Source organism: Desulfovibrio sp. (assembly GCF_018379785.1).
Taxonomy (GTDB): Bacteria; Desulfobacterota; Desulfovibrionia; order Desulfovibrionales; family Desulfovibrionaceae; genus Desulfovibrio.
This window is the reverse complement of the sequence record NZ_JAGZUV010000002.1, coordinates 1-55,627: the sequence shown is the minus strand read 5'-3', so window position 1 is coordinate 55,627 and position 55,627 is coordinate 1. Positions and strand designations below refer to the sequence as shown.

Genomic DNA, 55,627 nt, shown 5'->3' with positions numbered 1-55,627 from the left:
TCTGCTGTTTGAACGCTTTCTGAACAACGAACGTGTCTCCCTGCCCGATATCGATGTGGACTTCTGCGAACGCCGCCGTGGCGACGTGATCCGCCACATGGTGGACACCTACGGCGAGGGCTCGGTGGCCCAGATCACCACCTTCGGCACCATGAAGGCCAAGGGCGTGGTGCGTGACGTGGGCCGCGCCCTCGGCATGACCTTCGCGGAGACGGACCGCATCGCCAAGCTGGTGCCCGACGACCTCAAAATGACCATCAAGAAGGCTCTGGACCTGGAGCCGGACCTGAGGAAACTCTATGAGGAGGACCAGCAGGTCCGGCATCTGCTGGACACGGCCCGCCGCCTGGAAGGCCTGGCCCGGCACGCCTCCACCCACGCCGCCGGGCTGGTGGTCTCTGACAAGCCCATGGAGGAATACCTGCCCCTCTATCTGGGCAAACGCGGCGAACTTGTGACCCAGTTCGACGGCCCCATGACCGAAAAGGCCGGACTGGTCAAATTCGACTTTCTGGGCCTGAAGACCATGACCCTGATCCAGGACACCCTGGACAACATCAGCCTGCAGGGCCAGACTCCGCCGGATCTGGACAATCTGCCGCTCACGGACGCCGAAACCTACGATCTTTACGCGCGCGGCGACACGGACGGCGTCTTCCAGGTGGAAAGTTCGGGCATGCGCCAGTATCTGCGCATGCTCAGGCCCACCTGCTTCGAGGACGTCATCGCCATGCTGGCCCTTTACCGGCCCGGTCCGCTGGGTTCGGGCATGGTGGACGAATTCATCAAGCGCAAACACGGCCAGGTGCCCGTGGTCTATCCGCACGACTCGCTCACCGAATGCCTGCGCGACACTTACGGGGTCATCGTCTATCAGGAACAGGTCATGCAGATCGCCCAGATTATCGCCAGCTACACGTTGGGCGGGGCCGACCTGCTGCGCCGGGCCATGGGCAAGAAAAAAGCCGAAGCCATGGCCAAGGAGCGCGTCACCTTTGTGGCCGGGGCGGAAAAGAACGGCATCGCCAAGGAAAAGGCCAACGAAATTTTCGACTTGATGGAAAAATTCGCCGAATACGGCTTCAACAAGTCTCATTCGGCGGCCTACGCCCTGATCTCCTACTTCACGGCCTATCTCAAGGTGCACTATAAGGTGGAGTTCATGGCCGCCCTGCTCACCTCGGAAATGGGCAACCAGGACAAACTGCTCAAATATGTCTCCTGCTGCAAGGACATGGGCATCGACGTGGTCCAGCCCTCGGTGAACCGGAGCCAGCGGGAATTCACGGCCCACGGCGGCCAGGTGGTCTTCGGCCTGGGCGGCATCAAGAACGTGGGCGACGAAGCCATCCGCGAAATTGTGGAAGCCCGCAAGGAAGGCGGCGACTACATCTCCCTGCTGGATCTCTGCTGCCGGGTCAATCTGCGCAAGGTCACCAAGCGCGTGCTGGAATCCCTGATCAAGGGCGGGGCCTGCGACTGCTTCAACGTTTCCAGGGCGGGCATGCTGGCCGCCCTGGAAATTGTGGTGGCCCGCGCCCAGAAAAAGGCCAAGGACAAGAGTTCCAACCAGGTTTCCCTGCTGGCCATGGCCCCGGTGGTGGAAGCCGCGCCCCAGCCCGGCGTGGGCCTGGACTGCCCGGAAGCCACGCTGCCGGAAATGGAGGACGACCTGAAACTGCGGGCCGAAAAGGAAGCCCTGGGCTTCTTCCTTACCAGCCATCCCCTGCAGCCCTACAGCCGCGAGATCCGCCGCCTGCGCCTGACCACGCTGGAGGACGCGCGCGAGCTCTTCCCCGGCGCGGAAATTACCTGCGCGGTGCTGGTGACCACCATCAAGGAAGTGCTCACCAAGTCCAAGGGCGAGCGCATGGCCTTTGTGGGCGTGGAAGATCTCACCGGCCACGCGGAAGTGACCTTTTTCCCCCGCTCCTATGCCGAGGCCCGCGAACTGATCCGGGCCGAGCAGCCCCTCTGCCTTACGGCCCGCCTGGACAGCCAGGGCGACGCCGCCCAGGATGCGGATGAGGAAAACAATGAGGACGCCCCGCGCGAACTCAAACTCCTGGGCCAGAGCGTGCGGTCCCTGGCCGAAGCCTGCGGCCAGAGCGACACGCCGGTCTGCGTGCAGATTCCGGCGCACCGCCTGGGCCGCGAGGACATGCTGGCCCTGAAAAACATTCTGGAAACCTATCCCGGTCCGGTGGAAGCCGAAGCCCTGGTCTGCCTGGACGGCTGCCAGTGCCATCTGCGCCTTGACAACGCGCTCAAAGTGCGGCCCGGACCGGAACTGGACAAGGCCCTGGCCGCCTGGGCCTCATAGGTTCCGGCTCTCCTGAAAGGCAACGCCTGCCCACGTACGGGCAGGCGTTTTATTTTCAGCCGCTCCTGAACCCCGCCGGGCGGCGTGCCGGTATGGCTCAGGGCCGGTAGATGGTAAAACCGTTTTTACCGTGCTGCTTGGTGCGGTACAGCGCATTGTCCGCATTCTTGTACAGCGTTTCAAACTCCGTACCCGCCTCCGGCGCCATGGCCACGCCGATGCTCGTGGAAATAGCGCAGGTCTTCACCCCGTCCGTAAAGTCACGGCGCAAGGTCGTCACCAGGTTCCGGGCTTTTTTCTCCGCCCATGCACACGACGGCGCAGGCACAAAAACCACAAATTCATCTCCGCCGATCCGGCCGATAATGTCCGTGGGCCGGAACTCGTTCCGCAGCATGCGCGCGAAACGCGCAATGACCATATCGCCCGCCGCATGGCCGCAGGTGTCGTTGACGTTTTTGAAATCGTCGATATCCAGAATGAAAAAGGCGAAAACCTTGCCGGGATATTGCAGCAGGAGCCGCTGGATATGCTTCTGCGTGGCCGCCTTGTTGTACAGGCCGGTCAGGGAATCGCTTTCCATTTTTTCAACCAGATGTTGTTCGCGTTCTTTCTCTTCCTCTACATCCTGGCGGAACACAAACATCCGCACCGAGCCGTCGTCATCCCAGTAAAAAATGCGGGCCGTGATGCGCATCCAGTAATAGCTGCATCCGGCATTACTGGAGATCATAAAGTCATAACGCAGACAGTTGCCGCCTTCCTGGTAAACCCGCAGGATATTCTCCGGGCTGAAGGCGGCGAGATAACCCTGGCGGTATTCCGCCTTGATCTGTTTTTGGGCGATGATCCGCAAGGCATCGTCATACGGCGTATTTCGCGGCACGCCCAGGCTTTCAAAGTACGCCTCGGTGGCCTCGCTGGCCGCGCGGTTGTGGGTGATATCGATTTCATAAATATTTTCATAGAGCTTGCCGGTTTCGGCCTGAAAAACCGAACTGTGCTTCTCCTCTTCCTCTACGACCAGCTTGGTGATCCGGGCATTGTAGTTGCGCAGGATATAAGTAATGACAAACAGCACCGGCACGACTATCAGCAAAATGACCATGATGCCTGAAAAAAACTGCCGCCGGGTCTGCTCCGTGAGCACGGAAGCGTCGTTGTCAACAACCAGATGCCATCCCAGATTCGGCACATATTGCGCCACAAGATAGCCCTTTTGCCCATTTGCATCATACCAGAAATATTGATTTTTTTCTTTTTCAGAAAGAATCTCTTTCCTGAGGGCGCTGAAGTCACACTGCTCAAACAAATCCATCTTCCTGTATCCGGTCTCATCAGTGGAAATTTCTATCATGCCCTGATCGTCGATCAGAAAGGCTTTTACATCGAATTTCGTTTCGTATTCCTTGAATATTTTCTGTAAGTAATCAACGCGAAAACCGACGCCCACAACCCCGATGACAGCGCCTGCCCCGTTTTTTATTTTACAATTAATAAAAATGACAATTTCATTCTGCGCCGCTTCGTCGTTGTCAATATTCAGCGCATATTCGCCAGGAGCTTTGAGAAAGGAATAATACCAGGTATTTTCAGGATTATCCGGCGTCAGGATGCGGTTGATGCCTTCAAAATGATAGTAGCGGCTCGTTTTTGTGGATACCAGAAATACAGAATCGTATTTGTATTTTTCTTTATACGCCAAAAGATAATTTTTAATTGTTTTCAAAAATACCGCATCATTTGCCATCAGATCTTCCCTGGCGAGGAAGTCTTTCAACAAATTATCGTTGGCCATTGTCAGCGAGATATTGATGGGCTTTGTAAAAATCGAATCTATTTGATTATATATGCCCTCAGCCGTTAATACGGCTACGTGCTCCATATCATGTTTGAAAATTTTTCTGTTGTATTGATAATTGTGAATCGAAATGCACATGAATCCCAAAATGATTATAGCAAAAATAAGAAGATTTGTTTTCAGCAGGATACGCTTTTTCATTCAGCCCCCTTCCCGGCGGAAATCCTCGTTTTTCCCGCGCTTGCCCACGCATATGGCCATTGCGCCGTTGCCATGTCGAAATTCGGATGCCGCCGCATCCTTGATACCCATCACAATTTAACGTACTTCCTGACAACACCAATTTTATTTGCTTACACCATATTCTTTTTCTGTGCACCAGCACTCGATTTTTCGTGTATTTACCGTATTTCTTTCCGCTCATGGCAAAGCAGAAGCAATGTAGCAATATTATTTTGAAGACTAATCAAATACCCGACAAGCGTCCGCGTATGCGCCTTTCGTATTTCGCCGAATACGGCCAGCATACGACCCGCTGGAAAAATCCCTCCGCTGACGGCAAAAAGTTTTTAGGGCATCCTGTTTCGCGAAATACGATATGGCCCACGCTGCCCGCGTGAATGGGAAGCGCGCAATACTGGGAAGTCCGGAGAAGGCTGTGTTGGGGAAAACCAAGGCATCAGCGGTGGAAAGGATACGCCGATGCTGTCCCGAAGGCCGATGTTACAAAATATTCGAACCGGGGACAGGCTGGCGATCAATTTGAATACCGCGGAGATAGGCATTGTATGGCGTTTGAACAATAGCGCGGCATTGGGCATAATACCGCGTAGCGCCGCGGCCCTGTTCCTGTGCGGGGTCATCAATGTTTCCGTCAATCCGGATGTCCTGCCGGGATGGCTCCTGCTGAGGGGCGGCGGGCGGCGTGGCGTTCATCTGGTGGGCCGCCCGGAGGATGGATACGGCCCGCAAGGCGCACCGGCTCTTTTTCAGAGTCGTTTTTACCTGTTACGAACTCCCCCCGTTATACTTGGTGATCTCCACGGCAGGGCTTCCCCTTCTGGCGCACCCGTACCTTCCGAAACTGCGTCAGAGTGTGGAATATGCATCCGGTTGCGAGACCTGCGCCTTCGGGGAGACGGCCGCAAGGCTGCTGGCATTCGCCCTGCCTCTGAGCCTCGCGCTCAGCCTGCTGCCGGCGCGGTGCTGCCTGAAAAAACTGCGCTGAATGTCTGCCCCGCATATCCTCTCTCCTCAGGCATTTTGACAAAAAACGGACACTTGTTATGCTGGGGTTGTAATGTGCGAAGCACAAAAATTATCCTCCACCCGACAGGAGAACCATGTCTTTCACGTCCTGGCTGCAACGCATATTCAGCCCTCCCTCCACCGGCGATCCCGATCTGGAGGACGAAACTTCCGGTTTTGAATGGAACCAGAACGTCCGCATCGTTCTGGCGATTATTGTTGTCATCATTTCGGCCCTGGTGGTCTGGTGGATTGTCTCATGACGGCACGGCATTGCTGGCGTCTTACGGTACGCGACGAGTTTTCCGCGGGGCATGCCCTGCGTCATTATCAGGGCAAGTGCGAAAATCTGCACGGCCACAACTTCGGCGTGGAGCTTTGTGTGGAAGGCCGCGATCTCACGCCGGACACCGAGCTGCTGCTGGATTTCAAAATTCTGAAAACCGCGCTCAAGGACGTGCTGCGTGAGCTGGACCACCGCGTGCTCAACGACACGCCGCCCTTTGACCGCACCAATCCCTCGTCGGAAAATCTCTCCCGCCACATCTGGCGGAGTATGGCCGCCCGTCTGGCCGAAAGCCCGGACCCGCAGGCCCGCGCCGTGCGTCTGGTCAGCGTGAGCGTGTCGGAAAAGGGCAGCCAGAGCGCCACGTATCTGGAATGGGCCGAGGGTGACCCTCCGGCCCGCTGATGCCCCATGCCCCAGGCCCTCTGCCTTCTACACGCCAACTGCCAGGGCGACGCCCTGCGTCCCCTGCTGGAAACCGCCCCGGCGTTCGCCCGGTATTTCCATATCCGGCAGTATGTAAACTACACCCGCCAAAGCATCGCCGAAGCGGATCTGGAGCAGTGCGCGCTCTTTCTGTATCAGCGTCTGGCCCCGCGCTGGGGCGCGCTGTCCACGGAGCAGATGCTGCCGCGCCTGCCCGCCGCCTGCCTGCGTGTTGAAATCCCCAACCTTTTTTTCAAGGGCTACTGGCCGTTCTGGACCAATGCGGCACAGGGCATCGACTTTGCCGACAGCCTGCTGGAACGGTTGCTGGCCCAAGGCCTTGCGCCGGAAGAAGCCCTGAACCTCTATCTGCGCGGCGATCCGGCCCTGCTGGGCGATGTGGCCGCCGTGGCCGAGGCATCCCTGGCGCGAGAGGAGGGCAAAGAGGCGGATGCCCCCATCCGCTGCGCCCCCCTCGTGCGTGAACGCTGGCGTGAGGAGCAGCTCTTCATCACTGTCAACCACCCGGGCAGAAGCCTGCTCTTTCATGTGGCGGACAGCCTGCTGCGGCTGCTGGATCTGGGCGGTCTGCCGGCGAAAACACGCCGCGCCTACATCCATCCGCAGGAGGATTTCTGGCTGCCCATCCACCCTGCGCTGGGGCCGCTGTTGGACCTGCCCTTTGCCCAACGCGATCGGCGATACCCGGTGTTCGCCGCCCGGCTTACCCATCGGGAATATACATCCTGCTATCTGGCCTGCCGCCGACACGGGGTGAACGACCTGCTGACCCTGCTGCGCAATCTGCCGCCCAGCGGCGCCAACCGGACGGCCTGAGGGGCCGGCCGCGCCCGTGTCAGCCATGCCCGCCGCCGGTCCGCCGCGCCTGTCGCATCCGCATGTCCCGTTTCGGGCGGCGCTCTGCCTGTTTCTGCTCGCCCTGCTCCAGCTTCAGGCCTGCGCCGGGCGCGATCCCCGGCAGGCGGCCCGCGCGTTGGGCGCATCCCGGGGCTTTGCCGAAACGCTCTACCCCACGCCGTATTTTATCCTCTACGGCCAGTTCCGGCCCGGCACAGGAGATATGCTGCGCGTCTATATCGAGGGCGACGGCCACGCCTGGCAAAGCCGCACCCGGCCTTCCGCCGATCCCTCTCCGCGGAATCCCGTGGGTCTGCGCCTGGCCCTGGCCGACCCCTCGCCCGCGCCTCTGCTCTATCTGGCCCGGCCCTGCCAGTATGTCCGGGGCGAGGCCTTGCGCCACTGCGCCACGCGCTACTGGACTTCCGCCCGTCTGAGCGAGGAGGTCATCAGCAGCCTGGACGCCGCCGTCAGCGCGGCAAAGGCCCGCAGCGGCGTTCGATGCGTAGCGCTGGTAGGCTTTTCCGGCGGGGGCGGCGCGGCGGCCCTGCTGGCGGCCCGGAGGCGGGACGTGGTTTTTCTGGGCAGCGTGGCGGGCAATCTGCATCTCTCGGCCTGGACCGGACGGCACAGGCTGAGCCCGCTTTCGGAATCGCTGGAGCCCTTTGCCGTGGCCCCGGCCCTGCACAATCTGCCCCAGCGCCATCTGAGCAGCCGGGACGACAAGGTCATGCCGCCGGAACTCAGCGCGGGCTTCTGCCGCGCCGCCCGGCAGCCCGGAAGCTGCCGCGTGGTTGAAGGCATCCCCCACAGCGGCCCCTGGGTCCAAGCCTGGGATTACGCATACTGACGTCTTGCTCCTTGTCCCGTCATTCCGTAAACTGAATGCCGATTCATAATCGACGTGCGAACCGTTTCCCGAAAACGGACGCCGCCCGTACCAGCACTATCGCAAGGAGATTTCCATGAAGGTTCTTTTGATCAACGGCAGTCCACACCCCAAGGGCTGTACCTATACGGCCCTGTCAACAGTGGCGAAGCAACTGGAAAAGCACGGCCTTTCCACCCAAATGCTCCACATCGGCCATAAAGCCGTGCGCGGCTGCATCGCCTGCGGCAAATGCGCGGAGACCGGGCGCTGCATCTTTACGGACGACCCCGTCAATGAGGGCATTGACCTGTTGCGCGAATCCGACGCCCTGGTGGTTGGCTCGCCGGTCTATTACGCCGGGCCCAACGCCACCCTGTGCGCCTTTCTGGACAGGGTATTCTACATGAAATCAGCGCCATACGCCTTCAAACCGGCGGCCGCCGTGGTCAGCTGCCGCCGGGGCGGAGCCAGCGCCTCTTTCGACCGGTTGAACAAATACTTCACCATCGCCCGCATGCCCGTGGTCTCTTCCCAATACTGGAACTCCATCCACGGCAATACGCCGGAGCAGGCCCTCCAGGACAAGGAAGGCCTCCAGATCATGCGCACCCTGGGCGACAACATGGCCTGGCTGGTCAAATGCATTGCCGCGGGCAAGGCCGCCGGGATCGACCATCCCACGCCGGAACCCTGGGAAGCCACCAACTTCATTCGCTGAGCGCCTTTTTCTCAAGAAACGTCAATGCGCCCCATCCGGCCGGATGGGGCGCATTGACGCGTTCGGAACAACTTTCCGCTTTTTAGCGGCACCCTCTAAGGCTGACGGGGCATCAACGCCTTATACGGTCCGCGCATTTTATAGATGAAATCCGCCTGCCGCACGTCGCCGCTGACGATAAGCACCAACAGCAGTTTGGAAATCGGATCTTCACGCACCACGCTGTACCCCTTGATGCCTTTCTGCTCAAAGCTGAACTGCAACTGGCCGTCGCGGGCCACGGGTTTGCTGCCTTTCAGGCGTCGGGAGCCGGTTTCTGCCGCCTTTTCGGCGTCGCCCGGCTTGGCGGGCCCCACAATGATGGCCGCCGAGGTTTTATGGTCCTTCTGGCCCAGCAGCACCTGCACCGCGTCATTCTGTTTCGTGGGGCCGTTGACCACTACCCAGTCCGGCGGCAGATCCAGGCTGTAATACTTGGTGGTCAGCGGCGCCGCGGAAATCCGCCCGGCAAAAGCGGGCAGCAGCAGGGCCAGCAGAAGGACGACACGCGCGACTATTTTCATGACAACTCCCTGTTCGTATGCGTAACAACACGCGGCAATAAGCGCATCAGCGTGATGGCAAAGCCCGCTTCGCGGCTTCCGCGCCCCATCCGCCGCGCGATCCGCGAAAAACTTGCCCCCTTCCGGCAAGCCTTGTACCATGCACAGCCAGACTTACGAGGCATAACTATGAACAAAAAAACTCTTTCGACCTTCCGGGCCAGACTCTACTCCTACCGTTTCGAGTTGCTCCTGGCCTCACTGCTCTGCGTGTTTGTACTGAATATCTTCTTCCCCGACAACATCTACGGCGGAATGGCCCAGGCCGTGTACCTGCCCTTCCAGCTCCTGGCCGCCACGGTGCTGTTTGAATCCAAACGCAACCTCCTGCGCCTGGTGCTGCTTTTCGCCGTGCTGCTGGTAATCTGCCGGGCTCTGGATCTTTTTTTCGTCAAAAATATCCAGAACGGGCTTCTGCTGCTCTATATCTGCTTTTTCGGCAGCGTCATGCTGGAAGTTTTCCGACAGATCTATCACGCCCATCTCATCACGACCAAGATCGTCTACGCGGCAGTCTGCGGCCTGCTGCTCATCGGCTATTGCGGCTTCTACATCTTCCTGACCGTCGAATTCCACGAACCCGGCTCTTTCAACGGTCTGGGCCAGGGCGTGCAGGCCATGAACGATCTGTTCTACTTCAGCTACGTCACGATTCTGACCGTGGGCTACGGCGACATCACCCCGCACACCTGGATCGCCAAAAATGCCACGGTGCTGGTGGCTTTCACGGCCTATATCTATTCCCTGGTGGTCATCGCCACCATCGTGGGAGAGGCCACGCGATCCAAAAAGAAAAACGGCAACGGAGACGGGGACACGGGAAATTCCTGATCCGCGGCCTGCCGTCCCGCGCATCAGGAGGACCGGCATGAGCACACCGCCGGACGCGGTCTCTCCCGGCCGGTGATGCTCTACCGGCTGGGAGAGACCGGCCATACGCGCCTGTGCGGCCCGCTTACGTCCGGCGCTTGAACATCCATACGGCCACGCCCACGGCGGCCATGCTGATCAGGGTGATCTTGGCCAGGCTCAGGGCCGCCGCCGCAAAGGTGATGTCCTTCAGAAAGACGCCCTGACTGATGACTGTAAAATGGCGCAGGGGGTTAAGCTGGCTGGCGTGCTGCAAAAAGACCGGCATGTTGATGATGGGCGTCACCGCGCCGGAAATCAGAATGCAGGGCACGCCCACGGTGAAGGCCCCCAGAAAGGCCTGCTGCTGGGTGGAGGACAGGGAGGAAACCATCAGCCCGACCCCGCCCGAAGCCACGGCGAAGATCAGCATGGCGAGATAGAGCAAGGCCACGGAGCCCGTGAAGGGCACGCCGAAGCCGAAGACCGTGATCAGCAGAAAGATGGTGCCGTGGACCAGGCCCACAATGCAGCCCGGCACCAGCTTGGCCAGGGCGATTTCCGTGGGCGTGGCCGGAGAAACCAGAAGCTGGTCGAAGGTGCCCACCTCACGCTCGCGCGCCACGGACAGGCCCGTGACCACCAGGCCCAGCATAAGGCTGAGCATGCCGATGAGATTGGGCAGGAAAAACCACTGAAATTCCAGGTTGGGGTTGAACCAGCAACGCATCCGCACGTCCAGGCGGGGCGCGGTGGCCGCCGCCGTGGCTGCAGCCCGGCCCAGCGGCGTGTCCGCGGCCATGCCTTCGATGATCCGGTTGAGGTAATAGGCCGCGATCTGGGCCGCGTTGGAGCGCCGCCCGTCCAGAATCACCTGCACCCGGGCTGATTCGCCCCTGTCCACCCGCCGGGAAAATTCCTGATCAAACACCAGAATGAAGAGCGCCCGCTGCCCTTCCAGGACGGGCCGGATGCTCTCCTCCGCCGGGAGAAAACGCACGCTGCGGAAGGTAGGCGAGCCCTCCAGGCGGTGGACGATCTCGCGGCTCCAACGCCCGTTGTCGTGATCCAGCACGGCCACGTCCACATTGCGCACCTCCATGGTGGCGGCCCAGCCGAAAATCACGATCTGTGCCAGTGGCGGCACGATGATCAGAATGCGCGAGACGCGGTTGCAGAGCAGAACCAGCAGTTCCTTGCGCACGATGGTGACCACGCGTCGCCAGTTCAGCCGGGGAAGCTCGAAAAAAGCCATATTCAGACATCCAGACGTTTGACGAGATTTTTATATACCAGGCCCAGCAGCACGGCGGCCAGCAGGCCCATGAACAGCAGGCTCGGCCCGAAGATGCTCCAGACGTCGCCGGTCAGAAAGATGGTCCGCAGGCAGGTGTTGAAATAGCTGGCGGGCAGCAGCTTGGTGATGGCCTGGAGAACGGGCGGCATGCTGTTGATGTCGAAAACAAAGCCCGAAAGCAGCAGGGCCGGGAGAAAGCCGGAAAACAGCCCGGCCTCGGCCGCCACCAGCTGGCCGCGCAGGCTCACGGAAATAAACAGGCCCTGACCCAGAGCGCTGAGCATGAACACCGAGGACAGAAGCAGCAAAGCCCAGAGCGAACCCCGGAAAGGCACGGCGAACAACGTCACCGCGGCCACGGCACAGAGCGCCATGCTGAACATGCCCATGCAGAAATAGGGAATCAGCTTGCCCAGCAGCAACTGCATGCGGCTCACGGGCGTGGCGAACATGGCCTCCATGGTGCCCCGCTCCCATTCGCGGGCAAAGACCAGGGAAGTCAGCAGGGTGCCGATGAGGGTCATGATGACGGTGATGGCCCCCGGCACCAGGAACTGCACGCTCTTGGCCGTGGGGTTGTACCAGAAGCGCGTTTCCAGATTGACGGGCGGCTCCAGGGCCGTGCCGCCGGGCAGGGAAGTGCGCTGCCAGTTGGAGATCAGGCCCTGGCTGTAACTCTGGATGAACTGGGCCGTGTTCGGCTCGGAGCCGTCCACCAGAAGCTGCAGGCTGCCCGCGCCGCCGCGCGCCAGTTCCTGGTCGAAATCCTGGCGGATGACCAGAATGCCCAGCACGTCCGAATCGCGCATCAGGCGCGCGCCTTGCTCCATGTTGCCCACAGGACGGGTTTCAAACCAGGGCGAGTGGGCAAAATCCGCCGCCAGCGTCAGGGAACGGCTGCCGCCGCTCTGGTCCAGCACGGCCAGACGCAGAATGCCCGCGTCCAGCGTGATGCCGAAACCGAACAGGAGCAGAAAGATCAGCGGCAGCACCCCGGCCACCAGATAGGATGAGGGATCGCGCGCGATCTGCTGAAATTCCTTGCTCATCAGGGCCATAAGCTGGCGCAGCCAGAGATTCTGCTTCATGCTTTTACCGCGCCTCTCCACCGGCCTGTTCACGCCTCCCTTCCGCGCCCCCATCTTGCATTCCGCCACGGGCGGAATGCCTGCCCTTTCTTGTGGTAGACCGAATCGCCGCCGTCTTCAAGGGGCTGCGCCATAACCGATATCCGGGGCAGAAGCATTCGTCACTTTCCATCCGCCGCCAGGGCCTTGAGCGCGCGATAGTCGGTCTTGCCCGTGCCCAGCACCGGGAGAGCCTCCAGCCGCAATACGCGCCGCACGGCATACAGGGCGGACAGCCCGGCCCCGCGCAGAGCCGCGTTGGCCTCCTCACGGGTAAAAGGCACGCTGCTGCACAGGACGATTTCCGGCACGCCGCCGCGCTCCATGCTTTCCACGGCCAGAGCCGGCCCCCCCTCACCGGCCGTCTGAGGCGTCGCGGCGTCGCGCCGGGCCTGATAGTCCAGCAGAACCTTTTCCATCTGCGGCAGGGAAATCATTTCCCCGCCGAGCTTCACAAAACGGCCCAGACGCCCGGCAAAGGTCAGACGGCCTTGGGCGTCGGACCGGACGAGATCGCCGGTGCGGTACCAGCGCAGACCTTCAAACTCCACAAAAGGGTCAGGCGGCGTCTGCCCCGGCCCGGCCAGATACCCCCCAAAGACATTGGGGCCGCGCACCAGCAGCATGCCCGCCTCACCCTCGGCCACCCGGCATAGCGGCCCCTCCGTGCTGACCAGGGCCACTTCCACCGAAGGCAGGGGCAGGCCGATGCTGCCGGGCACGGGATCTTCAGGCCGGTTGACGCTGACGGCCGGGGCGCATTCGGTGACGCCGTACCCTTCGCACAAAATTCCGCCGCTCTGCGCCGCAAAGGCATCATAAATCCGTTGCGGGCAGGCTTCCGCGCCCACAAAGCCCAGACGCAGCGAGGCCAGATCGCCGGGCGCGGCCTGTTGCAGCATGCCGTCCAGAAAAGTGGGCGGGGCCACGGTGAGCGTGGGCCGCCAGCGGCGGCAGATACGGTTGAGGCGGGCCGCCTCTGTGGGATTGGGGTGAAAAACCACGGGCAGGCCGAAGCACAGCGGCAAGGCGATATTGCCGGTGAGACCCAGGGAATGGAAGGGCGGCAGCATGCCCAGCATACGATCTTGCCCGGTCACGGAGAGCACCGCGGCGATGTCCCGGCAATTGGCCAGAATATTGGCATGGCTCAGGGGCACGCCCTTGGGCGCGGCTTCGGAACCGGAGGTGAACAGCACGGCCGCCGTTTCGGCCATGCGGCCCGGCATGGCCGCCCGCTCCCAGCCCAGCAGGGCCAGACGGCTGCGCACAAGGGCCGCGAGCTTGAACCCCCAGGGCATGGCGGCGGCCGCATCCTCCAGGCAGAGCCACGTTGCGCCCGCCCGCGCCGCCACATGGGCGTCAAAGCCCTGCCCGTCCAGGCGCTCCAGCAGTTGCCGGGCCGTGAGGATGGTCCGGACCTCCGCCAGCCGAGCGCAATGGCTGAAGTTGGCCGGGCCGGTGGTCCAGTTGAACATCACCGGCGTCTTTCCGGCCAGCAGCACGGCCAGCCAGCTCATGGCCGCCGCGCCGGAAGCGGGCAGCATCACGCCCACGCGCTCCTGACCGGCGCAACGGCGGCGCAGCAGCAAGGCCAGAGCCAGGGCGCGCAGCCAGAACTCGCGCCAGCTCACGGCACCGCCCGCGTCGGCCAGGATCAGGGCCGTGGGGCAGCGCCGGGCCTGGCGCAGAATGGCCAGGGGCAGATGCGGGGCGTCGGGCACGTCCAGACGCCGGGCCGGAGTGCGGGAGGCGTCCGCGGCCCAGCCTTCGGGCGCGGGGGACGCATCCTCGCCGTCCTCCAGCAGCCCGGCGGCGGCCAGCACGCAATCCCCGACAGTGAGCAGCAGGTCCAGGCGGCTCACGCTGTGCCCGGCCACGTCTTCCAGCTTCAGGCTCAACTCGGTCAGGGCTAGGCTGTCGATGCCCAGATCCGCCGCCAGCCGCGTTTCAGGCGTCAGAGAGGCCGGGTCAGCCTCCACGGCGGCGCTGTCCGCCAGGATGGCATAGACCTGTTCGCGCGCGGCCCTGTCCACGCTGTGCAGCGCGTCTGACGGATTCCGAACGCAACCGGCTTCCGCCTCCACACGGGGCAGAGGCCGGGGCGCGCAACCTGCCAGAAATAATAGGGCACGGCCCCGGCTTCTTCCGGCTCCGCGTCGTACCAGGCCTCCAGGACCCGGTTCAGGGCCGGAGCTCCGGCTTCGGCGGGGGGCAGATCCCGCAGTTCATGCAGGCTGATGCGCACCTCGCGCCGGGGCATGAAGAAGAGCAGATTGCAGAACAGACGCCGCGCGCCGCGCGCCAGACCGCGCAGCATGTCGGGATGCTTCCCTGCGGCATGGCTGAACGAGGAACCCCAGAGGCCCCGGCTGCGCACCAGCACCACACGGCAGTGGGGAACCTGTTGCAACAGCCAGTGCGCCCCGCTGTTGGCGCCGAGATGCTCCCGTCCGTCACGGCTGAGGCCGCCCGCCGGGTAAAACAGCAGATTGTCGCCGGCCTTGAGCGCCTCGGCGCAACGCGTGAGGGCCTCCAGCACGGCTCCGCGCGCAGTGCGGCCCTGGGCCCGCAGATCGGGCAGGGGCACGGGCCGGGCCAGGGGCGCGATGCGGCGCACCAGGGGACGGCTGATCTGCCACTCGTCGGCCAGGGGCCGGGGGCGGAAAGCGATCAGGCGACTGTAGACCAGCACCGGGTCCATGAGGGCCGGATGGTTGGGCAGAAAAAGAATGGGTCTGCCGTCCTGCCGCGCGCGCACGGCTTCCAGGCCGTCCACGCTCACGCGGTAGCGCAGGGACAACAGCCCGCGCAGCAGCGCGGCCAGAATGTCCAGAGCCCGGCCGCCGCTATTGCGCTTTTCCGGGCCGGATGCGGGCGGCATGCCGCCCTGCCCCGCCGTTTCCGGTTCGCCGGAAGGCTCGCTGCCATCGGGAGCGGGCAGGGAGCGCAGCCCCCAGGCCAGGCAGACCGCCGCCGCCAGGGCCATGCCGCCCAGGATCATGTGCCCCGTGGAGGGCGCAAAGAATTCCAGGCCCCAGTACACGGCGCTGGCCAGAAGAATGCCGGAAAACACCAGGCAGTTGTCCGTGCCGAGCACGCGGCCCTTTTCCTCGGGAGCCGGGCGCACCTGAATGAAGCTGGACACGGGGATCAGGTACAGGCCGCCGCACATGCCCGCCGCGCCGTACATCAGCAGCAGGCTCCAGAAGCGCGCGCCCTGGGGCAGCTGCGGCGCGAAGCCCGCCGCCAGCAGGGCGCAGCCGATGCCGCAGCAGGAAGGCACGAGCCAGCGCCGCCAGCTCCGGGGCGTGCCGCGCGCGGCCAGCAGCGAACCGGCGCAGATGCCCAGCATCAGAGCCGTGGGCAGCAGGCTGGTGACGGTTTTGCTGAAGCCCAGCTCACGCACGCCCAAGGCGTTGATTTCCAGCAGCACCAGCGTGGAGATAAAGTAGAAAAAGGCGTCTGCCGCGATAACCAGAGCCAGAGCCCGGTCCCGCCGCAGCCGCAGAAAATCCTTCAGGGAATCCCAGGTTCCCAGCCAGGGGAAAGGCGGGCGCTCAGGGTTGGGCACGGCCGGGCGGTACGGAACCAGGGCCGCCCCGGCAAGGCCCAGCACGGCCACCAGCACCACGCCCACGGCCACCAGCCAGCGCCCGAAAGGAATCAGGGTATCCACCCACTGCCTGTCCAGGGCCGCTCCGGCCAGCATCACGCCCAGCAGAATGGATGCCGTGGTGAAGAGCTTGAACAGCGCATTGACGCGCGGCACGCTGTGGGGAGGAAATATTTCGGGGATGGAGCCGTTGAGCGCCGGGCTGAACAGGGTGGAGCTGGCCCCCATGCAGAACAGCATGAGCAGCATGGCTGTCCAGTTCAGGGACAGAATGCCCCAGGCTCCGGCCAGCATGGCGGCCAGTTCCAGGCACTTGGCCGCGGTCACCAGATACTTCTTGGGAAAGCGGTCGGCCAGCCAGCCGGCCCAGGCTGAAAACAGCACGAACGGCAGGGCGAACAGGAACGTGCCCCAGGCCTGAAAGCTGCTGTAGCCCAGGCTGACCGCCAGCAGCAAGGCCGCCTGCTTGAAAAAGTTGTCGTTGAACGTGCCCAGCGTGTAGCTGGCCCCCAGAGCCGCCGCCTGCTTCAACAAAACGCCTGCCATCCGCTTTCCCTCCGCGGAGGGGCGGGCTCAGGGCCTTTGCACCCCGGAAGCCGCCAGCATCTCCGCCGCATAGGTTCTGACCTTGTCCAGGGCCTCAATGGCCAGTTCAAGGTCAAGACTGTAGTAGACTTCCCGCCCTCGTTTCGAGGGTTGCAGCAGTCCGGCCCGCACCAGGGTGGTCACATGGTGGGTCACGGCCGTCCGGCTCAGGGGCAGGAGTTCGGTCAGACTTTTGAGGCTGATGCTCTCCCCCGGTTCGAACAGGAGCAGGATTTTCTGCCGCGTGGCGTCGCCAAGGGCCGAAAATACCCGGGCCACGGCTTCCCAGTCATCCGGCAGGGTTTGCAGATATTGCGTGTTCATGCCCTGTCATAGGGAAGCCGTCCGGCTGCTGTCAAGAAAAAACTATAAAACTAGTTTTTAATTGTCAACTAAAAAATTAGTTTTATAGTTTTCTCGCGAAGACCACCTGGATGCCCGGCTCCTCACGCGGTCGGGAGATGCGCCGCCGTGAGGGAGAAATGTTCACTGGCGACGCTTCTGTTTCAGCACCGGGTGCGCACCTTGCGCTTGCCCTTGCTCCCGGCGCATCAAAAAAACTTATCCAGCGTATTTCAATTTCCAATTTGCCACAAAATTGCTCTTTTTCTATGGTGACTCCATGCATGGCCATCGATTTCAGTATGGAATAGGGCAAGACCTGTCTCACAAGGGTTGCCCCGCTGAATGACATCGCGGCGTGCATCATGCTTGAGCGATGTCGTGCCGACAACAAGACTACGTCATGCATCGCAAGATATGTATAGATTATCAAATTATAAAGTTTTTCTACTATGATTGTTGCGGCGTCACATGGATAAGGAACCCTTTTTCACTTTTTTGGGAGGAACCACCGATGAAAAGCTCCTTTCTCTTTCTCCTGTGCACGGCATTCTTGTTGATGGGAAGCCTCACGGCCCATGCGGAGAACTTTCCCCAGGAAGAACCTTTCAACTACATGATCGCCTTCAGCGCGGGCGGCGCATCCGACATCTATGCCAGAGTGCAACAGCCTTATCTGGAAAAGGAACTGCGCCAGAAGGTGCTCATCAATTATAAAGTCGGCGCGGGCGGTTCCGTTGCCTGGGCTGAACTGGCAAAGAGCAAACCCAGCGGCTACAACGCCGTCGGCTTCAACATCCCCCATATTATTCTGCAACCCCTGCAACGCAAAAACGCCGGATACAAAACCGAAGACCTGAAGCCTGTCATGATTTTCATGAACACGCCCTGCGTTCTGGCCGTGCGCGCCGACAGCCCCTACAAGACCCTTGACGATCTTATCCGCGCCCAAAAGCAAAAGCCGGGCAGCATCATTATCGGCGGCGTGGGCAACGCCACCGCCGGGCACATTGCTTGCGTTATGTTCAACAAGCTGACCGGCCTCAAATTCGCATACATTCCCTTCCCCGGCACCGCCGACCTGCCCATAGCCCTGCTGGGCAAGCACGTGACCGCCATCATGGCCTTTACTGACGGCACCACCCAGTATGCCAAGGACATGCGTGTCCTCGCGGTGGCCTCAGAAAAACGCGACCCCCATGTGGATGCCCCCACCTTCAGGGAACTCGGCTACGACATTGTGGAAGGCTCCCTGCGCGGCATCGCCGTGCCCCGTGAGACGCCTGACGAATATGTCGAAACCCTTTACAACATCTTCGCAACGATCAACGGCAATCCCGAATTTGTCCGGAAGGTCGAATCCATGGGCTACACCGTCATGGATATGAATCCGCAACAGAGCCGGGAATACATCAATATGAGGGTCAAGGATTATACGGCGCTCCTTGAAGAGCTCAGCAAGTAAAACCCGGTTCAACAAGTCCTCTTAACATCGCCTGGGGGAAGCCATCGGGCTTCCCCCAGGATCAGGCCTCAGTGAAGCGCCGCCCGCGAAAAAGCAGCTTTGCGGCAGACGGCCTGATGAGGGATGATGGGGGGCTGAAACGAGGCGTCGCTATAGCCATAATATCCCTCAGGGAGGTGTGCCCATGGACATTCTGCTTACAGCGGTCGGCAACGTCATCACCGCCCAGAACCTTTTTTTTATGACCGTGGCATGTTTCTTCGGCATCATCGCCGGTGCGCTTCCCGGCTTTTCCGCCACCATGGCGGTGGCCCTCATGGTGCCCTTCACCTTTAACATGGACACCATCCCCGGTCTGGTGACCATAGGCGCGCTCTACGCCTCGACAATTTTCGGCGGGGCTTTTTCGGCAATTCTTCTCAACACCCCCGGCACCCCGTCTTCCATAGCCACCTGTTTTGACGGCTACCCCATGGCCAGGAACGGCAGAGGCGAGGAAGCGCTGTATACCGCCTCTGTGGCTTCCGGCTTTGGGGGCGTGATCGGCACTGTCATCCTGATTGTGTTCGCCCTGCCCCTGGCTCAGGTTTCACTGCGCTTCGGACCGCCGGAATTTTTCTGGACCGCCGTTTTCGGGATGACCATCATCACATCCCTGTCCACGCAATCGCTTATCAAGGGCTTTGCCGGAGGGCTCATCGGCATTATGCTGAGCACTGTGGGCATCGCGCCCATCGGCGGCGACATTCGCTTCACCATGGGGCTGACAGACCTGCAAGGGGGCATGGAGCTGGTTTCCGTGCTCATCGGTTTTTTCTGCATCCCTGAAGTCTTCAATATGGCGGCAAAGCCCGCCCACGCCCGTTCAGTCGTGGGCACGCTGAGCGGCAGCGCTGAAGCCTTCGGCAAGGCCTGGCGCAATGTGGTCCGGCACATGGGCAACACCTTCCGTTCCTCCATCATCGGCGCTCTGATAGGCATACTCCCCGGCGCGGGGGGCAACATTTCCAACATCGTTGCCTACAACGAGGCCAAGCGCGCCGCCAAGGACCCGGAAACATTCGGCACCGGTAACCCCCAGGGCGTCGTCGCCACCGAATCGGCCAACAACGCCACCGTGGAAGGCGCTCTGATTCCCTTGCTGGCCATGGGCATACCCGGCTCCCCGCCGGCGGCCATCATTTTCGGCGCACTGCTCATGCAGGGCATCACCCCCGGCCCGGAACTCTTCAGCAAGAACGGCGACATCACCTACGCCTTCATGTTCTCCTTCTTCGTCTGCAACATTCTCATGGTCATTCTGGGCATCTTTGCAGGTAAATTTATCTTCGATCTGGTTAAGAAGATTCCCACCCGTTACCTCATTCCCGGCATCCTGTTGCTCACCATGGTGGGCTCCTACGCCATCCGCAACAACGGCGCCGATGTCATGGTCATGTTCGCGAGCGGGCTTATCGGCTACTTCCTGAAGGAACTGGAGTTTGATCCGGGCCCGATTGTGCTGGGGCTGATTCTTGGCCCCATTGCGGAGCGCGGCTTTGTGCAGGGTATCCTCATGGGGGGCTCTTCAGTGAATCGGCTCCCTGGCTGATTTTCTTCACCCGTCCCCTCTGTCTTGTTTTGGCGGCGCTTTGCGTGTTCTCACTGTGCTGGCCGCTGATCAAGAAGGCAATGAGCCGCGTAAGGGCGAAATAAATTTTCAGGAGCGAAACATGCAGGCAAACACCAATACAGACATGGTCGGCGGGCTCGCGGTTCTTGCCGTGTCGGCGTTTTTCTACAGCCAGATAAGTGAAGACTTCACGCAATTCGGCGTCTTTTTTCCCAAGCTCATCCTCCCCTGCCTGGTGCTCCTGGGAGTCATTCTGCTTGTCCGGGGATTAGCCCGGAGGACAAAAAAGAAGACTATATTCCGGATCAACCGGACCATGGCACTGGTCATGATCGTCGGCGCGCTCTGGGCTATGATCATGAATTATCTGGGCTTTATCGTCGGAAGTTCCCTCGCCCTCTCGATCATCGTTCTTGCCTATCTACCGGCGGGAAAACGTACTCCGGCCCGCATTTTCGCCAATCTGTCGGGCGTTCTCGGCGTCGTCCTCGCCTTCTACTATGGCTTTACGCGGCTTCTGGATGTTCTGCTTCCTGTGGGGCACCTCATGGAAACCCTTATGGTGGGCTAAGATAGTGAAATTTTTAAATTCCAATAGGATGAAAACATGAAAGAGTATAACATTGCGGTTATTCCCGGCGATGGCATCGGGCAGGAAGTCACCCCTGAAGGCGTGCGCGTGCTCAACGCAGCCAGCGAGGTGACCGGCGAATTCATGATGAGGTATGAATATTTCCCCTGGGGATGCGATTATTACCTGCAGCATGGCTCCATGATGCCGGAAGACGGTCTGGACATACTGCGTCCTTTCGACGCCGTTTATTTCGGCGCAGTGGGTCTTCCCAAGCAAGTCCCTGACCACGTGTCCCTGCATGGCTTGCTGATCAAAATCAGACTGGGCTTTGATCAATATGTCTGCGCCCGGCCAAGCCTTTTGCTGCCCGGCATCAAAAGTCCCCTGGGCGGGAAAAAATACGGCGACATCGATTTTGTCATTGTGCGGGAAAACACCGAGGGAGAATATTCCGGCGCCGGAGGCAAATGCCACCCCGGACTGGGCTGTGAATTAGCGCTGGAAACCTCGGTCTTCACCAGGGTGGGTGTGGAGCGCATTATCCGCTACGCTTTTCAACTGGCGCAAACCAGAAAAAAGCACCTTATCTGCGTGACCAAATCCAATGCCCAGCGCTATACGCTCACCCTCTGGGATGAGTGCTTTGAACGGATTGCCGAAGACTTTCCCGAAGTGGCCACGGAACGCATGCTTGTGGACGCCATGGCGGCGCGCCTGATTCTGCGCCCTGAAAGCGTTGACGTGGCCGTGGCATCCAATATGTTCGGCGACATACTCACCGATATCGGCGGGGCAATCAGCGGCAGCCTGGGCATTTCCCCCAGCGTCAACATTAATCCCGAGCGGCAATTCCCCTCCATGTTTGAGCCTGTTCACGGCTCTGCACCCGACATCATCGGCAAAGGCATCGCCGATCCTATCGCCATGATCTGGACAGGGGGGCTGATGCTCGACTTTTTGGGGCATAAGGACGCCGCCGCGCTTATTCTGGAGGCGATAAAAAAGGTGACCGGCGAGGGGCGCTGCCTGGGCAAAGATCTGGGCGGTTCGGCCAAAACCACCGAAATTACCGACGCCATCATAGCCAAGATACGCGAAGCGCGTTAGGCTTGGCACGGGCTCCGGCCCAGGCCGGAGCCCCGCCTTTTTCAGCGAGCGGCCCAGGGTCAACCCTTGGACTTCAAGGCGCCTTCTGCCGTAAGCAGGGCGCGAAACATGGCCACGGTTTCATTGTATTCTTCATTTTGCCGCTCAATCATGCAGTAGGTGATCTCGCCCAGCGGAATATCGGTTGCTATTTCACGCATGTCCCCCTGTTGCAGGCAATTTTCAATACAGCATCGGGGCAGTATCGCCATGCCCGCCCCTTCCAGGATAAAATTTTTTATGGATTCCATGTTCCACAATATGCTCGGGCTTTGCCCGTTGGCGTAGAAAGGCTGTTTCTTGAGCCAGCGCACGGCAAGGTCGTGTATCTTTGTCCCCTTTTCCCTGAGGACAAACTCATTGCAATTACAACTCCCCTCTTCAAGGCGAGCTTTGTAATGCGCATAGTTGGAGCTGGCGGTGACCAATACGCACGGCTCCACAAGCAGAGGCGTAAAGTTCAGCTTGGTAAAACCCGGCGATACGGGGGCAAAACCGATGTCCACAAAACCGTCATCCACCCAGGAGGCGATGGAATGTGAGTTGCCGAACTTCAGCTGTATGTTGACACCGGGATGCTCGGAAAAGACCGCCTTCAGCATCCGGGGCAGATAATTTGCGCCCATGACCGAAGACGCCGCGATGTTCAGTGTGCCGGACAGCCCGTCATCCGCCTTGGTCTTGGCTCCCTTGATCGAGTCCATCAAACGGAAAATTTCTTCAACTTTCTGGAAGAGCATTTTACCATTCTCGGTCAGGCGCACACTATTCCTTGAACGGGTAAACAACTGGTACCCAAGCTCCTGCTCCAGCAACTGGATGTGCGTGGTCACCGTGGGTTGGGTTGTGAACAAATCATGCGCTGCGCGGGTAAAGCTGCCCGTGACGGCAAGCTTCGCGAATGTTTCAAGATGGGATATTTTCATGGTCACACCTTAAGAGAGGGTGCTCAAAAACAGACGCCAGGACCAAGCCGCTTTTTGAATACTCCCTCGTGCCGTGCGCCGAGCGAGCCGGGTCAGCGCGGATACCCGGATCCGCCTGCGGCGCTACAGGGGATGCTCCCTGTCGTAGCGCTCAATGCTGGCGATAAACGCTTCCTCCAGCGTGGGGTCGGTGAGGCCCGTGGCCGAAGCCTTGAGTTCGTCCGGCGTGCCCACGCTGATCATGGCCCCCCGGTAGATCAGGGCGATACGGTCGCAGTATTCGGCTTCTTCCATGAAATGGGTGGTCACCAGCACGGCGGCTCCGGCCGAGGTCATGGCCAGGATGTGCTTCCAGAAGTCGCGCCGGGTGCGGGCGTCCACCCCGGAGGTGGGTTCGTCCAGAAAAAGCACCGGCGGTTCGTGCAGGGTGGCGCAGAGCAGCGCCAGGCGTTGCTTCAGGCCCAGAGGCAGGGCTCCGGTGCGGCTGCGCAGAAAATCCTTGAGCTCCAGGGCCTCGGCCAGCACGGGCAGCAGTTCGTCCCGGCGTTTTTTGTCCAGGCCGTAGAGATCCGCGAAAATGCTGATGTTGTCCTTCACCGCGATGTCGGGATAGAGCGAAAACTTCTGGGCCATATAGCCCAGGCGCGAACGCGCGGCGCTGCCCGCGCTGAGCAGATCCACGCCGTCCACCGCGCAGTCGCCCGAAGTGGGCCGGGACAGGCCGCAGAGCATGCGGAAGGTGGTGGACTTGCCCGCGCCGTTGGGCCCCAGCAGGCCGAAGATCTCACCGGCCCGCACCTCAAAGCTGATTTCATGCGCCGCCGTGAACTCCCCGAATTTTTTGGTCAATTTGCGGGCGGCGATGCGTGGCCGCGCCGCGTCCCCGGACTCGCGGGGGCCGGAACCGTGGTTCACGGAAATACGGCCGTAAGGCGAGGGCTTCTGGTTGATGCCGCCCACGGCGCTCATATAGGCGTCTTCCAGACCCGGGGGCGTGGGTTCGCCGCCCTGGGCCAGCACCTCCCCACGCAGGGCGGCGGGCGCGTCGGCGGCCAGCACCAGACGCAGACGGCTGCCCTGGATCAGGGCATCCTCCACGCCGGGGCGCATGCTCCAGCGGGCCAGGGCCTCGCGGTGTCCTCCGCCGTGTTCCCGGCCCTGCGTGTCCGCGGCGCCGCGCAGCAGAAACACCCTGCCCTCGGCCCGTCGGGTCAGATCCTCCGGCGGCCCGGCAAAAAGCACTCTGCCCGCGTCCAGCATGATCACGCCGGGACAGCGCGCGGCCTCGTCCAGATAGGCGGTGGACCAGATCACGGTCATGCCGCCGTGGCTCAGTTCCTGCACCATGCTCCAGAGTTCGCGGCGCGACTGCGGGTCCACGCCCACGCCCGGCTCGTCCAGCAAAAGCAGGCGCGGCGAGCCCAACAGGGCGCAGGCAATGCCCAGCTTCTGCTTCATGCCGCCGGAAAGCCGCCCGGCCAGCCGTTCGGTGAACGGTCCCAAAGAGGTAAAGCCCAGCAGCCTGGCAAAAAGTTCGTCCCGGGCCTGGCCCGTGAGCCCGCGCAGGCTGGCGTGCAGGCGCAGATTCGCCATGACCGTGAGATCTTCATACAGGCCGAAGCGCTGGGGCATGTAGCCGATGCTGTTGGGCTCGCGCCGGGCCAGCTCCATGGCCGGGCGGCCGAACACCAGAGCCCGGCCGCCGGTGGGCTGCATCAGGCCGGCCAGAATGCGGATCAGGGTGGTCTTGCCCGCCGCGTCCGGCCCCACCAGTCCGGTGATCCGCCCGGCGGGAATACGCGCGTCGATGCCTTTGAGCGCTTCCACCGCCGTTGCGCCCTTGCCGAAACTCATGCCCAGATCTTCCAGGCGCACCGCGATGCCGGGCTCGTCCGGCCCCGGCTTTTCCGGCGTGGCGGCCCCGACGGCGGGCCTCATGGCGTCACCGGCTCCAGGGTAATGGTCACGGGCATGCCCTGGCGCATGACGTTTTCCGGATCCTCAACCTGGACACGCAGACGGTAGACCAGAGCCGTGCGCACTTCGCGTGTTTCCACGGTCTTGGGGGTGAACTCGGCCGTGGGCGAAATAAAGCCCACCGTGCCGGGGAACGTCTTGCCCGGCGCGGCGTCCACGGCCACGCGCACGGACATGCCCGGCTTGACCTTGCCCAGATTGGGTTCGTCCACATAGGCCCGCAGCCAGACCGGATTGGTCAGGGTGAGGGTGTAGACGGTCTGTCCCGCCTGGACAATGGCCCCGGCCTCGCGGGCGCGCGTCAGAATAATGCCCTTCTGCGGCGCGGCGAGCACCGCGTCGCGCACCTGGATTTCCGCGTGGTTCAGTTCGGCGTCCGCAGCGGCCACGGCGGCGCGCTGGGCCAGCACGTCCTCCTCGCGGTAGCCGGAGGTAAGCATATCCAGCTGGTCCTGGGCCGAACGCAGCTTGGCCGCCGCCTCCCGCTCCGCCGCGCGGGCGTTGTCCAGTTCCTTCTGGGAAATGGCATTGGAGGCGCGCATGGCCGCGACGCGCTTCAGATTGATGCTCGCATTTTCCGCCACGGCGGTGGCTGCCACCACCGAGGCGCGGGCCTGAGCGATTTCCTCCACGCGGTAGCCGCGTTCCAGGCGGGCCAGATCGGCCTTCTGCCCGGCCAGTTTGGCGGCGGCCTGGTCCCGCTGCTGGCGCAGCAGATCATCGTCCAGCCGGGCCAGGGGCTGGCCCTCGCTCACCGCATCGCCTTCATCCACCAGCACCGCGGCGATACGCCCGCCCACGCGAAAGCCCAGATCCACCTGCCGGATATCCACATTGCCGTACAGGGTCAGATCGCCGCTCTGCCGCGCTCCGAACAGGTGCCAGGCCAGGAACCCGGCCCCGGCCAGAATGGCCAGAACGGCAATGACTTGTATTTTACGGGGAATATGCATGCCTTTTATCCCGGATAATATAATTAACGCTGCCGCCTTCCGTGCCCGGATGGCGGTATGGCGGGGCGTCGGCCCGCTTTTCCGAAATATAACGCCGGAAACAGGGAGCGTCCAGCCGCGCGCCCGGCTTCCGTCCTTGACAGCGCAAGCCGGGCATGCTGTGCTGCCCTCCATGATTCCTCTTTTCCGCGAAATTCGCCCCTTCTTCCGCCTGTCGGGCATGCTGCTGCTTCTGTCGGCCGCCATACCGGCTTCAGCACAAGACTTCGGCTGGTTTGAACTTGATATTCCACCGGGCTGGCAGGTTGAAGAGCCCCGCCGACTGGGCGGAACCTGGGTGCTGAGCCTGCGCAACGCCGAGGCCGGTTCACAGGTGAGCATTCTGGTGGGCAAAACCGCCGGGCCGCCGGACGCCGCCGATGTGGCCGGCCTGCTGCGCGCGGCCACGGGCGTGCCTGAACCCGCGCGCCGCCTGAACGGGCGCTGGCTGTTCGCGGGCAAGGACGTCCAGGGCGTGGACACGGCCTGCGTCGTCAGCGCGGACCGCAAGGCCGGGCTCTATCTCGCCGTGCTGCGCTCCGGCGGGGCGGCCCCGGCAGAGGCCCTGCTGGCGGGCCTGCGCAGCAAAAAATATCCCGCCCTGCTGCCGCGCTGAACGGCATTCTCCCTCAAAAACAAAGAAAAGGCCGTGGAAAAAATCCACGGCCTTTGAGATTACTTTGGGAACAGGCTTACCAGCGGCGGGGCGCGGGACGCTTTTCAGCTTCGTTGACGCGCAGGGTGCGGCCTTCAAATTCCACGCCGTTGAGACCGGCGATGGCATTGCGGGCGTCGCCCTCTTCCATTTCCACAAAACCGAAGCCGCGCGGGCGACCGGTGACGCGGTCCATGATCAGATTCACGGACAGCGGCGTGCCGTACTGGGAGAAAAGATTCTCAAGGCCGGCCTGGGTGCTGGAAAAAGACAGATTACCGACATAGATAGAAGTAGCCATGGTAAAACTCCAAACGTTACGGGGATGTACACTTTCCGCTTGAAGCCTTACCCATGCAAAGTCTCTGGCAAAAAAGAAATACGTACGCCCAATCAATCAACGGCGGGAATATACATGCGGATGGAAAGCGGGTCAAGTTTTTTCTGTGATATGCTCTTTTTTTACTGTCGGGCCGACCGACGGCGCAGGCAGTTGATGATGCCGTACAGGCTGATCACGAACCAGAAGGCCTCCACCAGAAAAGCGGACATATTGAAGGCGAAAAGCAGGGAAACGCCGATCAGCAGCGCGGCCAGCGCATTGAGCAGAGAATAGAGCGGCCGTGTACTGTCGATTTTGCCCATTTGCAGCAGCAGATAGGTTCCCAACAACAGGACAAGGCCGATATTGCCGATAAAATCATGAAAGGCATAATGCATGACAACCTCGCGCTCCGCTCTCTCCTGTCCCGCCGGGACGCGGGGACGGCAACCGCCCGCCGCGTTCCGGCGTCCGGAGGAGGGTTTACTTTATATTCCGTCCGTCGCGCAGGGCCTCAAGGAATTCCGGATGCAGGAAGTCCTCGGCCTTCTGTCGCGGCACCTCATTCTTGATACGGCCCTGTTCCAGCAGGAAGGCGGCCACATTTATGATATCCCCGGCCGACCGGCCCTTGTGGGCGCTGGTGCCCAGGAAAGCGGGACTCAGCTGCTCGTCCAGGCCGATGAGCCGGGTCCCGGCCATCATGCGCTCGGCGTCCCCCACGGAAATGCCGCCCAGCTCCTTGGCAATGATTTTTGCCGCCTCTTCCGGATGCTCCCGCCAGTACTCCATGGCCGCCAGTTCGCTTTTGATGAACTTCGTGACCAGTTCGGGATACTTCCGGGCAAATTCCGGCTGTACGCTGATCACATCCCAGGTCAGATGCCCCTTTTCGGCCATCTGCTCGCTGGTCAGCAGGATCTTGCCGCCGTTTTGCACCACCAGGCCGAGGCCGGGCTCCCAGATATAGGCGGCGTCGATGTCGCCCCGGATAAAGGGGGCCAGGGCTTCGCCGGGGGCCATGTCCATGATCTTGACCTTGCCCATGTCCACCCCGGCCTCGCGCAGGGCTTTGATCAGCAGATAGTGGGTGGTGGAGCCGAAGGGGGCCACCACGGTCTTGCCCTCCAGGTCCTTGAGACTGTTGATGTCCTTGCGCACCACCAGGGATTCCACCGCGCCCAGCACATTGGCGTTCATGATGCCCCAGTAGTTCATGCCTCCGGCCAGGCCGATCGTGGCCGGGGGCAGGCCCACATTGCCGAAGTCGATGCTTTTGGAGGCCATGGCCGTGTTGACGTCCCGCCCGGAATTGAAGCGGAACCACTCCACGGGTACGCCCATTTCTTTCTCATGCAGTTGCAGGTACTTGGAAAGAAGCTGCCCGTTGACCAGGGAGAGATAGCCGATGCGCACCTTTTCCGGTTTGTCCGCCGCTTGAAGCGGCTGAGCGGCCGACACAACGAACAGCGCCAGGAACGCCAGGCAAATGAATTTCTTCATGGCAGTACTCCCGATAGGTTTATGTGCATGAATGTCCGCGTGACCTTTACAGACGGATTTTGTTTTTCGGCAGGGAACCAGGCGCTACTGCCGCTTCCAGCGCAGAAGATGCTTCGCCGCAAAGCGCAGGCAGGCGTCCAGGCCGATGCCGGTGACGCCCATGGTGATGATGCCCACAAAAATGATGTCCGACCGCATGAACTTGCTGGCGTCCCAGACCATCCAGCCGATGCCCTCCGTGGCGGCCACGATTTCGGCGGCCACCAGCACGGTGTAGGTAAAGCCCAGGCTGATGCGCATGGAGGTGATGATGGCCGGGGTGGTGGCGGGCAGAATGATCCTGCAGAAGACCTGCCGGCTGTCCGCGCCCAGGGAACGCGCGGCCTGGATCACCGAAGGGCTGACCTCCTTGACGCCTTCCACCGCGCCGATGGTCAGGGGCGGAATGGCCGCCAGGAAGAGCAGCAGAATCTTGGAAAATTCACCGATGCCGAACCAGAGCACCAGCAGGGTGTAATAGGCCAGAGGCGGCAGCGGACGGTAGAACTCGATGAGATAGTCGAATACGGCCCGCACCTTGGAACTCAGGCCCATGGCCAGGCCCAGGGGGATGGCGACCACGCAGGCGGCCATCCAGCCCAGCAGCACCCGGCCCAGGCTGACCATGCAGTGGTAGAAAAGCCCCCGGCCATGGTAGCCTTGGAAAATGGTTTCCTCAAAGCCCTGCCAGACATCATAGGGCGAGGGGATGAAAATTTTGGGCACAACGCCCCGGCGGGTCACTTCATACCAGGCCAGAAAAATAATCAGCAGGGTCGCCAGGGTGATCCAGTTTTCCACCTTGAACTTGAAACGCGTGCCGCTCATAGCTACCTCCGCAACGCCGCAGCTTGTCAGATTTTGCCGTCCGGGCAGGCCGCGCGCCAAGCCCGGAGCGGACAGATTGCAACCGCTCTTCCCCGGGGCTCAGCGCCCGCCGGGAACATGCTCGAAGGATTTCAGCGCCTCGGACTCCAACACCTCAAAGGCTTCGCCCTGAATCTCCGCGAATTCCGGGCAGGTCTGGTGCTCCACCAGGCGCGGCCGGGGCAGATCCACGCGCATTTCTTTCTTGATGGCCGTGGGCATGGTGGACAAGAGATAGAGCACGTCGCCCATGAACACGGCCTCATCCAGCTCCGAGGTGATCAGCAGCATGCTGATGCGCGTGCTTTCAAAAACCCGCAGAAAATATTCCTGCATCATGCCCCTGGTCATGGCGTCCAGGCCCCGGAACGGCTCGTCCATAAGCAAAATCCTGGGCTCGTTGATCAGAGCCCGGATCAACTCGGCCCGGCGCTGCATGCCGCCGGAAAGCTGGCCGGGGAACTTGCCCTCAAAGCCGTCCAGACCGGTAAGGTGAATAAGCTCCCTGGCCTTTTCCCCGGCTTCTTTCAGGTTTTTGCCCTGAATACGCGGGCCGAACAGGGTATTGTCCCAGAGGGTCATCCACTGGAAGAGCGTATTTTCCTGAAAGACGACCAGGCGGTCCGGGCTGGGCCCGCTGACCGGCTGCCCGTCGAAGAGGCAGGAGCCGCTCTGCGGCGCGAGATAACCGGCCAGTACGGACATGATGGTGGTTTTGCCGCAGCCCGACGGGCCGCAGATGCAGGTGAAGTTTCCCTCTTCCATGCTGAAGGACAGATCGTCCAGAATTTTCGTATCGCCGAAGCTGACGCTGACATGGTCAACCCGCATGATGGCCGGCGTCGCCGCCGCCTGAGCCGCATCCGACATGGCTTTTCCTCCGCTTGGTCCCGCGGGTTACGCGCCCTCGCGCTCGCCGCGCTCAAAGGATTTCCGGGCTTCCTCCCGCACCGCCTCGATGGTCTGGCGTTTGTAGTCGAGAAATTCAGGCATCTTCTTGGTGCTGAAAGTGCGCGGCCTGGGCAGATCCACATGAATCCATTTTTTGAAACGGCCCGGCCGGGTGGTCATGATGCCCACCTTGTCCGAAAGGTAGATGGCCTCATCCAGGTCATGGGTGATGAAGAGCACGGTCTTGTGCACCCTGTCGAACATATCCAGCAAAAACCGGTGCATCACCGATTTGGTGATGGCGTCCATGGCCCGGTAGGGCTCGTCCAGCAGCAGGGTCTTGGGTTCATTGATCAGGGCCCGCAGAATTTCCACGCGCCGCTTCATGCCCGATGAAATGCGGATGGGGTAGGCGTCCTCATAGCCTTTCAGCCCGGCCATGCGGATCAGATCCATGGCCCGCGCTTTGGCCTGGGCCTCACTCATGGCGCCGGTGGCCAGCGGGCCGAACATGATGTTCCGCCGCACGGTCATCCAGTCGAACAGGGCCCCGGCCTGAAAGACCACCACCCGGTCCGGGCCCGGCTGCGGCCTGCGGCCCGGCGCGGCAATGACCTGGCCGTCCATGCGGATTTCTCCTTTGGAAATATCCTCAAAACCGGCGGTCATGTTCAGCAATGTGGTTTTGCCGCACCCTGAAGGCCCCACAATGGCCACAAATTCCCCGGCCCGGATCTCAAAACTGCAATTGTCCACCGCGAGCACGTTGACCCCCTCGGGATCATAGATCTTGCTCGCATTGATGATCTCCAGATGTCCTTCCTTGGTGTCCACGGCATTCCCCCTGATGGTTCAGGCGCGGCCGGGTCTGGGCCCGGACGGAATATGGCGGGAAGAAGCTCTGCGCCCCCTGCTCCACCTCCTGGAACGGGGTAAGCGGATCGGACGAGGGGCAGTCCCTAAAATGATGCATTTTGTTTCCCGGTAAGGAAACAGGCGGTTGCGGGCCAGGGATAGTACTCTAATGGTACAGCCCTGGCCCGCAACCGCCTGTTGACGCAGTCCAGGGGACAAAAGACGCTTTTTAGAGACTGCCCCTGATTTTTTTGGGCTTCAGGCGATACTGATACAGCTTTTCATAGTACGGCAGACAATGCTCGTAGAGCATTTTGAGCATGGGCAGATCCTCGAAGACGGCGTCCACCACCTTGTCGTCGTAGAGAAAGGCCTCCATGTTTTTCTGGATGCCGGTGCTGCCGCTCACATCGTAGTAAAAATCCTTGCAGTGGTCGTATTCGGGGCGCCATTCCGGCGTCCAGCGCAGGGTTTCGGGCTTGAATTCCAGACCCACGGCCTCGCACCAGGCGGCCATGATGCCCGCCGGGTCGTTCTGGAAGTCGTCGCCGTCAATGACCAGCGGGGTTTTACCGTTGTCCAGGGCATGCAGGCCCAGCTCGCTGAGCCGGTTGAAGATCCTGTCCGAAGCTAGAGGCCCTATGTCCTCAATACGCATGGAGCGTTGCGAGCCGATGACCTTCCAGAAAGACAGAACCACATACTTGGGGTTGCGGATCTGGAACATGTGGGTGCAGCGGCGCAGATAGTCCTCGTCGGCCAGGTAGTTGTCGATGGCGTGGTAGGGGCATTCCTTGATGAAGGTGGGCGTCTGTTCCGCGATGCCGTAGATCTTCCGGATGATTTCCTCATAAACCACGGGCCAGCCTTCATAGTCCTGATGCGACTGAACGCCGGGCTCGTTTCTGTTGCGCCAGTACAGAGGCAGAGTGGGTTCAAAAATAGTGTGGAAATCCCCCCGGTTGGTGATGGCCCGCATAAAGACCGTGGTGAGCGAGCGCGGGTACATCCAATTGACGATGATTCTGTTCATGCCAGCCTCCTGAAGTTTCCTGTAAATACGAGCTCCGGAATCAGGCGGGCGAATAAAAATCCGAACCGATGCCGCCTGCCGGGCTCTGCACGGGGGAAAGCAAGGAGCATGCCAGGAGTCCGGGTTAAAACTGAAAAATTATTCAGTTATTTTAGTGTATTATAAAATAAAGATAAAAAGCGCGGCATCGATGTCCGCGCAACTGTAGCAATCCGCACACTTCTGGTGCAACAAGAGCGTGCGGATGCTACAGCCCTTCGCCCGGGCGCTCCAGGCCGTGGCGGAACATGCGGCGGTAGAGGGTCCAGCGGCTGACGCCCAGCAGCCGGGCGCTCTTGCTGATATTCCAGGCGGCTTTTTCCAGCGCGGCCAGAAGACGCTGTTTTTCATCGGCGGGCGCCGCCGCGACCGCTTCCTCCCGCCGGACCGGGCGCGCGGCGGCCTCCAGGGCGATATGCTCGGGCCGGATCATTTCCCCGCCGCAGAGCACAAAGGCCCGCTCAATGACGTGTTCCAGTTCGCGCACATTGCCCGGCCAGGGATGGCCCATGAAGATCTCCATGACCTCCGTGGACACCCCGGCAATGGACTTGGCATACTGGCCGTTGAATTTGAGGCGGAAGTGCTCTGTCAGCAGGGGAATGTCCTCCACCCGCTCGCGTAACGGCGGAATGCGGATGTTCATGACGTTGAGCCGGTAGTAGAGGTCCTCCCGGAAGGTTCCCTCGGCAATGGCCTTTTTGAGATCGCGGTGGGTGGCGGCCAGGACGCGCACATCCACCTTGCGCGGCGTGGTTTCGCCCACGCGTTCGATTTCCTTCTCTTCCAGGACCCGCAGCAGCTTGAGCTGGATCAGCGGCGAAATGTCGCCGATTTCGTCCAGCAGAATGGTGCCGCCGTGGGCTGCCTCGAAACGGCCACACTCTCCCGGTCCGCGCCGGTAAAAGCTCCTTTGGCATGGCCGAACAATTCGCTTTCCAGCAGGCTTTCGGCCAGGGCCGAGCAGTTGACCCGGATGAATGGCCGCCCGGCCCGCCGTCCGCCGTAATGCAGGGCGTGGGCGACTTTCTCCTTGCCGGTGCCCGATTCGCCGGTGATCAGCACCGTGGTGTTCATGTCCGCCAGCGTGTGCAGCAAATCATAGACCTTCTGCATTTTCTCGCTCTGGCCGATGATGCCCTGATAGTTGCGCCGCTCGCGCAGGACGTTTTCCAGGCGAGCCAGACGGGTGATGTCGCGAATGACCAGAACCCCGCCCAGAAAGCCGCCCTCGCCGTTGAGCAGGGGGGAACAGTTGACCGCCGCCACCTGTTCCCTGTCTCCGCCCCGGAAACAGCAGATCTGCGAGTCGCGCAGGCTGCGCTGTGTCTCCAGGGTTTCCTTGAGCAAGGCGAGACAAGCCCCGGTGCAGTCCCTGGCGCAGAGATCAAAGCGCTTGCCCGCCGCGATATTCTTGCGGCAGATGCCGGCGGCCGCGCGGTTGGCGGTGATGATGCGCAGGGAGGCGTCCACGGTGATGATGGCGTCCTGCACGCTGCCGAAAATGGATTCCAGCAGATTTTTGTTTTCGACGAGCTCACGCTCGTAAATCTTGTTTTCAATGGCCCGCGACAGGATCTGGGCCGCCGTGGTCAGAATGTAGAGGTCGGAATCGTGCCACTGGCGGTGGAATCTGTGCTCGTCAAAGCCGATGAAGCCGTACATGCTTCCGTAGACGAAGAGCGGCACGTTCAGGGTGGATTTCACCCCTGAGGCGAGCAGATGGTCCCTGTAGTTTTTGAAGGGCATGGTCGCCGTATCGGGGTAATTGAGCACCGTGCCGGAGGTCAGCTCCCCGGCGGCGTCGGGAATGTGCAGCACAATGCCGCCGGAACCGCGCCTGACGCCAAGCTCCGGGTCGTCCCAGCCGCAACGGCAGGCGAAGGTCCGGTCTTCCTGCTGATAGCCGAACATGAACACGCGGCTGACATCCAGCGTTACACCCATGCGCTGCAAGGCCTGTTGCAGAAAGGCGTCCATATCATTGACGCGCACGGCCATTTCAGAAATCTCGGCAAGCATTTTTTCATAGGAAATACGCTTTTCCAACATTTCTTTACTGTGCATGGCTCACTCCGTTCGCAGCGCGCTGCGTGAAACCATCTTTATATATAGAATAATAATTATGTAAATAATACAATTAAAGAGATACAGAGGTCAAATCCAGCGGCATGCACAGAGCGTTTTGATATTGAAAATATCTCAACGCGCGGTGCGGATTTTCCGTGAAAAGCCGCACCGCGAAATTATCGCAAGGCGAATTTACCTCGCCGTTAAGCGATAATTTCAAGCGCAAACTGCTCTAGTCTGCGCGACACGAAAAACCCCTCCGGAAAAATCCGGAGGGGTTTCGGGGATCAGCATCGGCGGCGCGGGCGTGCCGCCGCGAGAGCAATTCACGTTTGAAACAAGCGAATTGCGTTAAGGAGAGCTTACGCTGAAAAGGTTCAGATTTCGCTTTCAGAAATACCGCAGGCCTTGGCCACACCGGCGCCGTAAGCCGGATCGGCTTTGGCGCAGTTGCGGATGTGGCGCAGCTTGATTTCCTTGGGTGCGTCGCCCAGGGCGCGGGCCGTATTGCCGAACAGGGCTTCTTTCTGTTCCGGGCTCATCAGCCGGAAGAGCTTGCCGGGCTGTTCAAAGTAGTCGGCGTCGTCGCAGGGATAATTCCAGCGGGCAGCATCGCCGCTGATCTTCAACGGCGGCTCGGCGAACTCGGGCTGCTCCTGCCAGGCACCCTCGCTGTTGGGCTCGTAACTGGTGTAGCTGCCGTAGTTGCCGTCCACGCGCATCTGGCCGTCGCGGTGGAAGCTGTGGTAGGGGCAGCGCGGCTTGTTCACCGGAATCAGATGGTGATTGACGCCCAGACGGTAACGCTGCGCGTCGCCGTAGGAGAACAGGCGGCCCTGAAGCATCTTGTCCGGAGAAACGCCGATACCGGGCACCAGATTGGAGGGGTTGAAGGCAGCCTGTTCCACTTCCGCGAAATAGTTTTCCGGATTGCGGTTCAGCTCCAGCACGCCCACTTCCATGAGCGGATAATCCTTATGATACCAAACCTTGGTCAAATCAAAGGGATGGTAGGGCAGCTTTTCGGCGTCTTCCTCGGGCATGATCTGGAAGTACAGGGTCCAGCGGGGGTAGTCGCCTTTTTCAATGTGTTCGTACAGATCGCGCTGGTGGCTGTCGCGGTCGCGCCCGATGAGGTCCTGGGCCTCGGCATCCGTGAGATTTTTGATGCCCTGCTGGGTTCTGAAGTGAAATTTGACCCAGAAGCGTTCGTTTTTGGCGTTGATCAGGCTGTAGGTATGGCTGCCGAAACCGTGCATGTGGCGGTAGGAAGCCGGAATGCCCCGGTCGCTCATGACCACGGTGACCTGGTGCAGGGCTTCGGGCAGCAGGGTCCAGAAGTCCCAGTTATCCTTGGCGCTGTGCATGTTGGTGCGCGGGTTGCGCTTGACCACGTGGTTCAGGTCCGGAAATTTGAGCGGGTCGCGCAAAAAGAAGACCGGCGTGTTATTGCCCACCATGTCCCAGTTGCCCTGATCAGTATAAAATTTGAGGGCAAAACCGCGGATGTCGCGCTCCGCGTCAGCGGCGCCGCGCTCGCCCGCCACTGTGGAGAATCGGGCGAACACATCGGTTTTCTTGCCGATTTCAGCAAACAGCGAAGCCCTGGTGTACTTGGTGAGGTCATGGGTTACCGTAAAGGTGCCGTACGCGCCGGAGCCACGGGCGTGCATGCGCCGTTCCGGAATCACTTCGCGGTCGAAATGGGCCAGTTTCTCCTGAAACCAGACGTCCTGCATGAGCATGGGGCCGCGCGGGCCGGCGGTCAGGGCATGGTTATTGTCGGGCACCGGCGCGCCGGCATTGGTGGTGAGCGAGTTTTTATTTTTCATATTGTCTGCCATGATGCTTTTCTCCTTGGTTTATCCGAAGGGATCGGGTGCGAGAAAACGACTCCGTACCTGCTTGCATTGCGTTGAAAAAAGCATGGCACGGCTGCCGATTTTTGTAAATAGTAATTATTACTATTTTTAATAAAAATTGATCCCCATTTGGTTTATTGAAAAATATCTATTGGTTATGAAGGATAATTTTATTTCAGGTCCCTCGAGCAGATTATCTTTGAAACGCTATACGTTTCAAAGGTATCATTCCGGCAAAAACGTGGTTATCGCTGCTGTCGATCCCCGTATGGCTCCGTTGTCGCCAACGGGGGCAGCCCTTCGGGCTGCCTTCGGTCGCTTACCGGGATCCACGCCGCGTTGCTCTCGATGCCTGTACGCCCTTTGGGCTACAGGCACGGCCCTACGGGCCGCCCGTCGGGTCGGTCTTCGCGGTGCGCCGCACCGTGTGCGGCGTTAGAGCAATTTCAAAATAAAATTGCTCCAGCTTCAGGGCATGGCGGGCTTGCGGCTGCGCACAATGGGTTGCCCCAGATGCAGCTCCTGCATGATTTGCGGCACTTCGGCCGCGCGGGCGGCGTCGCCGCGCAGCAGCACCAGGACCAGGAAGAGCTTGCCGTCGCGCTGCATACGGGTACGCAGCCCCCTGCCCTCCAGCCGCTGGCGCAGGCTGTCCACGCTGTCCTCATCCTTGAAGGCCGCCACCTGAAAGACATAGTCGAACATGGTGGCCGCCGGAGCGGGCGGCGGGGCCTGGCCTTCCGGCACGGCCGGGGCGAAGGGCGAAGTGGAAACGCCGCCCGGCGCGCTTTGGCCGGGCTGCGCGTTTTGCGCGCCCTGACCGGGCGCTGCGGCGGCGGTCGCCTGCGGCATTGCCGGAACGGGCCGGGCCGGTTCCGGCTCGGGGGCATTGGCGGAATCATTGCGCAGAGCCCGCGCGAAACGCAGATCTTCCGGAGCCAATATCCGCTGGCCCGCGTCCGCGCCGTCCTGTACCGCCTCCGCGCCCTGGCTGATGAGGTCCACGGGCTTTTCAGCGGCGTCCCCCCGCGCACCGGGCTGCGTCGCCGCGCCGGGCCGGGTCGCCGCAGCCGTGGCCGTGTGCCTGACCGCATATGCGCGCCCGCTCATGACTCCGCCCACATAGGCCAGGACAACGGCCGCCAGCACCAGAAAACACGCCGCCACCAGCGACGAGGGGCGCAGGCGCGGACCGGCTTTGGGGCTGTTTTGCCCGGATGCGGACGAACGGGAAGCGGGGGCCATAGGTTCTCCTTGTATTCTTATTGGTCGCGACCGCCGCGCTCCATCCGGCGCGGACAATGTCAGCACCATAGCAGCCCGGCCCGCCAGCGTAAAGGGAGGAAAACCCGCCGTGCAGGGCAGACGCGTGAATGCCTCCATCGCCGGAGATTCACTTGCCTCCATAAGTGAATCATCTTTCCTTATCCCCGCGAACGCAGCCGGCACCGTCGGCAAGTGAGCGGGGCCGGCACAAGAGTATTTTTCTTTTCCGCTCTAATCATGCGATTGTCCTGACCCGCCGCGTCTTGTACGCGGGGCCGCGCGCACGCCGCCTTGACAGGCGGCCCCCGCACTCTGCTACAGTACGGGCGTAACCATCTCCAACCGGAGTTCAGTCATGAAAAATACGCGTTGCCGCGTTGCCGCCCTTTTGTTGCTCGCCCTTTTCTGCGTCTTTCCGGCGCGCGGCTCGTCGGCCGCCGAAACCCCTTCCTGCCTGACCGTCAGCAATCAAAGCAGCCTGGATCTGCTTAATATCCGCTTCCGCCAGGGCCGCACCACATATTTTGTGCGTCTGGACATGGCCCCCGGCGCGCGGGACGATATTGAAAATCCCGGCGTCACGGCGGACTTGCGCGTGGATACGGGCCTGGCCTTCTGGTTTTTCAAGGCCGTGCCCCTGGCCCAGGCGCGCCGCCTGACCTTCTGCGGCGACCATACGGCCTGTCTGATTCTGGAGCAGAAGAACAATATCTCACGGCATATCAACGGCAATGCGCAAAGCCTGCTGCCCGGCGAACTCAGCAGGCCGGTCTGCACCCTGGACCAGTTCCGCCCCGGCATGACCATGAATGACGTCTGCTCCCTGCTGGAGCCCGACCCGCCCCGGGACGACAATGACGCGGTGCTGACCAGCCTGGGCTTCGCGGGCATGGTCTGGGCCGCGCGCCTCGCGCCGAGCCAGTCCTCGAACGGAAGCGGCTCTCTCTCCGGGCGCGACCGCCTGGGACATCTGGAACTGCGGCAGCACCTGACAGACGCCAATCTGGCCGCCTTGCTGCGGACGCTCTACGCGCAGGGCTATGCTCCCTGGCAGGCTGAGCTGCCCGGCCTGGACATGAATTTTACGGAAATGACGGACATGGATACGGCCAAGCAGAAGGACATCCTGCAACGGGCCCTGGAGTATTTTCTGCAATCCGGCCGGGGTGAGGCCACCCTGATGCTGGCTCCGGCCGCCATGCTGCCCGCCCTGGCCGACGCCGACGCGCCGCAGCGCGACGTACAGCTCTTCACGCTGACCCTGCGCCAGAGTTCCAAGACCCTGGTCGTGGATGTCGCGGCCTACCAGGGCGGCGAAGGCGGCCGCTAGAACAATTTCACTTTGAAATTGCTGGTGTAAGCGCAATTTAGTTGCGCGATTAAGCGCCGGAGTGAACGGCTTAAAAACTTTGAGAATGTCAATTCTCAAAGTTAATTTGTTCTAGAACCTGTTTCTAAAGCATGTACACATGTTCAATGTGAGGCGCTCTAAAAACCGTTGGCGCTCTGGAAAATTTGTCTTCCTTGCCGGAGAACAAATTTTCCAGAGCGCCAACGGTTTTTAGAAAATTGGTGCGGCTTCGTCTCGCTACGACGCCTTTTTTTCCTCGCGCATCCTGCGCAGCCAGTCATACCATGCGTCAAGCCCCTCACCGCTGCGGCAGGAAACCTCAAGCACGCGGAGATCCTTGTTCAGTTTGGTGGCAAAGGCGCGGGCGCGGTCCATATCGAAATCCACATGGGGCAGCAGGTCCACCTTGTTCAACACCAGAGCCTTGGCCAAGTTGAACAGCAGGGGATATTTCTCCGGCTTGTCGTCACCCTCGGTCACGCTGAGCAGAGCCACTTTGGCATCCTCTCCGCAGTCGAATTCCACCGGGCAGACCAGATTGCCCACATTTTCAATGAAGAGAATATCCAGGCCGTCCAGTTCCAGATTGTCCAGTGCCGTGAGAATCATATTGCTGTCCAGGTGGCAGCCGCCGTCGGTGTTGATCTGCACGGCCTGCGCTCCGGTCGCGGCCACCCGGCGGGCGTCGTTATCGGTCTGCAGGTCGCCCTCAATGACCGCCATGCGGAATTCACCGGCCAGATCGCGCAAGGTGCGCTCCAACAGGGAGGTTTTGCCCGCGCCCGGAGAGCTGATCAGGTTGAGGGTCAGAATCTTGCGCCCGCTCAACTGCCGCCGCACATGGGCGGCCATTTTTTCATTGGCTTCCAGGACGTTGCGCACCACGGGAATCTGCATATTTTTCTCCTTATCTCCAAATTCTGCCGGCATCCGCGTAAGATATACATTTTTATCGCGGCCGCTCGCGGCGACGCGAGCCCCTTACGGGTTTGCGACAGCGTCGCCTGACGCGACACTAGCGGGCTTCCAGCCGACTCAAAATCAATTCCTTGCCCTGCTCCACCACGTGCCCGAACTGCTCACCGCAGCCGGGGCAGGGCTGCCAGAGAGCGTCCTGCCCTTCTCCTCCGAACACTTCGCCGCAAAACGGACAGCGCAATCGTAAAGGCAAACAGACCAACTCCAGTTTGGCCCCTTCATGGGGCGTGCCCTTGATCATGGTTTCAAAACCGAACTGCAGCGATTCGGGCACCACACCCGAAAGCGCGCCGTATTCCACGCGCACCAGTTCAAGACGGCTGCAATTCCGGCGTCCGATTTCTTCCTCCGCCATAGCCAGAAGGCTTTGTGCAATGGCCATTTCGTGCATTCCCCATGCTAGCCCAAAGGCCCGGCTGCGTAAAGGGCGCGGGGGGAATCTTGCCATTCGGCGCAAATGATGTACATTTCGCTCATGCGTCCTCCCAAATATCTTGGCGTATATTCCCAGCCTTCGGCCAAGGCGGGCGGCACCCGCAAGACGCTTTTCTTCGCCTGGGACCTGGCGGAGCAAGGCTACGCGGTGCAACAACTGGACAATGCCTTCCAGCCCAGGGCGGAGGCGCGGCGCGTCAGCGCCGCCCTTTTTGCCGCGCAGTTCAGGTCCGAGCCCTCCATCCTGGCCATGCCCATGACCATGCTGGACGTCCGCGCCCTGGCGGACCTTCCGGACGCGCGCGCCGCCGCGCCCGCTCCGGCTGTGGAAGCGCCGGAACTGGATGACGAACTGCTGCGGTATTTGGACACGGCGCGCCGGACCAAGCAGGTGGAAATCAGCCTGCGGGAGAGTTTCCGCAAGGCCCTGCTGCGCCTGAAGCGCCCGCGCGAACGGCAGGCCGCCATTACCGCCCTGGAACAACTGGCGTCCGCCACGGAGAATATCTCACCCGCCCACAAGCATATGTTCCGCGATTTCGGCGCGAAGCTGCGCAAAAACGCCATGCCGGATCTGGCCCTGCGTTTCGGCAAACGGGTTCTGGAACTCTCTCCGGAGGACGACCACGCCCATTTCAACCTGGCCCGCATCCTCTGCGCCATGGGCGCATACGACGAAGCCGCTGAACATGTCCGCACGGCCATGCGCCTGGACGCCCGCGAGGCCGTCTACCCCAGAATGCTGGCCCATATCAGCAAGGAAAAACAGCTTCGGCCCGGCAAAAACCGCCCCCGGCGGCCGCGCTGAGCCCGAGCGAGCAACTCGCCTTTCGGCAGGAGCCATACGGCATGAACAAAGTCATTCTCAGTCTTCTTCTGGCGGTCTGCATCTTGGGCATGGCGCTGATCATGCTCAATGAACGCCTGAGCCGCAAATCCGAACCTGTTCCGGCCCCCACGGCGGAAGCCGGAGAACCGGCCGCGCCGGACAGCGGCGCCGGTCTGCCTCCCCTGTCGACGGATGCCGCCCGGAACGGTTTTACCGCGCCCGCCGCACCTCAGGAAGCGGCCCGCGAAGAACCAAAACTGCCGCCCCTGCCCGGGGACGACGCCGCCGAGGCCGCGCCCGTCGCGGAGCAGGTCAGCGAGCGGGCTCAGACGCCCCCGGCCGCTCCTGCGGCCCCCGGATCGCAGGCCGCCGCACGTGAGAATATGAGCACGCCTCCGGCCATGGAGCGCACGGCCCAAAGCGCTAAAACGGAAAGCAGCGCCCCGGCCCGCACCGAAACGAAAAAGGAAGAACGCCGGGCCCAGACGGACAAGCCCAAAGCCGAAAAGGCAAAGACCGAAAAGCCCGGGGCGGAAAAAGCCGCCGCGCCGCGTGAGCGCAGCATCAGCCGTTTTGTGGTCTTCGCGCGGGACAAAGGGGCCACGGTGCGCCTGGAGGGCAACGCGCCTCTCCGCTACAAAAGCATGAATCTGACCAACCCCGACCGCGTGGTGGTGGATCTGGACGGCCAGTGGCAGATCAAGGCTCCGGGCGTGCCCAAAAATCCCCTGGTAAGCAATGTGCGCATCGGCAAAATGGCGGACAAGACCCGCGTGGTCATCGACCTCAAGGCAAAACCGCAAAATACCCGCTTTGTGCTTGCCAAGGACGGCAACACCCTGGACGTGCGGGTGGATCAGTAAACTCGTTTCTCCTTTTGCAGCGCCAAGGCAAAGCCCTTCCGAGCATTCGGAAGGGCTTTGCTTTTTTCCGTGTATCCACGTTCTTGGAGCAGACTAACGTTGAGAATTGGCATTTTCAAAGTTGACGCGGCCCTCAGCCTGTCGTTGCTGTCGTCATCCATAGCGCTGCTGTCCTTATTATCCGTACGGCTCCCGCGTCGCCTGCCCCCCCGCTTTGCCCGCCAACGGCCAGCGTCGGAAGCGGGCTTCCGCTTCCGCAGCCGCCGGAGTAAAGTAACATTTCAACGTTGCTTTGCTTTAAACAAGACTCCGGGGAGTGCCTTTAGGGATGACGTTCAGGCCCCGCCGCCCGCAATCCTTCCGTGCAAAACGTAGTAAAGGCCCAGACCGGCAAGCACGGTAAAGGCCAGGGACTGATACATGCCGCCATAGCCCAGGGAGGGGACGAGAAAACCGAAAATATAGGGCCCCAGGCCGATGCCCAGATCGAAAAAGATGAAAAAGGTCGTGGTGGCCTGGGCGAAACGCGAACGCGACACCAGTGAAAGCGACACGGCCTGCCCCACGGACTGGAAGTTGCCGAAGCCCATGCCGAGCACCAGGCCGGAAAGCAGCAGCATCCAGCTGCTGTGCGCGCGGGCCAGCAGGATCAGGGAAAGCGCCGTCAACAGCAGGATGGGATAAAAAATGACGTTTTCGCCGTGAGTATCGAACAGGCGGCCCGTCAGGGGGCGGGTAGCCAGGGCCGCCGCGGCATACAGCAGAAAGAAGAGGCTCGCCGGACCTGAAAGAGAGCGCTCGGCGGCAAAGGAGGTCATGAAGGCCTGCACGCAGCCGTAGCTCAGGCAGACCACCAGAGCCACCAGGGAAAAACGCACCACGCGCGGGTCAATGTAGCTGTTGAGGCTGAAGAGCGAGCGATGCCGGTGAGGCATGGAGGGCAGGGCCGCCAGTCCGAAAAAAATGAGCAGGCAGGCCAGGGCGATGCCCACATTGACCTGCATCAGCGCCGCATAACTTATGCGGTTGCTCAGGCTGATGCCGAGAAACGGCCCCAGGGCCAGAGCCAGAGCCGTGCTCATGCTGAACAGGCTCACGCCGAGCCCGTGGTGCCGCTGCGGGATCGCATAGGCCACAATGGTTCCCGTGGCCGTGCCGATAACGCCGACGCCGACGCCCGCCCAGAGGCGTTGCGCGAACAGCCAGGGCAAAGAATCCACCAGGAAAAAGCCCGCGATGCTGGCAGCGTACAACACGATCCCGGCGAAGAGAACTGCCCGGCAGCCGAAAAATGACAGCAGATTGCCGGTGACGAAACGCCCGGCCAGGCAGCCGATGACCATAATGCCCGCTGTGAAACCCGCCGTGCTCAGACTTGCCAGATAAGCCTCTCTGGCATAGGCGGTGCTGGTGACGAAGATCAGATAGTAGGCCGTCATGATCAGAAGGTTGATCAGCGTCACTACATTAAAGTTGCGATTGCAAATCTCCCGCAATGCCCCCCCGGCCTCCACGTTGGATACGCCCGCCGTTTGCTTGCGGCGGATGCGGCGATCAGGCATCTCATCCCTCCTGTTCATAAAAATCGTTGCGGAGGCAACGATTATGTGTTTTCTCTCTCGTGTCAAGCAGAGGTTTGGAGCTGTCGCCCGGCCCGGCAAGGATTTGCCCGCCGTAAACGAGCATTTCAAGCGTTAACTGCTTTAAAAGACAGCGGGGACGGTCCGGCAATTCCCGCAACAGCATCCGGGAGCGTACTTTGGAACTGACCTGCAAATGGATCACCCTGGCCAACCGCTATTACTACATGTATCTCGCCAAGGCCCTTGCGCCGTACGGCATCAACACCAGCCAGTATCTCTTCATTGCGGTGCTGTGCAGAGAGCCGGGCATCACCCAGGACAAGCTGCCCGAGCGCATCGGCATCAACAAGAGCAACGTGACGCGGGTGCTGGCGCAACTGGAGCGGGCAGGCTTCATCCGCCGGGAAAGCAATCCGCAAGACAAGCGCACGACCACCGTGCATCCGACGCAGCGGGCCTATGAGGCATACCCGCATATCATGAAAGTCGTTGAGGAGTGGGATGCCGCCGCCACCAGCATGTTTTCCGAAAAGGAAAAACAGACGTTGCGGGCGCTGTTGCGGCGCCTGGCGCAATCCGCCGGAGAATACAGAAGGCAGGTCGAAACGCGCATCGGCGACGAGGATGAGGAGGGCTGAAAAAACAGGAAGGAATCTGAGTACTCAGATTCCTTCCTGACTGATGACAAACCCCGCTTTGCGTGGTTTGCGCCACCAACGGCGGCTTAGCCGCCGGGTGGAAAGGCACGAAAATCAGTCGCTTAACGGCGCGGCAAAGCCGCGACCTGCTCCTGATTTTCGGGGCTGCCGACGTTGTCAACCACCTGGAAGGAATCTGAGTACTCAGATTCCTTCCAGGGCGGACCTAAAGCGGATTCCCTTTGAAACGCTACACGTTTCAAATGTAACCATACACTAAAAAGAAGTTAATAAAAAAAGAGTGTTACGCCTATCAGGTGTGGCGCTCTTTTTTTATTATCAAATCATTGCTAGTCAAATGCGACTTATTGAAATTATTGGATTTTTTTGAATTTCAGCAAGCAAAGAGTAGTTATGCATACTCTGGCAGACCAGCAGAAGCCCGGAGAGGAGAATTTTTAGATGGAAGCCTTTTCTGAAACCTATGCCCGCATTCTGGAAGCTACGGGTTGTGGCGGGCAAGCGGATTTGAGCCGATGGCTTGGAATCCCCCAGGCGCTTATTTCCGACAGCCGCCGCCGTGGGGAGGTCAGGTCTGAAATTCTGCTGGCACTCCTGGAACAGTTCAACGTGAGCCCGCAATGGGTCCGCACAGGAGAAGGGGAACGGCACTTTATTATTTCTGCGGATAAGATCGCTTCTTTGTACGGAATGAAACTTTATTCGCCCCGTCGGACGGATGGGAGGGAACAATGAATAAGGAAATGATGAACGTCGAAGCCACATGTGATTCTGATTTCGACATTGCTGCCACTTCCAGAGTGACAAACATCATCCCGTTCGCGTGCCGAAAAGATCTGTTCAGCGTCTGTCTCGAAGACGGGTGGAGCATCAGCATGGATCGCAAGTTGCTCCGGGACAAGGACATTCGGATTGGCGATACGCTGGAATATTCTCGCATCGGCGATGTCAATCCCCGCGTCATACAACGACGCACTCGTTACCAGTGTCATCATGGGCCTTCGTCGGGACTATCTATGTAAATGCGAAGCAGCGAGCTGCGTTAGTATAACAAACTCTCTTTAGCTGGAGGTAGCAATGAACAAGGAAGTAATGAACGCTATGGCCACGGATGCCTTTGCCCAGGCGCAGGAAGGCTTCGCCGTGCCGCTTGATCCTGACCTGGCGGATGCTCTGGGCGCTTTCATGGAAGAGGCGCTGCCGTCTGAACTGTAAAGATCAGTCGTGAACAGGGGGAACAGCAATGGGAGTCGCTACCCAATACTGGATTCGTGAGGACAATAGAACCCTGATACGCGCAAAAGGGTTGCGCGAAGCAGTCAAAAAGGCTGAGCAGGGGTTTTATGCCCTTTGCGATGGAGGGCAGGTCTGGTGCGTCGCGGACACCATCCCTAATCTGCTGCGCCAAATTACACACTCCACAGAGAAAGACCTTAACGCTCTTGAAAAAGCATTGTGTGATGAAAACTACGTTTATTGGCGGATTTATCCCGTTTCAAAATCTTTTGTATGTGATTTTTGGCGATTTCATCAACAATATAATAGAACAGTAATTTTCCCTAGCTATCGAATTGAGGATGGCCATGTACTCTTTGAAGGATAAAAATACGTTTCCCGCCTTCACAGATGGGATTGTGCACCAAGCTCTCTTAAACGCTGTTCAAGGAAGGGAAAACGAAAGTTTCTGCCGGGCACACCTTTCCGTCTGCACTCCGCCGCAAGTAATTGGCGAAGAGTCTCAACGCCAGGGCGGTATGAGCATGTCGTACCTACCGCCTTGTTCAGCATACGTATTTCCCACTCTTGCGGTTCACGCTGTGGATTTTGCCTCAAGGCACTACGAACATCCAGCAGCGGCCCATCCTTTTTTTTCCAGAAAAAAAGCAGCAGTGAAATGGCTGTTATCATTTCGCGATTCCCTGGGGCTGCTCGTATTACTCCCTGTTCGCCGCCTTCGCCTGGACGAGGCTGCCGAACCTGCGCACCCAGCCCGTAAGGATCAAAATATCCCGGATCAGCAATGGGCCTGCCGATCCGGTTGCTCTCATACGTCAGTTCGCCGCCGCAACTCGGCCCCGTACACAGCGTGCCCTCGCCACTCTCGCCTACATACAGAAATTCAAAATATTCTCCTTCTAAAGGATTCCCGCAGCAGCAACGGAGGCGCTCACCAGGAGCAAGCCTCGAATGCCATACGCATCGGACAGTATGCGTCGCCACAAATTTTTTCTTGGCCTCAATACCGCGCAGTTTTGGGGCAGGCATGCGGAACCTCCGAAGTTACATCTAGTTATGACACAAAAGGCGAAACGCTGGCGCATTTGCGGCCAGCGTCGTCGTGGGATTGGAGCCCACGGCCTGACGAGCCAGCCGCCCGGATCAACTCAAGCGCGGGAGCGTATTTGAGAAAAGCATAGGCCCAGAAAAGGCAAAAGCCCCTGTGCTACCAACACAGAGGCTCATCTGCGGGGAGTATCCGCAAATTTTGTGGATTAACTCTAGCCAAAAGGCTTAGCGGCGTCAAGCTCCGCAGTTCTGTTTTACGCTCTTTTCTTCGGTCTGTCTGGGAGTATCAGACATGGAAACCTTTATCCCACGAGGTCGGATCACCGGCCCTATTCTGCCATCATTCGTGCTGCGGGAAAACATCTCTCCCGGCGCAAAGATGCTTTACGCGCTTCTTTGCAATCACGCCTCTGATAAAGATCACTGCTGGCCTTCCCATAGGTTTCTGGCCCAGGAGTTGGGCTACTGCGTTTCAAGCATCAAAAACTGGCTGGGCGAACTGGTGCGCGCCCGGCTGTTGGCCATCCGCCGCGCGGCCTATCGGTCTTCCACCTATGTGCTGCTGCGGCCCCGTACCGGGGCGGCGTCCACTGCCTCCGCCGCCCCGGTCAGGAGGGAGACAAACTTTGACTACCCCCAGGCAAACTTTGGCTACAGAAATAATTCTAGGAAAAATCTAGAAAAACTTCCCCCCTACCCCCCAACGGCTGAGCGGCATGATGGGGGCCACGGGTACGGACCCAGCCGGAAACGGGGTGGGTGGGATTTCCTTTCGGCCAATTCCATTTTCGAGCGCCTTTGGGCTGCCTATCCGCGCAAGGAGGCGAAAGAACTGGCCCGCTCCGCGTGGCATCGGCTCTGGCGGCATGGAGAGGTTCCGGTCCTGGATGTTTTGCTGGGAGCTCTGGATCGCTTCCGGGCTTCCGTGAGCTGGAGTAAGGAGCATGGCCGTTTTGTGCCGCAGCTCGTGAACTGGCTCCGTGGTCTGCGCTGGCTGGATGAGGTGCCCGAGGCCCAGGCGTCGCCGGTGGGTGAGCAGGCCACGACGCCGGAGAAAACGGAACAGGTTCAACGCTGCATGAAACGCCTGGAGGATCAGCACCGTGCTGATCCGGCCCTGGAAGCTGCACGGCCAGCCTTTGAGGCTTTCCTGTCGCGCTTTGCCGATGGCCAGCGGAAACGCGGCCCGGCCTGGGGCCTGTGGTCCTTGCTCCACCGTCAGGGCAAAGCCCCGCATGCGGGTGAGGCGGATACGGCGATGGGCATTCTGGATTTCCTCAAGGACTGGTCTTTCAGGCCCATGAAAGAAGCTGCGGCTTAGAAAAGCGGCATTGAGACGTGGTTATGCAATACGGCATGGGTTATGTGGAATTTCTATCCTTGAAAAAGGAGATAGAGGCAATGTTGTCCGACGGATACAGGTTTGCGGCAATATACAGAAAACTTGTTTCCGGAAAGAAGATAACAATGAGCTATACCACTTTCTCGCGCTATGTATCCGGTCGATATTTAAAAAAAGAGGGCAAAAAAGACGAAAATGCGGTGCCCGATTCTGGCAAATCGGCAACTGCGGCCCTTCCAGCGGTTCCAGGGCAAGCGAACCCCCCGGCCACGTCTGAGCAAGCGAGCCCCCCAGCCAGGAGCGGACCCCGTGTTGCCAGCGTTAAAACAAATGAATTTGGTAAGCTGGATACCGACTATGATCCCATTGGATTAGATAAGGAGAATCAATAAATGGCAACGATCCATTTCATTTTGCAGGGCAAGGGCGGCGTGGGAAAATCCATGGTCGCGTCCTTTCTGTATCAGTCGTTGCGGCATTTCGGCAAAGGCGTGATCGCCTACGACACGGACCCGGTCAATGCCACGCTGGCGGCTTTCAAAGAGTTCAATGTCACCACGCTCGCCATCATGAGGGACGGCAACATTGACGCCCGCAAGTTCGATGCCCTGCTTGAGGCGCTTGTAACCGCCCCGGAAGGTTCGCACGTCATCGTTGACAACGGCGCTTCCTCCTTCATCGCCCTGGGCGCATATCTGCAAGAAAATGATGTGCTGTCGCTCCTGGCCGATGCCGGGCACACGGTCTTTTTCCATTCCATCATCACAGGCGGCCAGGCCCTGGGCGATACGATTCAGGGACTTGTCCAGCTGGTGCGGGGCTTCCCCGATTCTCCGCTGGTGGTCTGGCTTAATCCCTTCTTTGGAGAAATTGCCATCGACGGCATGACCTTTGAGGATTTCAAAATTTACAAGGACCACTCGCAGCAGTTCCACGCGCTGATCCGGCTGCCGGAAGGCAACAGGGCGCTGATCGGCAAGGACCTGGAAGACCTTCTTGCCAAGCGCCAGAGCTTCGAGGCGGGGATCAACGGCAGCTCCACTTCCATCGCGGTGAAGGCCCGGCTGAAACGATACTGGAACCAGCTTCTTTCCTGCGTTGAGCAGGCGGATATTCTGTAGGCGGTGGCCTGAACCGTTGGCAACTCCAGGGAGAAAAGCCATGAGAATTTCTTTGTCGATGATTTGTCTTCTGACTCTTTCCGCTCCTCTGAACGCCCATGCCGGAACGGTATACTGCACCAATTGCAGCACGAGGGTGACGCAGGCCATTGAGAAGGCCACCAGCCTTGAACAACTTAAAACGCTGCTCAAGGAATACGACGAGGCTATTGAGCAGACCGCCGCCCAACTCCAGATGGTGCAACAGAACATCGAGCAGTACACCAATATGGTGCAGAATACCGTTATGCTGCCCGCGAACATTATTCGGAAGATTTCTTCCGAACTCTCCAAGGTCGGCCAGATCACGGGCGCTCTGAATACCCTGCGTAACGATGTGGCCGGGCTCGGCAATGTCTATGACGCCCTTTACCAGACTCAGGACGAGTTCAAACAACTGGCCGGTCTGCCCAAGAACATGCTTTCCCAGGGCGGCGCTACCTACCGGACCAATTGGGACAGTTGGAGCCGCCGGGTGGACGAGTCCACCAGGGCGACTTTCCAGCTCTCAGGAAGCCAACTCAAAGACCTGGAAGAATCCGGCGAACTGGAAGCCTACATGAATGAGCTGCTTTCCTCCCCAGACGGCCAGCAAAAGGCCCTCATGGCCGGGAATCAGCTTGCGGCGCTCCAGATACAGGAAGCCCGCCAACTCCGGGAACTCATAGCGACTAAGGTTCAATCGGACTTGGCGGGCCAGGTGAAGCGGGAAAAAGAGGAGCAGTATTCGGAAGAGATGTCGCGCGCCCTGCTGAACAAGGACGGCTTAAACCTCAAACCTGTGGATGATCCAGCGTTCTAGAATGTTAACGCAAATATTTCTGCGCCTCTTCTTCTGTAATACGGTTGTATATCCATTGCTTGCGTTTTCCACCTGCGGTTGGCCCTTCAAGTATAATTTTATCTTTATTCACAGATATAATTTTATAGTACCATGTATCGAACATTTCTTTAATTTCTTCATAATTTTTAAATTTTATAATAAATATATTATTTTTTTCTTTTACAAAAATTTTTTCAGGATTTTTTTTACCATGTCTAAATGTATTATTACTAATCATTATTACATCGTGTTTTCTAAGTAAATTTATTTCTTCACTCAACCAATAACCTTTTATATCATCAAATGAAGCAGAAATAGAATAACAAGGTGACATTATGAGCAAAATTAACGCTAAGAAAATACTTTTCATTATGTTTATCCTCCTGGCAGTTTCTATACTATTCTCTGATATAGCTTTTGCTGTTGATTCTGACATCATAAACAAAATTGTCAAGTCATTTGCGGATAAGACAGAAAAATGGACTGAAGTTGCAAAGAAATATGCAAAAAATCTTTTTTATTGGTGTGCTGTTTTAGAAATTGCATGGCTTGGCATCAAGATGTCCCTTGGTGGTGCAGACATCAGAGAAACCTTCAAAAATTTTTGCATCACCGTTATGACATGCGGATTTTTCCTGGCTGTCATCAATAATTATCATGAATGGTCACGCCAAGTTATTAGAGGATTACTCGCAATATCTGGAGAAATGGGCAATATCCAAAATGCTTCTGATAATGCCTTTAAGTTGGGATTAGATCTTTGCATTCAAATTTATGAAGTAATTGAAGATATAAGTATCATGTCGCAAGCTGCTATCCTCTTAGGCATGCTTGCTGCGCTGTTTATTGTAATTATCTGTTTCTGTCAGATAACGGCACAAGTTATTTTTATTAAATGTGAAGCGTATGTCGCCATGCTGGCCGCGTGTATCCTCGTAGGCTTCGGTGCGTCGTCATTCATGCGGGATTATGCAATGAACGTCCTTCGGTACATTCTGGCCGTCGCCTTCAAGCTCTTCGTCATGCAGCTCGTCATAGGCATCGGATACAGCTTCATGAAAGAGGCCATTACGCCAAAAGCCGACTTTTACACGGTGTGCATCATCATCGGCGTCGCCATCGTTCTCTATGCCCTAGTCAAACAACTCCCCGACACGGTGGCCGGGATCATCCAGGGCTCACACGTCAGCTCCGGCCAGGCGCTGACCTCTACGGTCATGGCTATGGGTGCAGGCATGATGGGCGCGGGCATGGCTATGGGCTCCGGCGTGGCCAATGTGGGCCGGGCCGCCCTAGCTGCCAAGGCCCAGGGCGCGGAAGGCGTGGGCGGCATGGTCAGGGGCACGGCCAGCAATCTCTGGAACGCCACCCGTGAAGCCGGTCATAACAAGGGAGAGCGCAAGGGTAGTGTCGCTTCATCGCTACGGGCGCGGATTGAAAGCGCGCGCACGGAAGCAGCCAAAAGTCAGGACAAAAAGGACTGAGCCCATGAGTAAGAAAAGTTCCCGGTTAATCTGGTTCGGCTCCTCGACTTGCCGGACACGCAAATAACAACTGAGCCTTGCGTGACTCTAACATAGGAGGTGAATCATGGAAACTACGAATGTAATATCGGAAGAAATAGACCTTAAAGCCATCATAGGGGAAATAGAGGAGTATTCAGATGAACAGGAGGAGATGGGTAATAAATTTATCGAAGACGGCGAGCGTAATTTAAGGAGAGGAATACTCATACTCAATATTTCTTCATCTTTACGAAGAGTAGTTGGAATTGGTATCAAAGTAGAATGCGAAGACGATAAAAAGAGTTATATTAAAATTCTGAAAAACTGCATTACAAACATCAAGAAAAACAAAGGAGAGAATGCCCATGTCTCAGATTGACTACCTGAAATTCAATGAGGAGCTTTTTGATCAACTTGAGCGCCTCGGCGATAAAAACCTGATCGGCAAAGCCATGAAAGCAGAGCTGACCCGTTCCCAAAGGCTCTGCCTCAAGGCGGAGCTCACGCAGCTGATCCATGAAAGCATGCTGCTGCATCAGAAGATCAGGGATGAGTCCCCCATGCTCTTGAGCCGCCATCCTGACATTGAAGATTGGTTCCAGTCTCAACGTAGATGCCTGGAAAGGCTGCTGCGCAACCTGGAACAATCCGACACGCTCCCAGCCGCCTAATCGCAAGGAGACAAACACATGGCCAGGAACAAGATCATCAATCTTAATGATCACCTCTTTGCCCAGTTAGAGCGCCTTGGTGACGAAAGCCTGAAAGGAGACGCCCTTTATGAAGAAATCAAGCGCTCGGCGGCTGTGACCAATGTTTCCGAGCAAATCATCAAAGGTGGCGACCTGATGCTGCGGGCAAGAATTGCTGCGGATAACACCATCCGAGGCGACCAAATACTTCCAGCCATACTTGGCGGGGACTTCGGCCCAGACTCGGATACACGGCAATAAGTTTGCGCAGCCACATGCTCCCAAAGCAATTTGAAAACATGTGGCTGCGTCAGAGCCTACGGTCAATCTTTTTCTTCACATGGAGTTATTCAATGCAGACGACCGCAAAATGGAAGGGTCACCAGAAGAAAGCCAAGTCGCATCTAAAAAAGCAATTGGAGCGGCTGGAGAAAGAACCGCTGGATGGAGAGAATTTACAGGCAGAGATTGACCGCACAAAGGCAATCAATAAAGCCACCAAAAAAGTTATATCTGTTTGCAATCTGCTTGCACGGGCTAAATATCAATCAAATAATCTTTTGATCGGAAGTAAAATATTGCCGGAGATTCTTGAGGAGTAATACAATGCCTAAAATTGTATATACACAAGAAATGATTGATTTTTTGAGGGACAGAGTAGATGAAATGAGATTTAAGATGCTGACAGACGCTTTTAACTCTCACTTCAATCTACATAAAACTGTTTCTCAGGTTAAATCATTGTGTGTATATCATAAAATATATAGAAAATGTCTTTATACGCAAGAAATGATAAATTTTTTGAAAGAAAAAATAAAAGAACTTTCATTTGATGAATTGGCAAAATCTTTTAATAAAAACTTTGGGACTCGTAAATCCCGTCGCACGATACAGACTGCATGTTTTCGATATGGGATTAAACGTGATCGATTTGTATTCACAGAAAAAATGACAAATTTTTTGAAAAAAAACGGAAAATCAAATTCACGGAATGAACTTAGAATTATTTTCAATAGTGAATTTAATCTGGACATATCATTGAATGCACTTTCACAAGCTTGCAATAGGCATAGAATTTCAACAATATTAACAAAAGAAAAGTTCACAGATGAAATGATTGAGTTTCTTAAAAATCATTCTGGGAATGATGAAATTAACTTCAATGAGCTTACACAAAAATTTAATACCAACTTCGGAACACATAAAACAGTTGTAAAGATAAGGAGCGCATGTAATCAGCGTGGGATAAAAAATGGGAGGATGTTAAAACCAATAGGTGCAGAAAAAATTTCAGAAGGTATAATTTTTGTAAAAGTGGCTCACCCTGATAAATGGAGGATGAAACATCATCTTTTATGGGAACAAAAAAACGGCCCCATACCAAAAGAATGCTGCATCATTTTTGCGGATGGAGACAAAACAAATTTTGCCGAGGATAACCTTCTCAAAGTGAGCCGTGCAGAGAATTTTCATTTGACACATCGCAAGTTAAGATTTTTTGATCCTGAATACACAAAAGCTGGATTAAATATTGTTAAAATATTGATCCAAGCAGAAGAACGCCAAAAGGAAATCGATGATGAGGAATCAAAGAAATAGAATCAGTCGGAAGAAGCCTGAATTGCTTTTAGACGACATTTACAATTCTGATGATCCGGCAATCACAGAATATCAGTCCAAAAAGTTAGCCGCTGGCGTGAACTTTGAACATCTCGCCATATATGTCGCCTGGAAGTTCAAGCACCTCCTCTCGCCCCAGATGCAGAAAATCCTTGAAGCCCAGCACCCAAGGCCGGAAAACGTTTAACAATTTTTATGTAAATATTTTTTACAATAAAAAATTATTTACATAAAAATTGTAACATATAGTGCTAAAAGATGAATAGCGGCAAATTCTACACAGACGAAATGATAGAATTTATACGAGAGAATGCCCCAGGGCTCTCTCAAAAGGAATTGACGGCATATTTCAATAACCACTTTTCCACAAACAAAACTGTCAAACAAATTGCCGCAGTTTGTGGAAAACATAAAATACGCAGCTATACAAACTCATTCTATACCGATGAAATGCTTAATTTCTTGCGTGAAAATATTGCAAAAAGCAATCACAAAGAACTGACAAAAGAATTTAATAAGAGATTTAATACAAATAAGACAGTTCAACAGATCGCATCAATATGCGCACGACACCGAATCCGCAGCATACGAAAAACAATTTATCCTAATGAAATGCTTGATTTTTTACGAAAAAACATAGTCGGCACAAGATACACAGATCTAACAAATATGTTCAATAGTCGATTCAATACAACTATAAAAGAAGATTCCATAAAGAGACTTTGCAATGAAATACTTGGAATTAAAAATATGCTTGGACGTACCGCATATTCAGAAAAGATGATTTCTTTTTTGAAAGAAAATGCCGATGGAAAATCCCATAAAGAGCTTACAGACTTGTTCAATACAACATTTGAAACAAATAAGACAGTCAAACAAATCAGGGGAATGTGCGCTAAAAATAAAATATGCAGCAATACAAAATCTTTTTATACTGAAGAAATGATCACGTTTTTGCGGAATAATATTCATATAAAATCTTGGGATAAAATAACTGAATATTTTAATACTGAGTTTTGCGTAAATAAAACAAAAAAAGAAATACAATATGCTTGTGGTAATAGAGGAATATTCCCACATGGTTTTTTCCAGCGTGGAGAGCGGCGGTCATTGGGAACTGAAATTATTAATGATGGCTATGTTTATGTAAAAGTAAAACATCCTGACGTTTGGATCGCAAAACACAGAATGCTGTGGGAACGAAATAATGGCCCATTACCAAATGGATATTGTGTTATATTTGCAGATTGTAATACAAGAAATTTTGATGAATCAAATCTAATTAAAGTAAGCAGAGAAGAGCTTTCATATTTAAATTCTCATAATTTAAGATTCAATAATCCAGAATATACAAAAGTCGGCATCAATATCGTCAAAGTCATTATCAAAACAAAAGAACGACAAAAGGAGTTAGACAATGAAAAATCAAAGAAAGAGAATCAGTAGGAAGAAGCCTGAATTGTTTCTGGACGATATTACGAATTCTGACAATCAGGAAGTGAATCGCTACATGAAAACGGCTTTTAATGAAGAAAATGGAAAAGTGGATTTCTCACTGCCTGAAGCACAAATACAAAGAGAAGTGGCTAACGCCCAGGAGCGCGCCCTGATCCGCCTCGCCTGGAAGTTCAAGCATCTCCTCTCGCCCCAGATGCAGAAAATCCTTGAGGCCCAGCACCCAAGGCCGGAAAGCGTATAACAATTTTTATGTAAATATTTTTTACAATAAAAAAATATTTAAATAAAAATATTCTTCCATATAAAAATAATTAAGGAGACTCCATGAAAAAACGCATTCTGTCCCTTCTCTGCGTGGCATTCCTCCTGCTTCCCCTGCTGATCAGCGTGCCGATGCCCGCGCATGCGGCTGTCTCCAAGGTTTTTTCCAGTCCGCCGGAGGGTTCTGATTTCGGTGATTGGATGGTGGTCACAGGGCCGGGCTTTGACGGGGCTTGTCTCAGTTACATGCTCGAAAACATTCCCATCAAGGCCGAAAGGCTTCAGATCGCGTTCCCGTCCTCCCCGGAGATGATTGAGTTCCACCAGGGAAAGATCATCCGCTATATGGGACTGATTTATGGCCCGTCTTCCGTGAATCTGAAAAACATCCGCAAGGTGAGATTCACGCCGGAAAGGCAGCCGAAAACCATGGGAGGCGACAAGGACAAGGCGATTGCCGTCTATTCGCTCAATACGGATATGGGCGACGAAGCCCTGACCATTGAGGCTCTTACCCTCTGGCTCAATGGCAAAAAATGCAAGCTGGACTATTCGGCGCGGGAAAAAGAATACATCCTGCGCTGCAAGTAATCGACCTGGACAGTCAGGAGCCATTCCATGAAAAAACGCATTTTAAGCCTTTTTGCAGCGCTGCTTTTCCTCCTGCCTCTTCTGGCGTCCTCTCCGATCCACGGCGCTGACGCCACCAGCTTTGACCCCACGAGGGTGGAGGTCAAGG

The 55,627-nt window shown here is 58.2% G+C and carries 58 protein-coding genes, 1 other RNA gene and 1 pseudogene (1 of these 60 cut by a window edge); 34 read left to right on the top strand and 26 right to left on the bottom strand.

Going from position 1 to position 55,627, the window contains the following annotated elements:
• On the top strand, positions 1-2,323 hold the 3' portion of the coding sequence (dnaE, locus tag KH208_RS00730; protein ID WP_291432984.1) for a DNA polymerase III subunit alpha. Its footprint begins 1,157 nt before the window's first position; only the last 2,323 of its 3,480 coding nucleotides appear in the window; its start codon lies off the left edge, out of view; it ends in the stop codon at positions 2,321-2,323.
• A 97-nt stretch (positions 2,324-2,420) separates the two neighbouring features.
• On the opposite strand, the gene KH208_RS00725 is transcribed toward dnaE, so the two are convergent.
• On the bottom strand, positions 2,421-4,325 hold the full coding sequence (locus KH208_RS00725) for a sensor domain-containing diguanylate cyclase (RefSeq protein ID WP_291432983.1): 1,905 nt from the start codon (positions 4,323-4,325) through the stop codon (positions 2,421-2,423).
• 1,142 nt (positions 4,326-5,467) lie between these two features.
• On the opposite strand from KH208_RS00725, the gene KH208_RS00720 reads away from it, so the two are divergent.
• The 5 genes from KH208_RS00720 to KH208_RS00700 all read left to right on the top strand — a co-directional run bounded on the left by KH208_RS00720 (position 5,468) and on the right by KH208_RS00700 (position 8,531).
• Positions 5,468-5,635, top strand: coding sequence for a hypothetical protein (locus tag KH208_RS00720; RefSeq protein ID WP_291432982.1), 168 nt, complete (start codon positions 5,468-5,470; stop codon positions 5,633-5,635).
• The gene (gene queD / locus KH208_RS00715) at positions 5,632-6,063 is read left to right on the top strand and encodes a 6-carboxytetrahydropterin synthase QueD (RefSeq protein ID WP_291432981.1); all 432 of its coding nucleotides are present in this window, start codon (positions 5,632-5,634) and stop codon (positions 6,061-6,063) included. The genes KH208_RS00720 and queD overlap by 4 nt, the downstream gene beginning before the upstream one ends.
• 6 nt (positions 6,064-6,069) lie before the next feature.
• Complete coding sequence (locus KH208_RS00710; protein ID WP_291432980.1) at positions 6,070-6,921, top strand: WcbI family polysaccharide biosynthesis putative acetyltransferase; 852 nt, start codon at positions 6,070-6,072, stop codon at positions 6,919-6,921.
• 25 nt (positions 6,922-6,946) lie between these two features.
• Positions 6,947-7,792 (top strand): hypothetical protein, encoded by an 846-nt coding sequence (locus KH208_RS00705; RefSeq protein WP_291433044.1) that lies wholly within the window; start codon positions 6,947-6,949, stop codon positions 7,790-7,792.
• 115 nt (positions 7,793-7,907) lie between these two features.
• Entirely contained in the window at positions 7,908-8,531 is a 624-nt protein-coding gene (locus KH208_RS00700; RefSeq protein ID WP_291432979.1) for a flavodoxin family protein, read from the top strand.
• 95 nt (positions 8,532-8,626) lie between these two features.
• On the opposite strand, the gene KH208_RS00695 is transcribed toward KH208_RS00700, so the two are convergent.
• Positions 8,627-9,094 (bottom strand): hypothetical protein, encoded by a 468-nt coding sequence (locus KH208_RS00695; RefSeq protein WP_291432977.1) that lies wholly within the window; start codon positions 9,092-9,094, stop codon positions 8,627-8,629.
• Positions 9,095-9,262: 168 nt separating this feature from the next.
• Here KH208_RS00695 and KH208_RS00690 point away from each other — a divergent pair, with 168 nt between their 5' ends.
• Positions 9,263-9,964, top strand: coding sequence for a potassium channel family protein (locus KH208_RS00690; protein WP_291432975.1), 702 nt, complete (start codon positions 9,263-9,265; stop codon positions 9,962-9,964).
• A gap of 124 nt (positions 9,965-10,088) precedes the next feature.
• Here KH208_RS00690 and KH208_RS00685 read toward each other — a convergent pair whose 3' ends face one another.
• From KH208_RS00685 to KH208_RS00665, 5 genes are all read right to left on the bottom strand, one after another.
• Positions 10,089-11,237 (bottom strand): ABC transporter permease, encoded by a 1,149-nt coding sequence (locus KH208_RS00685; RefSeq protein WP_291432973.1) that lies wholly within the window; start codon positions 11,235-11,237, stop codon positions 10,089-10,091.
• A 2-nt stretch (positions 11,238-11,239) separates the two neighbouring features.
• Entirely contained in the window at positions 11,240-12,367 is a 1,128-nt protein-coding gene (locus tag KH208_RS00680) for an ABC transporter permease (protein WP_291432972.1), read from the bottom strand.
• Between the two features lie 161 nt (positions 12,368-12,528).
• Positions 12,529-14,442 (bottom strand): AMP-binding protein, encoded by a 1,914-nt coding sequence (locus KH208_RS00675; protein WP_291432971.1) that lies wholly within the window; start codon positions 14,440-14,442, stop codon positions 12,529-12,531.
• Positions 14,364-16,568 carry an MFS transporter gene (locus tag KH208_RS00670; RefSeq protein WP_291432969.1) on the bottom strand — a complete coding sequence of 735 codons (2,205 nt, stop codon included), beginning with the start codon at positions 16,566-16,568 and terminating at the stop codon, positions 14,364-14,366. The genes KH208_RS00675 and KH208_RS00670 overlap by 79 nt, the downstream gene beginning before the upstream one ends.
• A gap of 27 nt (positions 16,569-16,595) precedes the next feature.
• The gene (locus tag KH208_RS00665) at positions 16,596-16,931 is read right to left on the bottom strand and encodes a helix-turn-helix transcriptional regulator (RefSeq protein WP_291432968.1); all 336 of its coding nucleotides are present in this window, start codon (positions 16,929-16,931) and stop codon (positions 16,596-16,598) included.
• 532 nt (positions 16,932-17,463) lie between these two features.
• Here KH208_RS00665 and KH208_RS00660 point away from each other — a divergent pair.
• From KH208_RS00660 to KH208_RS00645, 4 genes are all read left to right on the top strand, one after another.
• Complete coding sequence (locus KH208_RS00660) at positions 17,464-18,414, top strand: tripartite tricarboxylate transporter substrate binding protein (RefSeq protein WP_291432966.1); 951 nt, start codon at positions 17,464-17,466, stop codon at positions 18,412-18,414.
• Between the two features lie 184 nt (positions 18,415-18,598).
• Complete coding sequence (locus KH208_RS00655) at positions 18,599-20,005, top strand: tripartite tricarboxylate transporter permease (protein WP_291432964.1); 1,407 nt, start codon at positions 18,599-18,601, stop codon at positions 20,003-20,005.
• A 121-nt stretch (positions 20,006-20,126) separates the two neighbouring features.
• Positions 20,127-20,597, top strand: a complete 471-nt coding sequence (locus KH208_RS00650) for a tripartite tricarboxylate transporter TctB family protein (RefSeq protein WP_291432962.1) — start codon at positions 20,127-20,129, stop codon at positions 20,595-20,597.
• A gap of 36 nt (positions 20,598-20,633) precedes the next feature.
• On the top strand, positions 20,634-21,707 hold the full coding sequence (locus tag KH208_RS00645) for a tartrate dehydrogenase (RefSeq protein ID WP_291432960.1): 1,074 nt from the start codon (positions 20,634-20,636) through the stop codon (positions 21,705-21,707).
• Between the two features lie 59 nt (positions 21,708-21,766).
• Here KH208_RS00645 and KH208_RS00640 read toward each other — a convergent pair whose 3' ends face one another.
• From KH208_RS00640 to hlyD, 3 genes are all read right to left on the bottom strand, one after another.
• Positions 21,767-22,672 carry a LysR family transcriptional regulator gene (locus tag KH208_RS00640; protein WP_291432958.1) on the bottom strand — a complete coding sequence of 302 codons (906 nt, stop codon included), beginning with the start codon at positions 22,670-22,672 and terminating at the stop codon, positions 21,767-21,769.
• A 123-nt stretch (positions 22,673-22,795) separates the two neighbouring features.
• Entirely contained in the window at positions 22,796-24,610 is a 1,815-nt protein-coding gene (locus KH208_RS00635) for an ATP-binding cassette domain-containing protein (protein ID WP_291432956.1), read from the bottom strand.
• The gene (gene hlyD, locus KH208_RS00630; RefSeq protein WP_062251608.1) at positions 24,607-25,602 is read right to left on the bottom strand and encodes a secretion protein HlyD; all 996 of its coding nucleotides are present in this window, start codon (positions 25,600-25,602) and stop codon (positions 24,607-24,609) included. Before hlyD ends, KH208_RS00635 begins: the two co-directional genes overlap by 4 nt.
• A gap of 172 nt (positions 25,603-25,774) precedes the next feature.
• Here hlyD and KH208_RS00625 point away from each other — a divergent pair, with 172 nt between their 5' ends.
• On the top strand, positions 25,775-26,257 hold the full coding sequence (locus tag KH208_RS00625; protein ID WP_150116059.1) for a hypothetical protein: 483 nt from the start codon (positions 25,775-25,777) through the stop codon (positions 26,255-26,257).
• A gap of 76 nt (positions 26,258-26,333) precedes the next feature.
• On the opposite strand, the gene KH208_RS00620 is transcribed toward KH208_RS00625, so the two are convergent.
• The 11 genes and pseudogenes from KH208_RS00620 to KH208_RS00570 all read right to left on the bottom strand — a co-directional run bounded on the left by KH208_RS00620 (position 26,334) and on the right by KH208_RS00570 (position 37,022).
• Positions 26,334-26,597 (bottom strand): RNA-binding protein, encoded by a 264-nt coding sequence (locus tag KH208_RS00620; RefSeq protein WP_062251606.1) that lies wholly within the window; start codon positions 26,595-26,597, stop codon positions 26,334-26,336.
• Between the two features lie 161 nt (positions 26,598-26,758).
• Entirely contained in the window at positions 26,759-27,016 is a 258-nt protein-coding gene (locus KH208_RS00615) for a hypothetical protein (protein WP_062251605.1), read from the bottom strand.
• Between the two features lie 85 nt (positions 27,017-27,101).
• Positions 27,102-28,121, bottom strand: a complete 1,020-nt coding sequence (locus KH208_RS00610; protein ID WP_291432945.1) for an ABC transporter substrate-binding protein — start codon at positions 28,119-28,121, stop codon at positions 27,102-27,104.
• A gap of 84 nt (positions 28,122-28,205) precedes the next feature.
• Positions 28,206-28,988: an ABC transporter permease gene (locus KH208_RS00605; protein ID WP_291432943.1), complete on the bottom strand. Its 783-nt coding sequence runs from the start codon at positions 28,986-28,988 to the stop codon at positions 28,206-28,208.
• A 99-nt stretch (positions 28,989-29,087) separates the two neighbouring features.
• Positions 29,088-29,897 carry an ABC transporter ATP-binding protein gene (locus KH208_RS00600; protein WP_008686063.1) on the bottom strand — a complete coding sequence of 270 codons (810 nt, stop codon included), beginning with the start codon at positions 29,895-29,897 and terminating at the stop codon, positions 29,088-29,090.
• Between the two features lie 27 nt (positions 29,898-29,924).
• Positions 29,925-30,752 carry an ABC transporter ATP-binding protein gene (locus KH208_RS00595; RefSeq protein WP_291432942.1) on the bottom strand — a complete coding sequence of 276 codons (828 nt, stop codon included), beginning with the start codon at positions 30,750-30,752 and terminating at the stop codon, positions 29,925-29,927.
• Positions 30,753-31,002: 250 nt separating this feature from the next.
• Positions 31,003-31,806, bottom strand: a complete 804-nt coding sequence (locus tag KH208_RS00590) for a hypothetical protein (protein WP_291432940.1) — start codon at positions 31,804-31,806, stop codon at positions 31,003-31,005.
• Positions 31,807-32,053: 247 nt separating this feature from the next.
• Positions 32,054-32,278: a helix-turn-helix domain-containing protein gene (locus KH208_RS15475; RefSeq protein WP_367114929.1), complete on the bottom strand. Its 225-nt coding sequence runs from the start codon at positions 32,276-32,278 to the stop codon at positions 32,054-32,056.
• Between the two features lie 249 nt (positions 32,279-32,527).
• Positions 32,528-33,792 (bottom strand): annotated as a pseudogene (locus tag KH208_RS00580) (sigma 54-interacting transcriptional regulator); the annotation flags it as partial.
• 500 nt (positions 33,793-34,292) lie between these two features.
• The gene (locus KH208_RS00575) at positions 34,293-35,759 is read right to left on the bottom strand and encodes a catalase (protein ID WP_291432938.1); all 1,467 of its coding nucleotides are present in this window, start codon (positions 35,757-35,759) and stop codon (positions 34,293-34,295) included.
• 486 nt (positions 35,760-36,245) lie between these two features.
• Positions 36,246-37,022 carry an SPOR domain-containing protein gene (locus KH208_RS00570; protein WP_291432936.1) on the bottom strand — a complete coding sequence of 259 codons (777 nt, stop codon included), beginning with the start codon at positions 37,020-37,022 and terminating at the stop codon, positions 36,246-36,248.
• Between the two features lie 376 nt (positions 37,023-37,398).
• On the opposite strand from KH208_RS00570, the gene KH208_RS00565 reads away from it, so the two are divergent.
• A complete protein-coding gene (locus KH208_RS00565; protein WP_291432934.1) occupies positions 37,399-38,373 on the top strand; it encodes a peptidoglycan glycosyltransferase in 975 nt (324 codons plus the stop codon).
• A gap of 258 nt (positions 38,374-38,631) precedes the next feature.
• On the opposite strand, the gene hypB is transcribed toward KH208_RS00565, so the two are convergent.
• Both hypB and KH208_RS00555 read right to left on the bottom strand, forming a co-directional pair.
• Positions 38,632-39,291: a hydrogenase nickel incorporation protein HypB gene (hypB, locus tag KH208_RS00560; protein ID WP_291432932.1), complete on the bottom strand. Its 660-nt coding sequence runs from the start codon at positions 39,289-39,291 to the stop codon at positions 38,632-38,634.
• A gap of 118 nt (positions 39,292-39,409) precedes the next feature.
• On the bottom strand, positions 39,410-39,763 hold the full coding sequence (locus KH208_RS00555) for a hydrogenase maturation nickel metallochaperone HypA (protein WP_291432930.1): 354 nt from the start codon (positions 39,761-39,763) through the stop codon (positions 39,410-39,412).
• 84 nt (positions 39,764-39,847) lie between these two features.
• Between KH208_RS00555 and KH208_RS00550 the strand changes: the two genes are divergently transcribed.
• Positions 39,848-40,615, top strand: a complete 768-nt coding sequence (locus tag KH208_RS00550; protein ID WP_291432928.1) for a tetratricopeptide repeat protein — start codon at positions 39,848-39,850, stop codon at positions 40,613-40,615.
• 41 nt (positions 40,616-40,656) lie between these two features.
• Positions 40,657-41,499 carry an AMIN domain-containing protein gene (locus KH208_RS00545; protein WP_291432926.1) on the top strand — a complete coding sequence of 281 codons (843 nt, stop codon included), beginning with the start codon at positions 40,657-40,659 and terminating at the stop codon, positions 41,497-41,499.
• 335 nt (positions 41,500-41,834) lie between these two features.
• Here KH208_RS00545 and KH208_RS00540 read toward each other — a convergent pair whose 3' ends face one another.
• Complete coding sequence (locus KH208_RS00540) at positions 41,835-43,061, bottom strand: MFS transporter (RefSeq protein WP_291432923.1); 1,227 nt, start codon at positions 43,059-43,061, stop codon at positions 41,835-41,837.
• Positions 43,062-43,258: 197 nt separating this feature from the next.
• On the opposite strand from KH208_RS00540, the gene KH208_RS00535 reads away from it, so the two are divergent.
• The 5 genes from KH208_RS00535 to KH208_RS00515 all read left to right on the top strand — a co-directional run bounded on the left by KH208_RS00535 (position 43,259) and on the right by KH208_RS00515 (position 45,344).
• Positions 43,259-43,720: a MarR family winged helix-turn-helix transcriptional regulator gene (locus KH208_RS00535; protein ID WP_291432921.1), complete on the top strand. Its 462-nt coding sequence runs from the start codon at positions 43,259-43,261 to the stop codon at positions 43,718-43,720.
• Positions 43,721-44,182: 462 nt separating this feature from the next.
• Positions 44,183-44,476, top strand: coding sequence for a helix-turn-helix domain-containing protein (locus KH208_RS00530; RefSeq protein ID WP_291432919.1), 294 nt, complete (start codon positions 44,183-44,185; stop codon positions 44,474-44,476).
• Positions 44,473-44,763 carry a hypothetical protein gene (locus tag KH208_RS00525; protein ID WP_291432917.1) on the top strand — a complete coding sequence of 97 codons (291 nt, stop codon included), beginning with the start codon at positions 44,473-44,475 and terminating at the stop codon, positions 44,761-44,763. The genes KH208_RS00530 and KH208_RS00525 overlap by 4 nt, the downstream gene beginning before the upstream one ends.
• Before the next feature lie 55 nt (positions 44,764-44,818).
• Positions 44,819-44,956, top strand: coding sequence for a hypothetical protein (locus KH208_RS00520; protein WP_291432914.1), 138 nt, complete (start codon positions 44,819-44,821; stop codon positions 44,954-44,956).
• 28 nt (positions 44,957-44,984) lie between these two features.
• A complete protein-coding gene (locus tag KH208_RS00515; protein WP_291432912.1) occupies positions 44,985-45,344 on the top strand; it encodes a hypothetical protein in 360 nt (119 codons plus the stop codon).
• Between the two features lie 17 nt (positions 45,345-45,361).
• On the opposite strand, the gene KH208_RS00510 is transcribed toward KH208_RS00515, so the two are convergent.
• Positions 45,362-46,006 (bottom strand): hypothetical protein, encoded by a 645-nt coding sequence (locus KH208_RS00510; protein ID WP_291432910.1) that lies wholly within the window; start codon positions 46,004-46,006, stop codon positions 45,362-45,364.
• A 37-nt stretch (positions 46,007-46,043) separates the two neighbouring features.
• Between KH208_RS00510 and KH208_RS00505 the strand changes: the two genes are divergently transcribed.
• The 5 genes from KH208_RS00505 to trbJ all read left to right on the top strand — a co-directional run bounded on the left by KH208_RS00505 (position 46,044) and on the right by trbJ (position 49,331).
• Positions 46,044-46,117, top strand: an RNA gene (locus KH208_RS00505) — hammerhead ribozyme type II.
• Positions 46,118-46,319: 202 nt separating this feature from the next.
• Positions 46,320-47,348: a helix-turn-helix domain-containing protein gene (locus tag KH208_RS00500; RefSeq protein ID WP_291432908.1), complete on the top strand. Its 1,029-nt coding sequence runs from the start codon at positions 46,320-46,322 to the stop codon at positions 47,346-47,348.
• A gap of 23 nt (positions 47,349-47,371) precedes the next feature.
• The gene (locus KH208_RS00495) at positions 47,372-47,761 is read left to right on the top strand and encodes a TraK family protein (protein WP_291432906.1); all 390 of its coding nucleotides are present in this window, start codon (positions 47,372-47,374) and stop codon (positions 47,759-47,761) included.
• Positions 47,762-48,490 (top strand): conjugal transfer protein TraL, encoded by a 729-nt coding sequence (locus KH208_RS00490; RefSeq protein ID WP_291432904.1) that lies wholly within the window; start codon positions 47,762-47,764, stop codon positions 48,488-48,490.
• A gap of 40 nt (positions 48,491-48,530) precedes the next feature.
• Positions 48,531-49,331, top strand: coding sequence for a P-type conjugative transfer protein TrbJ (gene trbJ / locus KH208_RS00485; protein WP_291432903.1), 801 nt, complete (start codon positions 48,531-48,533; stop codon positions 49,329-49,331).
• Positions 49,332-49,335: 4 nt separating this feature from the next.
• On the opposite strand, the gene KH208_RS00480 is transcribed toward trbJ, so the two are convergent.
• Positions 49,336-49,722: a hypothetical protein gene (locus tag KH208_RS00480; protein ID WP_291432902.1), complete on the bottom strand. Its 387-nt coding sequence runs from the start codon at positions 49,720-49,722 to the stop codon at positions 49,336-49,338.
• Between KH208_RS00480 and trbL the strand changes: the two genes are divergently transcribed.
• From trbL to KH208_RS00435, 9 genes are all read left to right on the top strand, one after another.
• Positions 49,688-50,836, top strand: coding sequence for a P-type conjugative transfer protein TrbL (gene trbL, locus KH208_RS00475; RefSeq protein ID WP_291432901.1), 1,149 nt, complete (start codon positions 49,688-49,690; stop codon positions 50,834-50,836). The two genes, KH208_RS00480 and trbL, sit on opposite strands and share 35 nt — an antisense overlap.
• Positions 50,837-50,942: 106 nt before the next feature.
• Complete coding sequence (locus KH208_RS00470; protein WP_291432900.1) at positions 50,943-51,236, top strand: hypothetical protein; 294 nt, start codon at positions 50,943-50,945, stop codon at positions 51,234-51,236.
• On the top strand, positions 51,223-51,528 hold the full coding sequence (locus KH208_RS00465) for a hypothetical protein (RefSeq protein ID WP_291432899.1): 306 nt from the start codon (positions 51,223-51,225) through the stop codon (positions 51,526-51,528). The genes KH208_RS00470 and KH208_RS00465 overlap by 14 nt, the downstream gene beginning before the upstream one ends.
• Before the next feature lie 18 nt (positions 51,529-51,546).
• Positions 51,547-51,810, top strand: a complete 264-nt coding sequence (locus tag KH208_RS00460) for a hypothetical protein (protein ID WP_291432898.1) — start codon at positions 51,547-51,549, stop codon at positions 51,808-51,810.
• Positions 51,811-51,902: 92 nt separating this feature from the next.
• Entirely contained in the window at positions 51,903-52,151 is a 249-nt protein-coding gene (locus KH208_RS00455) for a hypothetical protein (RefSeq protein ID WP_291432897.1), read from the top strand.
• 4 nt (positions 52,152-52,155) lie between these two features.
• Positions 52,156-53,148, top strand: coding sequence for an HNH endonuclease signature motif containing protein (locus KH208_RS00450; RefSeq protein ID WP_291432896.1), 993 nt, complete (start codon positions 52,156-52,158; stop codon positions 53,146-53,148).
• A 279-nt stretch (positions 53,149-53,427) separates the two neighbouring features.
• Entirely contained in the window at positions 53,428-54,615 is a 1,188-nt protein-coding gene (locus KH208_RS00445; RefSeq protein WP_291432895.1) for an HNH endonuclease signature motif containing protein, read from the top strand.
• On the top strand, positions 54,587-54,868 hold the full coding sequence (locus KH208_RS00440) for a hypothetical protein (protein WP_291432894.1): 282 nt from the start codon (positions 54,587-54,589) through the stop codon (positions 54,866-54,868). The genes KH208_RS00445 and KH208_RS00440 overlap by 29 nt, the downstream gene beginning before the upstream one ends.
• 83 nt (positions 54,869-54,951) lie before the next feature.
• Complete coding sequence (locus tag KH208_RS00435; RefSeq protein WP_291432893.1) at positions 54,952-55,479, top strand: hypothetical protein; 528 nt, start codon at positions 54,952-54,954, stop codon at positions 55,477-55,479.
• The last annotated feature ends 148 nt before the right edge of the window (positions 55,480-55,627 follow it).

Coding starts and splice junctions, on each gene's coding strand:
- KH208_RS00725 (WP_291432983.1), bottom strand. CDS start 4,325: ATGAAAAAGCGTATCCTGCTGAAAACAAATCTTCTTATTTTTGCTATA.
- KH208_RS00720 (WP_291432982.1), top strand. CDS start 5,468: ATGTCTTTCACGTCCTGGCTGCAACGCATATTCAGCCCTCCCTCCACC.
- queD (WP_291432981.1), top strand. CDS start 5,632: ATGACGGCACGGCATTGCTGGCGTCTTACGGTACGCGACGAGTTTTCC.
- KH208_RS00710 (WP_291432980.1), top strand. CDS start 6,070: ATGCCCCAGGCCCTCTGCCTTCTACACGCCAACTGCCAGGGCGACGCC.
- KH208_RS00705 (WP_291433044.1), top strand. CDS start 6,947: ATGCCCGCCGCCGGTCCGCCGCGCCTGTCGCATCCGCATGTCCCGTTT.
- KH208_RS00700 (WP_291432979.1), top strand. CDS start 7,908: ATGAAGGTTCTTTTGATCAACGGCAGTCCACACCCCAAGGGCTGTACC.
- KH208_RS00695 (WP_291432977.1), bottom strand. CDS start 9,094: ATGAAAATAGTCGCGCGTGTCGTCCTTCTGCTGGCCCTGCTGCTGCCC.
- KH208_RS00690 (WP_291432975.1), top strand. CDS start 9,263: ATGAACAAAAAAACTCTTTCGACCTTCCGGGCCAGACTCTACTCCTAC.
- KH208_RS00685 (WP_291432973.1), bottom strand. CDS start 11,237: ATGGCTTTTTTCGAGCTTCCCCGGCTGAACTGGCGACGCGTGGTCACC.
- KH208_RS00680 (WP_291432972.1), bottom strand. CDS start 12,367: ATGAAGCAGAATCTCTGGCTGCGCCAGCTTATGGCCCTGATGAGCAAG.
- KH208_RS00670 (WP_291432969.1), bottom strand. CDS start 16,568: ATGGCAGGCGTTTTGTTGAAGCAGGCGGCGGCTCTGGGGGCCAGCTAC.
- KH208_RS00665 (WP_291432968.1), bottom strand. CDS start 16,931: ATGAACACGCAATATCTGCAAACCCTGCCGGATGACTGGGAAGCCGTG.
- KH208_RS00660 (WP_291432966.1), top strand. CDS start 17,464: ATGAAAAGCTCCTTTCTCTTTCTCCTGTGCACGGCATTCTTGTTGATG.
- KH208_RS00655 (WP_291432964.1), top strand. CDS start 18,599: ATGGACATTCTGCTTACAGCGGTCGGCAACGTCATCACCGCCCAGAAC.
- KH208_RS00650 (WP_291432962.1), top strand. CDS start 20,127: ATGCAGGCAAACACCAATACAGACATGGTCGGCGGGCTCGCGGTTCTT.
- KH208_RS00645 (WP_291432960.1), top strand. CDS start 20,634: ATGAAAGAGTATAACATTGCGGTTATTCCCGGCGATGGCATCGGGCAG.
- KH208_RS00640 (WP_291432958.1), bottom strand. CDS start 22,672: ATGAAAATATCCCATCTTGAAACATTCGCGAAGCTTGCCGTCACGGGC.
- KH208_RS00635 (WP_291432956.1), bottom strand. CDS start 24,610: ATGAGGCCCGCCGTCGGGGCCGCCACGCCGGAAAAGCCGGGGCCGGAC.
- hlyD (WP_062251608.1), bottom strand. CDS start 25,602: ATGCATATTCCCCGTAAAATACAAGTCATTGCCGTTCTGGCCATTCTG.
- KH208_RS00625 (WP_150116059.1), top strand. CDS start 25,775: ATGATTCCTCTTTTCCGCGAAATTCGCCCCTTCTTCCGCCTGTCGGGC.
- KH208_RS00620 (WP_062251606.1), bottom strand. CDS start 26,597: ATGGCTACTTCTATCTATGTCGGTAATCTGTCTTTTTCCAGCACCCAG.
- KH208_RS00615 (WP_062251605.1), bottom strand. CDS start 27,016: ATGCATTATGCCTTTCATGATTTTATCGGCAATATCGGCCTTGTCCTG.
- KH208_RS00610 (WP_291432945.1), bottom strand. CDS start 28,121: ATGAAGAAATTCATTTGCCTGGCGTTCCTGGCGCTGTTCGTTGTGTCG.
- KH208_RS00605 (WP_291432943.1), bottom strand. CDS start 28,988: ATGAGCGGCACGCGTTTCAAGTTCAAGGTGGAAAACTGGATCACCCTG.
- KH208_RS00600 (WP_008686063.1), bottom strand. CDS start 29,897: ATGTCGGATGCGGCTCAGGCGGCGGCGACGCCGGCCATCATGCGGGTT.
- KH208_RS00590 (WP_291432940.1), bottom strand. CDS start 31,806: ATGAACAGAATCATCGTCAATTGGATGTACCCGCGCTCGCTCACCACG.
- KH208_RS15475 (WP_367114929.1), bottom strand. CDS start 32,278: ATGATCCGGCCCGAGCATATCGCCCTGGAGGCCGCCGCGCGCCCGGTC.
- KH208_RS00575 (WP_291432938.1), bottom strand. CDS start 35,759: ATGGCAGACAATATGAAAAATAAAAACTCGCTCACCACCAATGCCGGC.
- KH208_RS00570 (WP_291432936.1), bottom strand. CDS start 37,022: ATGGCCCCCGCTTCCCGTTCGTCCGCATCCGGGCAAAACAGCCCCAAA.
- KH208_RS00565 (WP_291432934.1), top strand. CDS start 37,399: ATGAAAAATACGCGTTGCCGCGTTGCCGCCCTTTTGTTGCTCGCCCTT.
- hypB (WP_291432932.1), bottom strand. CDS start 39,291: ATGCAGATTCCCGTGGTGCGCAACGTCCTGGAAGCCAATGAAAAAATG.
- KH208_RS00555 (WP_291432930.1), bottom strand. CDS start 39,763: ATGCACGAAATGGCCATTGCACAAAGCCTTCTGGCTATGGCGGAGGAA.
- KH208_RS00550 (WP_291432928.1), top strand. CDS start 39,848: ATGCGTCCTCCCAAATATCTTGGCGTATATTCCCAGCCTTCGGCCAAG.
- KH208_RS00545 (WP_291432926.1), top strand. CDS start 40,657: ATGAACAAAGTCATTCTCAGTCTTCTTCTGGCGGTCTGCATCTTGGGC.
- KH208_RS00540 (WP_291432923.1), bottom strand. CDS start 43,061: ATGCCTGATCGCCGCATCCGCCGCAAGCAAACGGCGGGCGTATCCAAC.
- KH208_RS00530 (WP_291432919.1), top strand. CDS start 44,183: ATGGAAGCCTTTTCTGAAACCTATGCCCGCATTCTGGAAGCTACGGGT.
- KH208_RS00525 (WP_291432917.1), top strand. CDS start 44,473: ATGAATAAGGAAATGATGAACGTCGAAGCCACATGTGATTCTGATTTC.
- KH208_RS00520 (WP_291432914.1), top strand. CDS start 44,819: ATGAACAAGGAAGTAATGAACGCTATGGCCACGGATGCCTTTGCCCAG.
- KH208_RS00515 (WP_291432912.1), top strand. CDS start 44,985: ATGGGAGTCGCTACCCAATACTGGATTCGTGAGGACAATAGAACCCTG.
- KH208_RS00510 (WP_291432910.1), bottom strand. CDS start 46,006: ATGCCTGCCCCAAAACTGCGCGGTATTGAGGCCAAGAAAAAATTTGTG.
- KH208_RS00500 (WP_291432908.1), top strand. CDS start 46,320: ATGGAAACCTTTATCCCACGAGGTCGGATCACCGGCCCTATTCTGCCA.
- KH208_RS00495 (WP_291432906.1), top strand. CDS start 47,372: ATGCAATACGGCATGGGTTATGTGGAATTTCTATCCTTGAAAAAGGAG.
- KH208_RS00490 (WP_291432904.1), top strand. CDS start 47,762: ATGGCAACGATCCATTTCATTTTGCAGGGCAAGGGCGGCGTGGGAAAA.
- trbJ (WP_291432903.1), top strand. CDS start 48,531: ATGAGAATTTCTTTGTCGATGATTTGTCTTCTGACTCTTTCCGCTCCT.
- trbL (WP_291432901.1), top strand. CDS start 49,688: ATGAGCAAAATTAACGCTAAGAAAATACTTTTCATTATGTTTATCCTC.
- KH208_RS00480 (WP_291432902.1), bottom strand. CDS start 49,722: ATGAAAAGTATTTTCTTAGCGTTAATTTTGCTCATAATGTCACCTTGT.
- KH208_RS00470 (WP_291432900.1), top strand. CDS start 50,943: ATGGAAACTACGAATGTAATATCGGAAGAAATAGACCTTAAAGCCATC.
- KH208_RS00465 (WP_291432899.1), top strand. CDS start 51,223: ATGTCTCAGATTGACTACCTGAAATTCAATGAGGAGCTTTTTGATCAA.
- KH208_RS00460 (WP_291432898.1), top strand. CDS start 51,547: ATGGCCAGGAACAAGATCATCAATCTTAATGATCACCTCTTTGCCCAG.
- KH208_RS00455 (WP_291432897.1), top strand. CDS start 51,903: ATGCAGACGACCGCAAAATGGAAGGGTCACCAGAAGAAAGCCAAGTCG.
- KH208_RS00450 (WP_291432896.1), top strand. CDS start 52,156: ATGCCTAAAATTGTATATACACAAGAAATGATTGATTTTTTGAGGGAC.
- KH208_RS00445 (WP_291432895.1), top strand. CDS start 53,428: ATGAATAGCGGCAAATTCTACACAGACGAAATGATAGAATTTATACGA.
- KH208_RS00440 (WP_291432894.1), top strand. CDS start 54,587: ATGAAAAATCAAAGAAAGAGAATCAGTAGGAAGAAGCCTGAATTGTTT.
- KH208_RS00435 (WP_291432893.1), top strand. CDS start 54,952: ATGAAAAAACGCATTCTGTCCCTTCTCTGCGTGGCATTCCTCCTGCTT.